Origin of the sequence: Pseudoalteromonas sp. SWYJ118 (assembly GCF_015864505.1) — a bacterium.
Lineage (GTDB): Bacteria > Pseudomonadota > Gammaproteobacteria > Enterobacterales > Alteromonadaceae > Pseudoalteromonas > Pseudoalteromonas arctica.
On sequence record NZ_JADYXC010000023.1, the window covers coordinates 1 to 57,671 of the forward strand.

The 57,671-nt window shown below is 39.0% G+C and carries 53 protein-coding genes, 1 other RNA gene, 1 pseudogene and 1 other annotated feature (1 of these 56 running past the window's edge); of the genes and pseudogenes, 27 read left to right on the forward strand and 28 right to left on the reverse strand.

The window, feature by feature from the left end:
- Positions 1–221: 221 nt before the first annotated feature.
- Both I6F48_RS17440 and I6F48_RS17445 read right to left on the reverse strand, forming a co-directional pair.
- Positions 222–1,490 carry an HlyC/CorC family transporter gene (locus tag I6F48_RS17440; RefSeq protein WP_024593584.1) on the reverse strand — a complete coding sequence of 423 codons (1,269 nt, stop codon included), beginning with the start codon at positions 1,488–1,490 and terminating at the stop codon, positions 222–224.
- Between the two features lie 61 nt (positions 1,491–1,551).
- Positions 1,552–2,358: a cytochrome C assembly family protein gene (locus tag I6F48_RS17445; protein WP_024593585.1), complete on the reverse strand. Its 807-nt coding sequence runs from the start codon at positions 2,356–2,358 to the stop codon at positions 1,552–1,554.
- Positions 2,359–2,611: 253 nt separating this feature from the next.
- On the opposite strand from I6F48_RS17445, the gene ffh reads away from it, so the two are divergent.
- From ffh to tyrA, 6 genes are all read left to right on the forward strand, one after another.
- A complete protein-coding gene (gene ffh / locus I6F48_RS17450) occupies positions 2,612–3,991 on the forward strand; it encodes a signal recognition particle protein (protein ID WP_007581399.1) in 1,380 nt (459 codons plus the stop codon).
- A 260-nt stretch (positions 3,992–4,251) separates the two neighbouring features.
- A complete protein-coding gene (gene rpsP / locus I6F48_RS17455) occupies positions 4,252–4,500 on the forward strand; it encodes a 30S ribosomal protein S16 (RefSeq protein ID WP_002962192.1) in 249 nt (82 codons plus the stop codon).
- Between the two features lie 17 nt (positions 4,501–4,517).
- Positions 4,518–5,054, forward strand: a complete 537-nt coding sequence (rimM, locus tag I6F48_RS17460; protein WP_010554631.1) for a ribosome maturation factor RimM — start codon at positions 4,518–4,520, stop codon at positions 5,052–5,054.
- Positions 5,054–5,821, forward strand: a complete 768-nt coding sequence (gene trmD, locus I6F48_RS17465; protein ID WP_007581405.1) for a tRNA (guanosine(37)-N1)-methyltransferase TrmD — start codon at positions 5,054–5,056, stop codon at positions 5,819–5,821. Before rimM ends, trmD begins: the two co-directional genes overlap by 1 nt.
- Positions 5,822–5,854: 33 nt before the next feature.
- Positions 5,855–6,214, forward strand: coding sequence for a 50S ribosomal protein L19 (rplS, locus tag I6F48_RS17470; RefSeq protein WP_007581406.1), 360 nt, complete (start codon positions 5,855–5,857; stop codon positions 6,212–6,214).
- Between the two features lie 235 nt (positions 6,215–6,449).
- Positions 6,450–7,583, forward strand: a complete 1,134-nt coding sequence (gene tyrA / locus I6F48_RS17475) for a bifunctional chorismate mutase/prephenate dehydrogenase (protein ID WP_010554632.1) — start codon at positions 6,450–6,452, stop codon at positions 7,581–7,583.
- A 128-nt stretch (positions 7,584–7,711) separates the two neighbouring features.
- Here tyrA and I6F48_RS17480 read toward each other — a convergent pair whose 3' ends face one another.
- Positions 7,712–8,869, reverse strand: a complete 1,158-nt coding sequence (locus I6F48_RS17480; RefSeq protein ID WP_007581410.1) for a chorismate mutase — start codon at positions 8,867–8,869, stop codon at positions 7,712–7,714.
- A 44-nt stretch (positions 8,870–8,913) separates the two neighbouring features.
- Positions 8,914–9,031, reverse strand: a sequence feature (Phe leader region).
- A 192-nt stretch (positions 9,032–9,223) separates the two neighbouring features.
- On the opposite strand from I6F48_RS17480, the gene I6F48_RS17485 reads away from it, so the two are divergent.
- On the forward strand, positions 9,224–12,238 hold the full coding sequence (locus I6F48_RS17485) for a bifunctional diguanylate cyclase/phosphodiesterase (protein WP_021032079.1): 3,015 nt from the start codon (positions 9,224–9,226) through the stop codon (positions 12,236–12,238).
- A 12-nt stretch (positions 12,239–12,250) separates the two neighbouring features.
- On the opposite strand, the gene I6F48_RS17490 is transcribed toward I6F48_RS17485, so the two are convergent.
- The gene (locus tag I6F48_RS17490; RefSeq protein ID WP_007581414.1) at positions 12,251–12,580 is read right to left on the reverse strand and encodes a translation initiation factor; all 330 of its coding nucleotides are present in this window, start codon (positions 12,578–12,580) and stop codon (positions 12,251–12,253) included.
- A gap of 135 nt (positions 12,581–12,715) precedes the next feature.
- On the opposite strand from I6F48_RS17490, the gene I6F48_RS17495 reads away from it, so the two are divergent.
- From I6F48_RS17495 to I6F48_RS17510, 4 genes are all read left to right on the forward strand, one after another.
- On the forward strand, positions 12,716–13,021 hold the full coding sequence (locus I6F48_RS17495) for an STAS domain-containing protein (protein ID WP_002962948.1): 306 nt from the start codon (positions 12,716–12,718) through the stop codon (positions 13,019–13,021).
- Entirely contained in the window at positions 13,021–14,670 is a 1,650-nt protein-coding gene (locus tag I6F48_RS17500; RefSeq protein ID WP_197119947.1) for a SpoIIE family protein phosphatase, read from the forward strand. The genes I6F48_RS17495 and I6F48_RS17500 overlap by 1 nt, the downstream gene beginning before the upstream one ends.
- Positions 14,671–14,726: 56 nt before the next feature.
- On the forward strand, positions 14,727–15,386 hold the full coding sequence (locus tag I6F48_RS17505; protein WP_197119948.1) for a GAF domain-containing protein: 660 nt from the start codon (positions 14,727–14,729) through the stop codon (positions 15,384–15,386).
- Between the two features lie 80 nt (positions 15,387–15,466).
- The gene (locus I6F48_RS17510; protein WP_197119949.1) at positions 15,467–16,657 is read left to right on the forward strand and encodes an amino acid aminotransferase; all 1,191 of its coding nucleotides are present in this window, start codon (positions 15,467–15,469) and stop codon (positions 16,655–16,657) included.
- An 83-nt stretch (positions 16,658–16,740) separates the two neighbouring features.
- Here I6F48_RS17510 and tyrP read toward each other — a convergent pair whose 3' ends face one another.
- Positions 16,741–17,943: a tyrosine transporter TyrP gene (tyrP, locus tag I6F48_RS17515; protein ID WP_166376787.1), complete on the reverse strand. Its 1,203-nt coding sequence runs from the start codon at positions 17,941–17,943 to the stop codon at positions 16,741–16,743.
- 216 nt (positions 17,944–18,159) lie between these two features.
- Here tyrP and I6F48_RS17520 point away from each other — a divergent pair, with 216 nt between their 5' ends.
- The gene (locus I6F48_RS17520; protein WP_197119950.1) at positions 18,160–19,053 is read left to right on the forward strand and encodes a DMT family transporter; all 894 of its coding nucleotides are present in this window, start codon (positions 18,160–18,162) and stop codon (positions 19,051–19,053) included.
- Positions 19,054–19,058: 5 nt separating this feature from the next.
- Here I6F48_RS17520 and I6F48_RS17525 read toward each other — a convergent pair whose 3' ends face one another.
- Positions 19,059–19,937 carry a flagellar protein MotY gene (locus I6F48_RS17525; protein WP_007581990.1) on the reverse strand — a complete coding sequence of 293 codons (879 nt, stop codon included), beginning with the start codon at positions 19,935–19,937 and terminating at the stop codon, positions 19,059–19,061.
- A 202-nt stretch (positions 19,938–20,139) separates the two neighbouring features.
- On the opposite strand from I6F48_RS17525, the gene rnt reads away from it, so the two are divergent.
- Positions 20,140–20,844: a ribonuclease T gene (gene rnt / locus I6F48_RS17530; RefSeq protein WP_165729160.1), complete on the forward strand. Its 705-nt coding sequence runs from the start codon at positions 20,140–20,142 to the stop codon at positions 20,842–20,844.
- Here the strand turns inward: rnt and I6F48_RS17535 are convergent.
- A complete protein-coding gene (locus I6F48_RS17535) occupies positions 20,828–22,453 on the reverse strand; it encodes a DUF342 domain-containing protein (protein ID WP_197119951.1) in 1,626 nt (541 codons plus the stop codon). The genes rnt and I6F48_RS17535 overlap by 17 nt on opposite strands.
- A 264-nt stretch (positions 22,454–22,717) precedes the next feature.
- Here I6F48_RS17535 and ssrA point away from each other — a divergent pair.
- Together ssrA and I6F48_RS17545 are read left to right on the forward strand one after the other, a co-directional pair.
- Positions 22,718–23,074: a transfer-messenger RNA gene (gene ssrA / locus I6F48_RS17540) on the forward strand.
- A 177-nt stretch (positions 23,075–23,251) separates the two neighbouring features.
- Positions 23,252–23,442, forward strand: a pseudogene (locus I6F48_RS17545) (tyrosine-type recombinase/integrase); the annotation flags it as partial.
- Here the strand turns inward: I6F48_RS17545 and I6F48_RS17550 are convergent.
- The 5 genes from I6F48_RS17550 to I6F48_RS17570 form a co-directional block, all read right to left on the reverse strand.
- Positions 23,435–23,869 carry a hypothetical protein gene (locus I6F48_RS17550; RefSeq protein WP_197119952.1) on the reverse strand — a complete coding sequence of 145 codons (435 nt, stop codon included), beginning with the start codon at positions 23,867–23,869 and terminating at the stop codon, positions 23,435–23,437. The pseudogene I6F48_RS17545 and the gene I6F48_RS17550 sit on opposite strands and share 8 nt — an antisense overlap.
- Before the next feature lie 83 nt (positions 23,870–23,952).
- The gene (locus tag I6F48_RS17555) at positions 23,953–24,252 is read right to left on the reverse strand and encodes a hypothetical protein (protein ID WP_197119953.1); all 300 of its coding nucleotides are present in this window, start codon (positions 24,250–24,252) and stop codon (positions 23,953–23,955) included.
- Between the two features lie 338 nt (positions 24,253–24,590).
- The gene (locus I6F48_RS17560) at positions 24,591–25,697 is read right to left on the reverse strand and encodes a hypothetical protein (RefSeq protein ID WP_331460704.1); all 1,107 of its coding nucleotides are present in this window, start codon (positions 25,695–25,697) and stop codon (positions 24,591–24,593) included.
- A 161-nt stretch (positions 25,698–25,858) separates the two neighbouring features.
- Entirely contained in the window at positions 25,859–26,167 is a 309-nt protein-coding gene (locus I6F48_RS17565) for a hypothetical protein (protein WP_197119955.1), read from the reverse strand.
- 34 nt (positions 26,168–26,201) lie between these two features.
- Entirely contained in the window at positions 26,202–27,206 is a 1,005-nt protein-coding gene (locus I6F48_RS17570) for a YHYH protein (RefSeq protein WP_197119956.1), read from the reverse strand.
- 185 nt (positions 27,207–27,391) lie between these two features.
- On the opposite strand from I6F48_RS17570, the gene I6F48_RS17575 reads away from it, so the two are divergent.
- A complete protein-coding gene (locus I6F48_RS17575) occupies positions 27,392–28,150 on the forward strand; it encodes a sulfite exporter TauE/SafE family protein (RefSeq protein ID WP_024591657.1) in 759 nt (252 codons plus the stop codon).
- A gap of 179 nt (positions 28,151–28,329) precedes the next feature.
- Here I6F48_RS17575 and I6F48_RS17580 read toward each other — a convergent pair whose 3' ends face one another.
- The 3 genes from I6F48_RS17580 to mnmC form a co-directional block, all read right to left on the reverse strand.
- Positions 28,330–28,965, reverse strand: coding sequence for an NAD(P)-binding oxidoreductase (locus I6F48_RS17580; protein WP_007581997.1), 636 nt, complete (start codon positions 28,963–28,965; stop codon positions 28,330–28,332).
- Positions 28,966–29,147: 182 nt separating this feature from the next.
- The gene (locus tag I6F48_RS17585) at positions 29,148–29,471 is read right to left on the reverse strand and encodes a hypothetical protein (protein WP_197119957.1); all 324 of its coding nucleotides are present in this window, start codon (positions 29,469–29,471) and stop codon (positions 29,148–29,150) included.
- A gap of 67 nt (positions 29,472–29,538) precedes the next feature.
- Positions 29,539–31,548, reverse strand: coding sequence for a bifunctional tRNA (5-methylaminomethyl-2-thiouridine)(34)-methyltransferase MnmD/FAD-dependent 5-carboxymethylaminomethyl-2-thiouridine(34) oxidoreductase MnmC (gene mnmC, locus I6F48_RS17590; protein ID WP_197119958.1), 2,010 nt, complete (start codon positions 31,546–31,548; stop codon positions 29,539–29,541).
- 178 nt (positions 31,549–31,726) lie between these two features.
- Here mnmC and fabB point away from each other — a divergent pair, with 178 nt between their 5' ends.
- Positions 31,727–32,938, forward strand: coding sequence for a beta-ketoacyl-ACP synthase I (gene fabB, locus I6F48_RS17595; RefSeq protein WP_166419201.1), 1,212 nt, complete (start codon positions 31,727–31,729; stop codon positions 32,936–32,938).
- A 103-nt stretch (positions 32,939–33,041) separates the two neighbouring features.
- Here fabB and I6F48_RS17600 read toward each other — a convergent pair whose 3' ends face one another.
- Positions 33,042–33,407: a hypothetical protein gene (locus tag I6F48_RS17600; RefSeq protein ID WP_008169794.1), complete on the reverse strand. Its 366-nt coding sequence runs from the start codon at positions 33,405–33,407 to the stop codon at positions 33,042–33,044.
- Positions 33,408–33,458: 51 nt separating this feature from the next.
- Between I6F48_RS17600 and I6F48_RS17605 the strand changes: the two genes are divergently transcribed.
- Positions 33,459–34,001, forward strand: a complete 543-nt coding sequence (locus tag I6F48_RS17605) for a GNAT family N-acetyltransferase (RefSeq protein ID WP_166419200.1) — start codon at positions 33,459–33,461, stop codon at positions 33,999–34,001.
- Positions 34,002–34,093: 92 nt separating this feature from the next.
- Positions 34,094–35,767 (forward strand): gamma-glutamyltransferase, encoded by a 1,674-nt coding sequence (gene ggt, locus I6F48_RS17610; protein ID WP_197119959.1) that lies wholly within the window; start codon positions 34,094–34,096, stop codon positions 35,765–35,767.
- A 47-nt stretch (positions 35,768–35,814) separates the two neighbouring features.
- On the opposite strand, the gene I6F48_RS17615 is transcribed toward ggt, so the two are convergent.
- From I6F48_RS17615 to I6F48_RS17655, 9 genes are all read right to left on the reverse strand, one after another.
- Complete coding sequence (locus I6F48_RS17615) at positions 35,815–36,672, reverse strand: Tim44 domain-containing protein (protein ID WP_197119960.1); 858 nt, start codon at positions 36,670–36,672, stop codon at positions 35,815–35,817.
- A 161-nt stretch (positions 36,673–36,833) separates the two neighbouring features.
- Positions 36,834–37,586, reverse strand: a complete 753-nt coding sequence (locus I6F48_RS17620; protein WP_197119961.1) for a DUF3379 family protein — start codon at positions 37,584–37,586, stop codon at positions 36,834–36,836.
- Complete coding sequence (locus I6F48_RS17625) at positions 37,586–38,143, reverse strand: sigma-70 family RNA polymerase sigma factor (protein ID WP_032827217.1); 558 nt, start codon at positions 38,141–38,143, stop codon at positions 37,586–37,588. Before I6F48_RS17625 ends, I6F48_RS17620 begins: the two co-directional genes overlap by 1 nt.
- A gap of 62 nt (positions 38,144–38,205) precedes the next feature.
- Positions 38,206–39,864 (reverse strand): BatD family protein, encoded by a 1,659-nt coding sequence (locus tag I6F48_RS17630; protein ID WP_197119962.1) that lies wholly within the window; start codon positions 39,862–39,864, stop codon positions 38,206–38,208.
- Positions 39,858–41,798, reverse strand: a complete 1,941-nt coding sequence (locus I6F48_RS17635; RefSeq protein WP_197119963.1) for a VWA domain-containing protein — start codon at positions 41,796–41,798, stop codon at positions 39,858–39,860. Before I6F48_RS17635 ends, I6F48_RS17630 begins: the two co-directional genes overlap by 7 nt.
- Complete coding sequence (locus I6F48_RS17640) at positions 41,798–42,784, reverse strand: vWA domain-containing protein (RefSeq protein ID WP_165729175.1); 987 nt, start codon at positions 42,782–42,784, stop codon at positions 41,798–41,800. Before I6F48_RS17640 ends, I6F48_RS17635 begins: the two co-directional genes overlap by 1 nt.
- Positions 42,777–43,211 (reverse strand): DUF4381 domain-containing protein, encoded by a 435-nt coding sequence (locus tag I6F48_RS17645; protein ID WP_165729176.1) that lies wholly within the window; start codon positions 43,209–43,211, stop codon positions 42,777–42,779. The genes I6F48_RS17640 and I6F48_RS17645 overlap by 8 nt, the downstream gene beginning before the upstream one ends.
- Before the next feature lie 2 nt (positions 43,212–43,213).
- On the reverse strand, positions 43,214–44,158 hold the full coding sequence (locus tag I6F48_RS17650; protein ID WP_010554656.1) for a DUF58 domain-containing protein: 945 nt from the start codon (positions 44,156–44,158) through the stop codon (positions 43,214–43,216).
- A gap of 3 nt (positions 44,159–44,161) precedes the next feature.
- Positions 44,162–45,118 carry an AAA family ATPase gene (locus tag I6F48_RS17655; RefSeq protein ID WP_004335627.1) on the reverse strand — a complete coding sequence of 319 codons (957 nt, stop codon included), beginning with the start codon at positions 45,116–45,118 and terminating at the stop codon, positions 44,162–44,164.
- Positions 45,119–45,424: 306 nt separating this feature from the next.
- Here I6F48_RS17655 and fadI point away from each other — a divergent pair, with 306 nt between their 5' ends.
- The 3 genes from fadI to I6F48_RS17670 all read left to right on the forward strand — a co-directional run bounded on the left by fadI (position 45,425) and on the right by I6F48_RS17670 (position 49,525).
- Entirely contained in the window at positions 45,425–46,735 is a 1,311-nt protein-coding gene (fadI, locus tag I6F48_RS17660) for an acetyl-CoA C-acyltransferase FadI (protein ID WP_004335629.1), read from the forward strand.
- Positions 46,735–48,942, forward strand: coding sequence for a fatty acid oxidation complex subunit alpha FadJ (fadJ, locus tag I6F48_RS17665; RefSeq protein ID WP_165729177.1), 2,208 nt, complete (start codon positions 46,735–46,737; stop codon positions 48,940–48,942). Before fadI ends, fadJ begins: the two co-directional genes overlap by 1 nt.
- Before the next feature lie 73 nt (positions 48,943–49,015).
- Positions 49,016–49,525 carry a GNAT family N-acetyltransferase gene (locus I6F48_RS17670; protein WP_007580595.1) on the forward strand — a complete coding sequence of 170 codons (510 nt, stop codon included), beginning with the start codon at positions 49,016–49,018 and terminating at the stop codon, positions 49,523–49,525.
- 36 nt (positions 49,526–49,561) lie between these two features.
- On the opposite strand, the gene I6F48_RS17675 is transcribed toward I6F48_RS17670, so the two are convergent.
- On the reverse strand, positions 49,562–49,948 hold the full coding sequence (locus I6F48_RS17675) for an MmcQ/YjbR family DNA-binding protein (RefSeq protein ID WP_007580596.1): 387 nt from the start codon (positions 49,946–49,948) through the stop codon (positions 49,562–49,564).
- A gap of 194 nt (positions 49,949–50,142) precedes the next feature.
- On the opposite strand from I6F48_RS17675, the gene efpL reads away from it, so the two are divergent.
- Both efpL and I6F48_RS17685 read left to right on the forward strand, forming a co-directional pair.
- Positions 50,143–50,715, forward strand: a complete 573-nt coding sequence (gene efpL, locus I6F48_RS17680) for an elongation factor P-like protein EfpL (protein ID WP_007580599.1) — start codon at positions 50,143–50,145, stop codon at positions 50,713–50,715.
- Between the two features lie 142 nt (positions 50,716–50,857).
- Positions 50,858–51,052, forward strand: a complete 195-nt coding sequence (locus I6F48_RS17685; protein WP_007580601.1) for a hypothetical protein — start codon at positions 50,858–50,860, stop codon at positions 51,050–51,052.
- On the opposite strand, the gene I6F48_RS17690 is transcribed toward I6F48_RS17685, so the two are convergent.
- Together I6F48_RS17690 and I6F48_RS17695 are read right to left on the reverse strand one after the other, a co-directional pair.
- Positions 51,049–53,301 (reverse strand): sensor domain-containing protein, encoded by a 2,253-nt coding sequence (locus I6F48_RS17690; RefSeq protein WP_197119964.1) that lies wholly within the window; start codon positions 53,299–53,301, stop codon positions 51,049–51,051. The genes I6F48_RS17685 and I6F48_RS17690 overlap by 4 nt on opposite strands.
- A gap of 54 nt (positions 53,302–53,355) precedes the next feature.
- Positions 53,356–56,079 (reverse strand): insulinase family protein, encoded by a 2,724-nt coding sequence (locus tag I6F48_RS17695; protein WP_165729178.1) that lies wholly within the window; start codon positions 56,077–56,079, stop codon positions 53,356–53,358.
- A gap of 192 nt (positions 56,080–56,271) precedes the next feature.
- Here I6F48_RS17695 and sixA point away from each other — a divergent pair, with 192 nt between their 5' ends.
- The 3 genes in view from sixA to I6F48_RS17710 are tightly spaced (at most 24 nt apart) and all read left to right on the forward strand, a layout consistent with a single transcriptional unit that may run on beyond the window.
- Positions 56,272–56,742 (forward strand): phosphohistidine phosphatase SixA, encoded by a 471-nt coding sequence (sixA, locus tag I6F48_RS17700; RefSeq protein ID WP_165729179.1) that lies wholly within the window; start codon positions 56,272–56,274, stop codon positions 56,740–56,742.
- Between the two features lie 24 nt (positions 56,743–56,766).
- Entirely contained in the window at positions 56,767–57,120 is a 354-nt protein-coding gene (locus I6F48_RS17705; RefSeq protein WP_165729180.1) for a RidA family protein, read from the forward strand.
- An 8-nt stretch (positions 57,121–57,128) separates the two neighbouring features.
- A protein-coding gene (locus I6F48_RS17710; protein ID WP_165729182.1) for an SDR family oxidoreductase crosses the window boundary here: on the forward strand, positions 57,129–57,671 show its 5' portion. Its footprint extends 195 nt past the window's final position; only the first 543 of its 738 coding nucleotides appear in the window; the start codon lies at positions 57,129–57,131; its stop codon lies off the right edge, out of view.

Genomic DNA, 57,671 nt, shown 5'->3' on the forward strand with positions numbered 1-57,671 from the left:
TCATTCAGTATTTCTCGTCAGTATCTATAATGAGTCCAGGGAACATTCCAATACACTGGCAGCACTTACTCAATACACTGGTCTTATTTAAGCTTCCAGCTAGACGAGAGGATAGAAGATACCCCCGATGGCTTAAGCCAAAACCATCTAAGTATCCCCATAAAAAGAAAAATGCCAGTCAGCTTAACTGACTGGCATTAGCCAATTGGCTCCTTTTTTATTTAGCGAGAACGCTTATTCGGCAGTATCTTCACTTGTTTTATCATATTTTCTTTTACTTCGAGTACTTCAATAGGATATCCCGCGATACGCAGACTAATATTTGCATCAGGAATATTCTCCAAGTATTCAACAATTAAACCACTCAAAGTTTTAGGTCCATCGAGCGGGAAATCCCAACCCATTTCTTTATTTAAATCGCGTACGTTAGCGCCGCCATCCACAATACATGAGCCATCAGTTTGTGTTTCTACTTCTTCGCTCGGCGTACGAGTTTGCGTAGTTGTAAAATCGCCAACAACTTCTTCTAAAATATCTTCTAGGGTCACTAGGCCTTGGATGTCGCCATACTCATCTACCACTAAGCCTATGCGTTCTTTAGATTGCTGAAACTTTAATAGCTGAGTATTTAGTGATGTTCCTTCAGGGATAAAGTAAATTTCACGTACAGCCCGTAGCAAAGATGGTTTATCAAATTGCTCTTTTGTAAGTAGACGAAGCGCATCACGTGAGTGAATAAAACCTACTGCATCATCTATATTATCGCGATACAACAACACACGAGTATGTTGCGCATGGGTAAGCTGGCGACTAATTAGTTTCCAATCGTCATTAATATCAATGGCCACAATTTCGTTTCGTGGGATCATAATATCTTCAACGGTTACTTGTTCTAAATCTAAAATTGAAGTCAGCATACTTTGATGACGAGCAGGAATAAGTGCGCCTGACTCATTGAGTACTGTTTTTAATTCTTCTTTACTCATGCTGTGTTCGTCGATTTGAGCAGCACTAATACCAAATAACCGCAGTATACCGTTTGTCATCCAGTTAATAACCACGACAAAAGGGAACAGAATTTTTAGTAATCCCTTAAGTATTATTGAACTTGGAAAAGCAACTTTTTCAGGGTAGAGGGCAGCAAGGGTTTTAGGTGTTACTTCGGCAAATATAAGCACAACTAGAGTTAACACGCCCGTTGCTATAGCAATACCTAGGTCACCGTAAAGGCGAATACCTATAATGGTTGCAACTTGGGCTGCTGCTATATTAACAAGATTATTACCGATTAAAATTAAACCGATGAGCCTATCTGGACGGCTAAGTAATTTACTGACTCGTTTAGCTGCACGATGATCCTCTTTAGCGAGGTGTCGCAGGCGTATACGATTGATTGACATAATTCCGGTTTCTGAACCAGAAAAATAAGCAGAAAAAAGCACCAAAAAACCTAAAATGATAAATAGGGTACTTGTCGATATGTCGTCCAACGATGGATCCTTTTCTTATAAATCAATGCGTATTAAGCTAGAGTGAGCAAGCAGAGTCAAGTTAAAACTTATTTAGTATCACTTCTTGTATGAAACGGCTGCCAAAATAAGCGAGTGTGAGGACAAATGCAGCGACCATGATTGTAATAACCACCGGTTTACCGCGCCAACCCTTTTTCATATGCCCGATAGCTACAACGGCAAAAATAGCCCACGCAACTAACGATAATATTGTTTTATGAATGAACTCTTTAGCGAACATTCCATCAAGAAATACAAACCCTGAAAGTAATGCAAATGTGAGTAATATAGTGCCTAAATTAAGAAGTTGGTAAAGCTGGCGCTCCACAACCATTAAAGGCGGAAGATGGCTATGTACAATTGCTAAATCTTTACGTTTTAAACGTTTATCAATAAAGTAAAACTGTACACCGTATAAAGTAGCGATAATTAAAATACAGTAGGCTAACAAAGATAAAGAGATGTGCGTTACTAAACCCACCTCAATATTGATACTTTGCAATAAAATATGATGAGGTATAAATAAACTGGCAATGGTTAGTAAGGCACCAAAACCATAAACAACGGGCAACAATAAAGTTGCAGGGAATTTTAGCGAGACAGCCGTCACCGAGACCACAATCACCCAGCACGTCAAAAGAGCGACGTTTACGATACTTAAATCTTGACCGTCGGCTCTAAAAACAGAGTTAACTAACAGCAGCATGTGCGCCACTATAGCAACCGTGCTTAAAATAACAGTTACTTTTTGGCTTGGGCCTTGTTGATGAAACAGGCGTGAAAGCACGTGAGACGTTGCTAACACATAAAATAAACTGGCAATAATAGTTAAACTAATAATCAGCATTGTGCTTGGGCCACTTAATTTGAGACAAAATAAACCTTGTTGTTATATAGCCATTGTATTTTATAGCAAAGCAAATGCATAGACCTTAAAAAAAGAAACTCATCAAGGTGCACTTGAACACTATATTGTAAGACGCCATATACGGTATACTACTTTTAATTGAAACTTAATAAGTCAATCTAGGTTAATTGAAAAATCAAATTAATCGTAAAATTTAAATGGATTGATATAAACGTCTTATCGGAACCGTTACATGTTTGAGAACCTCCAAGAACGATTAGGTAAAACCTTAAAAAATATCAGTGGCCGTGGCCGTCTGACGGAAGACAACATAAAAGACACACTTCGCGAAGTGCGTATGGCATTTTTAGAAGCCGATGTGGCATTGCCTGTTGTTCGCGACTTTGTAAAACAAGTTAAAGAACGCGCAGTTGGGGTTGAAGTTACAAAAAGCTTAAGCCCAGGCCAAGTATTTATAAAAATAGTGCGTGAAGAACTAGAAAAAGCAATGGGCGAGGCTAATGAAGAGCTAAGTCTAAATGCGCAACCGCCAGCCGTTGTAATGGTAGCGGGTCTACAAGGTGCGGGTAAAACCACCAGTGTAGCTAAGCTTGCTAAGTTTTTAAAAGAGCGAAAAAAGAAATCAGTACTTGTAGTAAGTGCCGATGTTTATCGTCCTGCGGCGATTAAACAGCTAGAAACGCTTGCAGCAGAAGTTGATGTTGATTTCTTCCCAAGTGATATTTCGCAAAAGCCAGTTGATATTGCAACCGCTGCAATTTCTCATGCTAAAAAGAAATTTATAGATGTAGTACTTGTTGATACTGCAGGTCGTCTACATGTTGATAGCAACATGATGGATGAAATTAAAGATCTTCATAAAGCAATCAATCCAATTGAAACCTTGTTCGTTGTTGATGCAATGACAGGTCAAGATGCGGCGAATACAGCTAAAGCATTCGACGAAGCATTACCACTTACCGGTGTTATATTAACAAAAACCGATGGTGATGCGCGTGGTGGTGCTGCTTTATCTATTCGTCACATCACTGGCAAGCCTATCAAGTTTATGGGTGTGGGTGAGCGCACTGACGCACTTGAACCTTTCCACCCAGACCGTATAGCGTCGCGTATTTTAGGCATGGGTGACGTACTTTCATTAATCGAAGAAGTCGAGATGAAAGTAGATAAAGAGCAAGCTGCTAGAGTTGCTGAAAAAGTATTTAAAGGCGCAGGTTTTACTCTTGATGATTTTGCTGACCAATTAAAGCAAATGAAAAGCATGGGTGGCATGATGTCAATGCTTGATAAGCTCCCTGGTATGTCTAACTTACCAGATGCTGTTAAAGGTCAAATGGGTGATAAAACATTTATCCAAATGGAAGCTATTATTAGCTCTATGACTAAAAAAGAGCGTGCACGTCCAGAAATCATTAAAGGTTCGCGTAAAAAACGCATAGCAGCTGGCTCTGGTACACAAGTACAAGAGATTAATAAGTTGCTTAAGCAGTTTACGCAAATGCAAAAAATGATGAAAAAAATGAAAGGTAAAGGCGGCATGACTAAAATGATGCGCGGTATGAAAGGCATGTTACCACCTGGAATGATGGGCGGCGGCGGTCCTAAATTTTAAAAAGTACCATTAAGTTACTTTTTAAAATAATAGCGAATCATATTTAAAGGAGCAAATAGCTCCTTTTTTGTTGAATAAATTATGCATGTAATACACCTTTAACTCTTATTTGTCGTTGAGATCACGGTTTAACCTACTAAACTGCCTTTTTGGTTCACTTCTTACTTGCGTTATTGCCAAAAACTCGTACAATTCCCCAGCTCCCCATTCTGGGGAGTAAATCTTATTAATGAAAACAGTCAATCTTTATAGAGGACGGTATGGTAACTATTCGTTTGCAACGTGGTGGCGCTAAAAAACGCCCTTTCTATCAAATTGTGGTTGCGGATAGCCGTTTCTCGCGTGACGGTCGCTTCATCGAGAAAGTAGGCTTTTTTAACCCAATTGCTTCAGGTCAAGAAGAAAAAATTCGTTTAGATTTACCACGTGTTGAACACTGGGTAGGTCAGGGCGCATCTCTTTCAGATCGCGTAGCTAAGTTAGTAAAAGACGCTCGTAAAGCGGCTTAATAGGCGTAAGTGTAACCATGAGTCAAGAGAACACCTCATCAATAATTGTCGTAGGAAAGCTCGGTGCCCCATATGGTATAAAGGGCTGGCTTAAGGTACATTCATTTACTGATGATCCCGTAGGGATCTTCGATTTCAGCCCGTGGTTGATAGGGCAGCAAGGTAAATGGCAGTCCTTAGAAGTGGTCGACTGGCGTCGCCACAACAAAGGCTTTATCGCTAAATTTGCGCAGGTAAACGACCGAGACGAAGCAATGGCTTATACCCATGCTGAAATCTCAATGGATGCAGCGCATTTACCAGAACTCCCGCAAGGTGAGTTCTATTGGCGAGATCTCATTGGCATGTCTGTTGTAACCGATAAAGGTTATAGCTTAGGCATTGTTGATGACCTGATGGAGACAGGGTCAAATGACGTACTGGTTGTTAAAGCAAACAGTAAAGACGCATTTGGTCAAGCTGAGCGTTTGATTCCTTTTTTAACTGATTCAGTTATTAAAGAAGTTAAATACGACGCAAGAGAAATTACCGTAGACTGGGATCCTGGTTTTTAATGACGCAAACTAGTTCATTATGGGTAGGGGTGATAAGCCTTTTTCCAGACATGTTTGACGCTATTACAGACCAAGGTGTTACCGGTCGCGCAGTAAAAAATGGCTTAATTGATTTTAACTGCTGGAATCCGCGAGACTACGCTTTAGATAAGCATAGAACCGTAGATGACCGTCCTTACGGGGGCGGACCTGGTATGTTAATGATGGTTGAGCCATTAAAAAAAGCGATTGCCGAAGCTAAAAAAGCAGCTGGTGATGGTGCTAAAGTAATTTATATGTCCCCGCAAGGGCGCAAACTTGATCAGCAAGGTGCTAGCGAACTCGCTAACTCTAAAAAACTGATTTTGATTGCCGGTCGCTATGAAGGTATAGATGAGAGAATAATAGAATCATATGTTGACGAAGAATGGTCAATTGGTGATTTTATTTTGAGTGGTGGTGAACTACCTGCCATGACATTAATTGACGCAGTAGCGCGATTAGTGCCAGGTGTGTTAGGTCATAACCAGTCAGCGGAACAAGATTCATTTTCGGATGGCTTGTTAGATTGTCCACACTATACACGACCAGAAACATTGGACGACAAACAGGTTCCTGCTGTATTACTCAGTGGTAACCACCAAGAGATAGCAAAATGGCGGCTTATGCAGTCATTAGGCAGAACTTGGTTACGACGTCCTGACTTGTTGCATAACCTAGCTCTGACTGAGGAGCAAGCGGTATTACTCGCGAAATTTCAGCAAGAGTACCAAAAAGCTTGTGGCTAGAAGACAGTTACACCTAGGAAAGTGAGAAACATAATGGCAAAAGTAAACCAAAATATTATTAAAGCGCTTGAAGATGAGCAGCTTAAAACAGACGTACCTGCATTTGGCCCTGGTGATACAGTGGTTGTACAGGTAAAAGTAAAAGAAGGTGCTAAAGAGCGTCTACAGGCCTTTGAAGGTGTTGTAATCGCTAAGCGTAATCGTGGTCTTCACTCAGCATTCACAGTTCGTAAAATCTCGAACGGTGAAGGCGTTGAGCGTGTATTCCAAACGCACAGCCCTCTTATTGATAGCGTAACAGTTAAGCGTCGCGGTGCAGTTCGCCGTGCTAAGCTTTACTATCTACGTGAGCGTTCTGGTAAATCTGCACGTATTAGAGAAAAACTTAACTAATACGCGCTGTTTATCAACGCAAAAAAACGGGTTGCATCCTTCGGGTTGCAACCCGTTTTGGTTTTAGAATATTATTTTCTCAATTCTCAATTCTCAATTCTCAATTCCTCATTAGTAAAATTTCCGCTTTAGCCTTTTCTCAGTTAGCTGATCCTGTTAGTATTTATCGTATTGATTAGTTTACTTTTATGTAAATTTATATTTACGTTATTTGGTTTTTTAAGGTGGGACGAACGTGGCTGACATAAGTGATTTAGCACAGCTAAGAGAAGGTATAGATGAATGCGATGCACAACTTGTTGCCTTACTTGCTAAACGTAATGGTATTACGCAAAAAATTGGTGAGATAAAACAACAAACAGGCGCACCTTTACATGCACCTGCCCGTGAAGCAGAGCTATTAGCGGCAAGACGACAAGAAGCAATAAATCAAAATGTAAGCCCAGATCTCGTTGAAGATATACTTAGACGTATGATGCGAGAAGCCTATCAAAACCAACAAGCAAAACTTGCATGCGCAGCGCCAGAGCTTTCGCCAATTGTAATTGTGGGTGGTCAAGGCGCCATGGGCCAGTTATTTGCACAGCAGTTTATTCGCTCAGGTTACGAAGTTAAAATTTTAGATAAAGATCAGCAAAACGATGCGAAAAGTATTTTAAAAGGTGCCAAGCTGGTAATGATTAGCGTACCTATTAATGCATTGGACGCTGTCGTTGCTAAGTTACCTAAACTAGATGAAGACTGTTTACTAGTTGATATTACATCGGTAAAGCAATCGCCTATTAAAGCACTAAAAGCTGCGCACAGTGGCCCTGTGGTTGGTTTGCATCCTATGTTTGGGCCTGATATATCACACTGGGTAAAACAAACAGTTGTTGTATGTGAAGGGCGAGAACACCAAGCGGCAAAAGGTTTGTTACAGCAGTTACAAGTATGGGGTTGTCAGCTTGTTGAGCTTGATGCTAAAAAGCATGATGAAGCAATGCAAATTATTCAGGTAATGCGCCATTTAACGACATTTGTGTACGGACAATTTTTAGCAAAACAAAGTCATACACTAGAAGAATTACGTAGCTGCTCGTCACCTATATATCAATTAGAACTGATGATGGTAGGGCGTTTATTTGCGCAGTCGCCTGAGCTTTACTCAGATATTATGCTAGCACAATTCGATGATGTAGAAACCTTACTTGCACAGTACCAAGATACCTTCGCAAGTACATTAGCAAAATTAAAAGCGGGAGATAAAGCAGCGCTTATTGATTCTTTTGCTGAGGCTAAAGTTTACTTTTCTGACTCGACAGAACACTTTTTAACGCAAAGTAGAAGCTTATTAAATAAAGCGAATGATTCAAAAGTTTTAGATTAATATTTGTTATACCGTTTGCTTAAGTATGGGGATTTAATTCGTTAAATTGCTAAAATATTTATGCAGACTGGTACTAGTTAACGAAAAAGGGCCGATATCGGCCCTTTTTTGATTTGTAAAATTGCTTATTAAGTATTAACGCTTACTGCCTGTAGTGACTCGCTTTGGTAGCATCCTAAAATACGTACATATTGGGTGTGCTCTTTAAGTTCTTCTAGCGCTTCTTTTACTTGGCTTTCAGCTAAGTTTGCTTCTAGGTCAACATAAAAAACTTCTTCCCACGGATTGCCCGGAGTAGGGCGAGATTCAAGTTTTACTAAATTAATCTTATGCTGCTTAAAAATCATTAACGCATCGGCTAGTGAGCCCGCTTGTTGTTTTGTCGACATGATCAAACTAGTTTTAGTTGGAATTTGGTTAGACACTTGTAGAGGCTTACGTGCAACAACAATAAAGCGGCTATGGTTTTCGCTTTGATTAGCTAGGTTTGATTTAATAACCTCAAGCCCGACGTTTTTCCCCGCTTGTGCAGAGCCAATTGCAGCACTGTATGGTGTGTTCAGAGCTGATTGTAGCGCGCTTGATGTTGAGTCACATGTTTCGTGTTGTAAATCACCTAAGCCCTGTAAAAAGCGGCTGCACTGCGCAAATGGTTGTGGGTGTGCAAATATTTTTGTTAGTTGACTAAGTTCAGTATCAGGGTTGGCGAGTAAGCAATGCTCTACACTGTGAGTTACTTCTCCAACAATAGACACTTGCGCGTGCTGTAATAAGTCAAACACCTCGTTAATACTGCCAGAGCTTGTGTTTTCAATGGGTAATAAACCAAAATCAGCTTGGCCGTTTTCTACTTTACCTGTTATTTCGTCAAACGATGTACAGCCAATTTCAACTAATTTACCCGGGCGGCGGCTAAAATATTTATGGCATGCTAGTTGGCTATAAGAACCCTGACCACCTAAGTAAGTTACACGGTGTGTTTCACTAAGGGCATCTGGATTCAGATTTTTTTGTAACATTGCTTGTTGGTGTAAAACAGAGTCTTCCAAAATAGTTTGAAAAACATTATTCACGTAGTAAGCATCTAAACCTAATGATTTACCATAACCAATCAGTTTCTCTAAAAGTGCGAGTTCACGTGCTTCATCGCGAATTGGTTTGTTGTTAGCAATTTTATACTCAACCACACCGTGGCTAATACGACGACGTTTAGCTAATAACACGAGTAAATCGGAGTCTATTTCATTTATATCGTGTCTTAGTGCATTTAATACATCATTTGTCATTTTGGTATCCTCATTCCAAAAGTAGGCTGTTATTACACAGCAAAAACAAAAAAGCCTCCCGGTTGGGAGGCTTTACTATTCGATTGATTTTATCTCACAAACAGGGAAGCCTCTTCTATATAAAGAAGCTAAAAAACGAAAAAAAAGTGCGAGAGATAAATATGTTCATGCAGTTAATGTATGGAGAGTTGCTACCAATGTCAATAAAGATCTAAATAAGCTTAGAGTACTATTTATTTCCCTATATTAGTTTTTATAGAAAGTTTACAAATAATTTATAAATATGAATGCGGATCTGGTATATTTCGTTAACTGGTTCAAATAATAACAATTATTAATAATTAAGGTTGACCCGTGGTTTACAGACGCCCTCCATCGCGTTTTGGATTGAATTCTTTAAGTGTAAAACTATCGCTACTCATATCCGCTATTTGCTTAATAGCTGGGGTATGTGCGGCTGCCTTAATGCTTAAATCTGAAGAGAAACAACTCGTTTTTGAAGAACACGAAGTTTTAAAAAGCTCGACAGATTTATTAGTGAAGCAATTTAATGAGCGCATTAAAACAAAAGTAAATATTGCTCAGCAAGCTAATAACGTAGTAACACAACAACTTTTTCAACCCAATTCACCAATTAATTTAAGCAATAAATCACAGTTACAATTTAATAGTGACGGTACGATTCGAAGTGCCTCTGCTGATGGTTTATCAGCAGCATTTTTACCACAGCAAAATTACTCTCCTTTTTATAAACGCCTATTTAATGATTCTGAGATGCTGTGGCGCATAATTTCTCCTACACTGGTACACGACTTTTTTAACTTTTATTTAATAACAGATGATGATTTTATTCGTGTTTCTCCCCCTAATTGGGCATTAAACGCACCTGCCGACTTTAGAGCAACGAATGGCTCAACTTATAAATCGATTAAAAGCACGCTTGAAACAGTAAGAGAGCCTGCATGGTCAAAAGTCTATTACGATACAGTATGGCGCAAATGGGTTATTAGCTTACTAGTGCCAGTTTATGTCGATAATGAGTTTTTAGGTGTGACAGGGAGCGATATTTCCCTCAACAAACTTATTTCATTTTTACCTGTTGGTGATAAAGAAAAACACCTACTTGTGTTTGATAGTAAAGGGCAATTGTTAGCACACCCAGATTTAAATCCGACCTTACTAGCCGACTATGGTAGTGATAATAAAGCACTCGCTACTAATGAATTTGTAAACCCAGCACTGCAGTCGATTATTGATGATGTAATTGCGGTGAAATTACCTGAATACGCAAATTCGTTTGAAAAAAATGACGAAGCTCATATTATCAATATTCGTAAGATTGATGACTTAGATTGGTACATAGGGGTATATAAAAAGCGTTCATCGACGTTATCTGCATTACAAGATTTAAAACTGAAGTTTTTTGGTCTCTTTATTTTATACGCAATATTAGTTGCCTTATTGCTGCATCAAGCGCTTTATCAACTAGTCCTTCGCCGTTTACATACTTTGGTTTATGCAGTTACAAGTTTTGGCAAAGGTCAATTAACTACAGAATTCCCACCAGAAAACAAAGATGAAATTGGCACGCTTAATGGCTCATTTAGAGACATGACGGTAGAAATTCGCAAACTTATCGATGGCTTAAACCAGAGAATTACAGAAAAAGAAATTGCTGAAAAAGCAGCTAACCGTTTATCTAAAGCGGTAGCATTCTCGGGCACTGGTGTTGTGATCACCGATGAGAATTTTGTAATTGAATACGTAAATCCAAAAATGCTCGAAATGACAGGCTACCCAGAAAGTCATTTTAATAGAGCACCATTACTTAATATTATTGCCTCAGAAATGTCTATTTTAGTTGAAGATATAGACATAGATTTACGCAGCCGTAATTACTGGCGCGGTGATACATTAATTCAAGGCTTGAATAAAGAGCCAATTTGGGTGTCTTTAAGTGTTTCGCCAATTCGTGAAGAGGGCGGTGAAATAACCAGCTATGTAGCATCTGCACAAGATATTTCGTTTGTAAAAGAAAGCCAGCGTAAAATGGAGCAGCTTGCTTACTTTGACACCCTTACGGGCCTTGCCAACAGAACGTTTTTTAGAATGCAATTGCGTAAATCAATGGCATTAGCAGAACGTGGGCACTATGCATTTGCATTGTTTTACTTTGATTTAGACGAATTTAAACGTATTAACGATACATTAGGTCACGATGCCGGCGATCAATTATTAATTGAAGTGGCAAACAGACTTAAAAAACGTTTACGAGCCGAGGACACCATAGCGCGCTTAGGTGGTGATGAATTTGCAGTATTACTCAGTGGTATAGAAAGCCAAGCTCACGCGACTGATGTTGCCAATACAATTCAAAAAACACTGAATGTGCCTATAAAACTAGGTAGTAATGAAGTTATTGTGAGCGCGAGTATTGGTATTACAATGGCTCCGTACGATAGCCTAGAAGAGGATCAGTTATTAAAACATGCTGACTTAGCAATGTATGAGGCAAAAGCAAAAGGGCGTAATACATTCCATTTTTATAGCCAAGAATTGAACGCAGCTGCTAATGAGCGTTTATTTATTGAAAATGAGCTACGTATAGGACTAAAAGAAAAACAGTTTGTAGTTTACTACCAACCTCAAGTTGATAGTCGTACTCATCAGGTCATTGGCTATGAAGCGTTATTAAGATGGTTCCACCCAACTGAAGGCGCAATCCCTCCAGATAAATTTATTCCTATTGCAGAAGCGACAGGCCTTATAGTTGAATTAGGCGAATGGGTGCTTCAAGAGTCTTGTGATTTTGCCGTAAGATTAACAAAGCAAGGCTTAGAAAATAATATATCGATAAACTTATCGGCTCGCCAGTTCAAAGACTCAAGCTTAGTCTCAACACTGAGTAAAATGATAATTAGGACGGGTGTTTCGGCTAAGCGCCTTCACTTAGAGCTGACTGAAAGTATGCTAATGGGAAATGTAGAAGCTGCAATTACACAACTCCACGAGCTTAAAGCCTTAGGTATATCTATTTCTATTGATGATTTTGGTACTGGCTATTCGTCACTCAGTTACTTAAAACGATTCCCGGTTGATATATTGAAAATTGACCGTTCATTTGTAAAAGATATCCCTGAGGATACAAATGATATGGAAATTACTGCCGCTATTATTGCCATGGCGCAAAAGTTAAAGCTAGACGTGGTCGCAGAAGGGGTTGAGACAATAGAGCAGATGCAGTTTTTACAAAATAATAATTGCTTCATTGTACAAGGCTATTATTTTAGTAAACCAATTGCTGAGCACGAACTACCAAAATTGTATGAAAGGTTAAATGAACTCTCAAATAGCGAAGTAAGTAGTTAATAAAATTGCGGGTTAACCACCCGCAATTTTAACTTTAAATTTTAACGCTTCTAAAATGGCTTTTAGTTTATCGCGGTCATCACCTTGCACTTCAATAATGCCTTCTTTTACTGCGCCGCCTTGGCCCATTTTGCTTTTTATAGTTTTAGCTAACTTTTTCAAATCATGATCTTTTGGATCAATGCCTACAACTAACATTACGCCTTTGCCTTTACGTCCTTTTGTTTGACGCTCAATGCGAATAAAACCATCTTTAAAAAGCTTAGCTTCTAACTCTTTTTCTGGTTTTGGCTGGTCAATGCGCCCCGTACTTGTTGAATATACTAAGTGACTATCACTCATACCTTACCTTTATGGATAAAAATTAATTAAATATTGGCGTAAATGATAGCAAATTTGAAGTTGTGTGTTTTTCTTTTTGCTAAATACTTTTAACAGGTTATATTTAGTTCAAAGGAAATATTATTGGAGTTTAATATGAGTTTAACTAAGAATGAATCAGTCGATGGCACTACATTAACAATACAAATCAAAGGTAAATTTGACTTTAATTTAGTGCAATCTTTTCGCCAAGCTTATGCCCAAATGAGCGAAAAAACAGTAAAGGTTATTATCGATTTAAGAGAGACTGACTACATGGATAGCTCAGCACTTGGCATGTTACTTAACATGAAAAAAACAATTGATAGCCAAGTGAAAACTATCGAAATAAGCAATTGCCAACCACAGCTTAGAAAAATTCTACAAATTTCACGTTTTGATAAAAAGTTTGATATTAGCTAATGATACATGTGTTAATTGTAGATGATCAGGCGCTCAATCGCATTTTACTAAGTAAAATGCTTGAGCAAGAGGGTTATAAAATATCAGTGGCTTATAACGGGCTAGATGCACTTAATGTACTTAAAAGAGAGCAAATAGACGTTGTTTTACTTGATGTTTTAATGCCTGTAATGGATGGTTTTGAAGCTGCTGAAAAAATAAAGCAGCAGTATAGTGAAGTTTACTTACCGATTATTTTTATAACCTCCTTAGAAGATCAAGCAAGTTTTGAGCGCTGCCTCGAAGTGGGTGGCGATGACTTTATTCATAAACCATTTGAAAAAGTTATTCTGCATGCAAAAATTAAAGCACATATTCGCACCAGAGAGCTGAGTAAAAAAGCAAACCAACAAAAGAAATTGCTTGAATATCATCATAATCAAATTGAACGTGAACACGAAATAATTGAGCATATTTTTAATAACTCATTAGAAAACCAAGGTAAGTTTAAAGAGTATTTAGATTTTAATTTATCACCGGCCTCTATGTTTAACGGCGATATGTTTTTAGTAGCGCAAAGCCCAATCGGTAATTTGTATTGCATGTTGGGAGATTTTACGGGCCATGGCCTTGCAGCAGCTATTGGTGCATTACCAACTTCTCGTGTTTTTTATACTATGGTACAAAAAGGCATGGCGGTTAACGATATTGCCTGTGAGCTAAATACACTACTGTACAACCTACTACCTGGGCATATGTTTTGTGCTGCAACCATTATAGAGCTTAGCGCATCAGGTAAAAGTGTTTCAGCATGGATGGGCGGCTTACCCGATGCCTACCTAATAGATAAAGACGGTAATGTAAAACAAACATTAGAATCACAGCATATGGCGCTGGGGATTTTAGATGAACAAGAATTTGAATATGAAGTTATTCATTTTGAAACAAATAGTAATACCCGCCTTGTATTAGCGACCGACGGAATTATAGAAACAGCAAACAAAGAAGATATATTTTTTGGGGAAGAGCGTTTTTTACAAACCTTAAAAAGTAAGTCGATGATTAGTAGTGAAGATATAGTTGCTAACGTTACTGAGTTTGCAGATGGTACTAAACAACAAGACGATTTAAGCATTGTTTTACTAAACTGCCTGCCTTTAGTTCCTGAGGAGCAAGAGCGAGAAGCATTTTCTACTTTAGCTTTTAATTTATCTTTGAGTTTAAACTCAGAACAAATAAAAAAAACAGACCCCGTTTACGACGTCGTTAATATTTTGAGCAGTGTTGAGGGATTAAATGCCCATCGTTCTAATATATTTTTACTGTTGTCTGAGGCTTATAATAACGCGCTTGATCATGGTGTATTAGGGCTTAACTCCGAAATTAAAAAACAAGAAGATGGTTTTTTTCGATATTACGAATTAAGAGAAGCAGCTCTGGCTAAACTTACCGATGCCATGATTATTATTGATATGCGCTATTGCCCCGACACACTCAGTTTATATTTTATTATTTGTGATTCAGGCCGAGGGTTTAGTAGTAAGCAAGATGAGTTGTCAAAGGTTAATAATGAATTTGGCAGAGGCGTGTCTTTATTAGAAGAAATAGCCGAAAAAGTTACTTATAACGCCAGTGGTAACCAAGTTGAAATGTGCTACAAGTTGAGCTAGCTCTGTAAAAATATCCATGCTATTATTCTCGAAACTTTAGATGTATGGATGGCCAAATGATTTCTTCTTACCTAAAACAAGCACAATTAAGTGCTAATCCTACTTTGATTGCAACAGAGCTTGAAAAGCTTGATCTGCATCTTACAAACTCAACTTTACCTGATGTGCGTTGGGAGTATCAAATACCTGAGCTTGGCGAGGGCGGAGCGTGTAGTTTATTTGGTTACTTACAAGATGAGCCATTCAAATTAACTGACTATCTTAAAGGTGATGAGCAAACACAACTTAAGTTAGCTAATTTACAAAGTATTGTAAGCTACATTGAGCAGCAAACGGGCGTTGATTGGTATGGTATTTATCAATCAACTAATACCCCTGAAGGTGATCAACTATTAAAATTGGCTTATCATGGTGCGCCTAGTCGTCCGTTGTTTCCTTTAACGCAAGCATTTGCAGCTGGCAGTAACAATGTACAGGTTGCGCTATCTCACAAGGGCCGCATTATTAATAACGTTGAGGCGTATTTATCACAAGGTGGTGAATACTACACATGCGATCCTAAAGTTAAATCAGAAACCTGCCTACCTTTATTTAATGCACAAAATGAATGCGTTGGTATTGTAGATGCAGAAGCCTTTAAAAATGATTTTTTTGATGAAAAGACGCTTGCCGTTTTAATTGCATGTTGTATTAAAATTCCTCACTTTCTAGTGTAAATAACGCTAGTCAATATGATGTGCTTTTATGTTAAGCTTAGCTTAACAGCTAACCCCTAAATAACGATAAGAGATAGCCAATGTTCTCAGTATTAAAACCATTACCAACAGATCCTATTCTTGGCCTTATGGCGGCCTATAAACAAGATACAAACCCTAATAAAATTGATTTAGGTGTAGGTGTCTACAAAGATGAGCAAGGCAATACACCGGTTCTTAAAGCGGTTAAAAAAGCTGAAGCGTTTCGTCTTGAAAACGAAATGAGCAAATCTTACATTGGTTTAGCGGGTAATTTAGATTACTGCCAAAAAATGGAGCAGTTATTACTAGGCGAACATCAAGCATTGCTAGCAAATCGCGTACGTACTGCGCAAGCTCCAGGTGGTACGGGTGCACTTCGTGTTGCAGCTGAATTTATTAAGCGTTGTAATACAGACGCGACTGTTTGGGTAACTAACCCAACATGGGCTAACCACATTAGCTTGTTTGAAGCTGCAGGCTTAACAGTAAAAGAATACCCATATTACGATTACGAAAATAAAGATTTACTGTTTGATGAAATGATCAACACACTTAAACAAGTGCCTAAAGGCGATGTGGTTTTACTACATGCATGTTGTCATAACCCAAGCGGTATGGATTTAAACGAAACACAGTGGAACACGGTTGCTGAACTTGCAAAAGAAGTGGGCTTTACACCACTTGTTGATATTGCGTACCAAGGTTTTGGTGCTTCGCTTGAAGAAGATGCACGCGGCTTACGTATTTTAGCCGATGCAGTAGAAGAGCTAATTATTTGTTCTTCATGTTCTAAAAACTTTGGCTTATACCGCGAGCGTATTGGTGCATGCTCACTAATTGCAAAAGACAGCGCAACAGCAGATATTTCAAACTCTGTAATGCTAAGCGTTGTGCGTAGTATTTATTCTATGCCGCCAGCGCATGGTGCCGATATTGTTAATACTATTTTAAGCAGTACTGAGCTTACACAATTATGGCACTCTGAGCTTGATGAAATGCGTAGCCGCATAAATGGCTTACGTAGCTTAATTAAAGAAAGCTTAGCAACGAAAGATATTGCACAAGACTTCTCATTTATTGAGCGCCAAAACGGTATGTTTTCTTTCTTAGGTATTAATAAAGAGCAAATTGCTCGCCTACAAAAAGAGTACGGCATTTACATTGTTGGCTCTAGCCGCGTAAATGTTGCAGGTGTTAGTCATTCAAATATTGAATACTTTTCAAATGCTGTAGCTGACGTTTGTAAATAAACGCAGTTAATAAAAAAACCGCACATCATTAGTAATGATGTGCGGTTTTTTATTATCTAAATTTAAACAATCAGCAGCAACCTTTAACCGATAGCAGGAATAAGCCCCGCCATTTGCATAAACTGCGCAGCAATAATAGTGATGCCACATATAGCTGCTATACCAAGCCCAACATTCCCACTTTTAACTTGGTAACCTGTTTTATTTGATGTTGTACGCTGTTTATAAACCATTGCTACAGGCAAAAATATTGCCAGTACAACAAGTGCTATTGCTGCGTAACCTAAGGCCATAATAAAGCCCTGAGGATAAAACAATGCAAAGCCAAGTGGCGGAATAAACGTAATTAAAGCCGTTTTAATTCGGTCTGTTTTATTGTCACCCTTTTTAAATGCATCAGCAAAAAAATCAAATAACCCTAAGCTCACCCCTAAAAATGATGTCGCAAGTGCTAAATCAGCAAATAACTTAACGGCCGTTGCCACACTTGGGTTATGCGCAATACTAGCCACGCTAGATACAAACCCATTAAGACCTTCGCTGTTGAGTAAATCAGTTTGACTCATAATACCTTGGCTAAGTAGTTGCCAAAAAATATAAATAACTAAAGGTAGGGCGGCTCCAGCAATCATTACTTTGCGCAGTACTTTTATTTCTACACCAACATATTTAACAATAGAAGGGATAGAGCCATGAAAACCAAACGAAGTAAATATAACCGGTATAGCCGAAAGGATTAATCCTTGCTCTACGGGCATCTCTAATAAGTGCTTACCTTGTACATAAGGGGTAAGCATGTAAAACAAACTAGCTAATACAATAATTTTTATTGTAAATAACACTCTATTTAGTTTATCTACCTTGCTAGTGCCTAGTGTTACCACACTTGCAATAATAACAGCGAGGATCACAGAGCCAAACTGTGGGGCTATATCTACATCAAAGCCTATATTTATACGCGCTTGAAGTTGTGCACCACCACCTGCAATATAAGCAGCGCATAAAGCATAAAATAAAAAAATCATCGAAAAATTCGCGATGTATTGTCCGCGCTTTCCAAGCCATAATTTAGCCAATGTATTTAATGTTGCATCGCGTGGTGCATATTGGTGTAGCTCTAACATGAGTAGTGCGGTGTAGGTCATTAGTAACCAGCTAGCAATTATTAATGCAAGTGCAGTACTAAACCCAAGCCCGGCAGATGCAATTGGCAATGCCAACATACCCGCACCAATAGTGGTGCCTGCAACAATTAACATGCTTCCAGTTGTTTTATTTTTAAGCACTTAATTACCTTAATTATTATTAATATTGATGCACCATATAACTAGTTACTCAAATCTCAAATAGTTTTGTAATAAAAGAGCATTATTAAAATGTAACTTACAATTTACAACTGTATTTATTAAGGACTTGTATGCATTTAAAAGTATTAAAATAGGGTGGTGAGGGTATAATTTTATGTACGTTGGATTGCGTTATAAAACGCTAAGGATTGGCATGTGCCGGTAAAAGCATCGTATTTTTTTATGGTTCTCATTTGGTCTACTACACCTCTAGGGATTGTGTGGAGCAGTGAAACAGTATCGCCAACGCTTGCTGTATTAATGCGTATGCTGGTGGGGTTGTTTTTAGGTGGTTTAATTGTTGCCATAACAAACATTAGAGTGCCTTGGAGTAAAAACGCATGCCTACTTTACTTTTATTCGAGTATAGGTATTTTTGGTGGCATGTTACTAAGCTATATGGCAGCTAAAACAGTCCCTTCGGGTATTATTTCGCTTATGTTTGGCCTTGCACCTATTTTGTCGGGATTGCTTGCTCAACAGCTATTAAATGAGCCTAAATTTAGCCCGATTAAATTAGTTGCGTTAGCGTGCGCCTTAATTGGCTTATATTTTGTTAGTTATAACCAAGTACAAAACTCGCAAACTCAAGGGCTTGGGTTACTTTATGTGTTTATGGCGGTCTGCTTTTTTAGTTTAAGTGGTGTGATGATCAAGCGCGTAAAAATTGCGATTCATCCAATGGCAACAACATTTGGTGCCTTAGTTTTTGTAACTCCACTCTTTTTTATTGCGTGGTGGTTATTAGACGGTGAATTGCATATACAAAACTGGAGTGCAAAATCATTGTGGGCTATTGGTTATCTAGGAATATTTGGATCTTTAGTAGGGGCTTTGGCGTATTTTCATGTACTGCAAAACCTAAATGCGAGTACGGTATCACTTACTACTCTTATAACTCCTAGCTTTGCGCTAGGTTTGGGAGCTTGGCTAAACAATGAGTCACTAAGCCAAGAGTTAATAATTGGTGCGGTTATTATTTTAATTAGTCTGGGCTTTTTTCAATTTGGTGATAAATTTTTAAAGCGAAAAAAAGTAAACACAAATTAGCTTTACTACATTTTTTCTATTTGAATAATCAAACGACGGTTTTTGTCTCGGCTTAAAATATTATCGTTATTATCAACAAAACGTTTTTCACCTAAACCGGTTGTTTGTACTTTGGCTTCATCAACACCCAAGCTCACCATGTAATCTTTTATAGTTTTGGCGCGCTTGCGCGATAAATCTAAGTTATTCCAGCGTCCGCCATAGCTATCAGTGTATGAGTCAATACTAATGGACTCTATGCTTGCATCATTTTTTAAATACTCAGCAATTTTATCAAGACGTTGTTGCGACGATTTAGTTAATTTACTGCTGTTTGATTGATAGTTCATTACAGTAAACGAAATATCTTCAAAGCTGTACGGGAGTAGCTCATCACGGCATTGTAAAAAAGCCCAGTAAGCTTGTTTAAAGTTTACGCTCGATATACCAACGGCAATTTTATCGGCACTGTTTTGCCAGTCTTGATAATAAAAAGTAGGGTAGTAGCCTTTTTCAAGCTCGGTAAGCATTTCCCATGCGGTTTTATTGCCTAGCTCGCCATCAAACTTTTTAAGTAATTTCATGTTTGCAATATCGCGAGCGGGCAATCCTGCACGCCATGTAGGTGGCACTGCTTTTAAACCTGCAATTGCGTAGTTATCTGGGCGTACAACCATATCTAAATTAAATGTTAAGTTTTTATTTTTACTTGCTGAAGCTTTAAAAATAGCTTCGCCGTAATAAGGAACTTCATGATTTAATTGGCATTGTAAGCGCGTTGTTTTAACGACTTCCCAGTTGGAGTTGTCTTGGGTTGCTGTGTATTGGCGCATAGCAGCTTGCGAGTGAGTACTGTAAAGCACCGCACTTATACTAAGGCTAATAAATAACAACTTATACTTCATGGTGCTCTCCAGCTATCCGGGAATGCCAATAATTTGGCAAATTAACGACTGCAATGATTAGTTTATTCTCTACGTAACTAACTTATAAGTTAAAGCAAGTTATGTGCCTACAATTTTAAAGCAATAAATACTTAAATCCCCTAGCCTAGGGGGCATCAATTTTGACATAATAGTCAGCTTACACGTATAAACAAAGAAGACTATGGCAAATACTGAGCAAACACCTTTCGCAAAACGCTTTCGTGGATTTTTTCCTGTTGTTATTGATGTTGAAACTGCAGGTTTTAACAAAGAAACAGACGCCTTACTAGAAATAGCAGCCTCTGTTTTAAAAATGGATGACGAAGGATTGCTCAGCATAGATCATACTGTTCATTTTCATGTTCAGCCATTCGAAGGCGCTAATATAGAACAAGCCGCCATCGACTTTAATGGTATAGACCCGTTTTCACCATTACGTGGCGCAGTACCTGAAGATGAAGTAATTAAAGAAATATGTAAAGTAGTACGCAAAGCGCAAAAGGCTGCTGGGTGCCAACGCTCAGTTATTGTGGCGCATAATGCCGCATTCGATCATGGCTTTTTAAATGCAGCAATAGAGCGTAATAACATTAAGCGTACGCCATTTCACCCGTTTGTAAGCTTCGATACAACGTCTTTAGCAGGTTTAGCGTTAGGGCAAACTGTATTAGCAAAAGCATGTAGAGCGGCTGGTATCGAGTTTGATAACAGCCAAGCGCATTCAGCGCTTTACGACACAGAACGTACAGCTGAGCTTTATTGTTTAATAGTAAACCGCTGGCAGCAATTAGGTGGTTGGCCATTAGCGCCGCTAGATGATTGCGACGCTGAAACTGAAACTGAAACTGAAACAAAAAATGACGAAGACGCTAAAACGTCTGAGTAATTTTACCCTCAGTTAGCTTAACTAGGTGGGGCGGGTAAATACGCGAAAATTGTTTAGAATCTTTCGCTATTTTAAGCTCCACACCAGGGTGCATTAATTCGTTTACTTTTAAACGGCTACTGGCAAGTAATTGCGTTATTTTTTGCTTAATAAGTAGTTTTTGACGATTAATATGGGCAGAGCGTATTTTTATATGTTGTTCATTTTCAGTTATCTTATTCATGAATTGCTGGCGCTGAGCTGCCCCCGCAATTTTACTCGCTTTTTCACGAGCTTGTTGTAAAGCCGCTACTTTGGTTGCAAGTACTTTTTCAAAATCGGTTATTTGTGTTTGCTTTTGGCGAAGCTCAAACCAGAGCTGTGCTAAAAATACGCGCGTTTTAGTACCGGCTGGCGCGCCTAGTTCACCTGTTTCAATGCGCATAGCATCTAAAATATTACCGCCAATAATTTTACCTCGCGGGTCATTTGCTTTGCCTACACGTATTAATCGCCTAGCACTCAAATCACAATGCAGAGTTTGGCGTTCAATAAATAAATCTTGTTCGGATTTAATGTTGCAGTACTGGGCATAACCAATCGAAATAGTTCGCTGAGCGGTTATACAGCACGTAAATGCTTCCTCGCCTTCACGTTTTCGGCCAATTGCGCCAAGCATAATGGTTACCGCACTTTTACTTTCAACAGTTCCTGATTCTACAAAACCAAGTACCGTAATATCACCATTGGCTTTTACACGCATGCCGTCTTTAATATCGCCAGTAATAATTACGCTACCATCAAAATCAACATGGCCTGTACTTACATCTACGTTATCAAAGCATAAAACGTCATCTACACGCATACCACGGGGTAGGGCAACGGGCACACCTTTGCAGTCGGCAATAAGCATATTAGGATTATTAGGATCTACTTTTGTACCTTCGAAAGGCTGGAGTTGGTGATCTTTACCTGGTTTTGCACTAATTGAATCGCCAAATACCGTATAGCCTTCTTCTCCAGGTGTAGCTGCAATACGCTGCATTAAGGGAGTGCCAGGTTTTACGGTGATAATAGCGCCAAGGTTTTTCATATCAACCTTACCGCCTTCTTTAGCTTGTGGGCTGAGTACTCGGTCTTGAGCTGTTGAGCATAAACGCACAAATTTAGCATCGCTGCCTTCTTTTGGATTGCGCCCATGTGCAATTATGGCACTGTAAGAGCTTCCTGCTGGTTGCTCAAACTGCTGGCCTAAAAAGGTATCAAGCGCACGAGGACTTATTCCTTTTTTAACACCTGCATCAGCAAGTGCTTTTTGCGCGCCTTCCATAGACAAAAGTGCGCCACCTTTAGCGGTAGTTAATGTTGCTTCTGCGACCATGTTTTTTTCATCAATATTAATGACAAGCGACGCATCTACAGCTCTAGCAACGACAAGCGATACTTCCTGATAATTTTTAGTTGGCGCAAAAAGCTTTCCAATATTGGCAATGACAGCTTCGTACTCACTAAACTCAGATTGCTCTAGCATTTGCGTTAACTGAGTACTTGTAACAGGAAAACCACTATCAATAGGGTGACTTTCTAAAGAGACAAACCCTGTACTTTGATCAAATGAAAAAACCGACATTTATAAATTCCTTACATTATGCCTGTTATTATTTTTATTTTTTTACAACTAAAGGTTTAGAAATGACAAAAACCTTAACTCCTCATTTGAACACAGGTTAAACATATTGTTAAGCAAATGTTTATAGAGCCTTGCATAAACTAAATTTTGCTTATTTAACGTCCGATTAGTGCGTGTAATTAAAATAAAGCGTTACTAGGCCTTGAGTATCAGTACTTTACTCAGTTATACTGCTTGCACGCTCTGAATTGAGTTACTAATTCAGGGGCTGATTAGGATTCGACGGAATTCAAGAAGCCCAAGGTGCATGTCGAGGTGCGGTTTGCCTCGTTAAACAGCCGCAACCTAAAGTAATCGCAAACGACGATAACTACTCTCTAGCAGCTTAGGCTGGCTAGCGCTCCTTCCATGTATTCTTGTGGACTGGATTTTGGAGTGTCACCCTAACACCTGATCGCGACGGAAACCCTGGCCGGGGTTGAAGCGCTAAAACTAAGCGGCCTCGCCTTTATTTACCGTGTTTGTCCGGGACTTAAAGGTTAATTAAATGACAATACTAAACATGTAGTACCGACGGTCGAGGCTTTTCGGACGGGGGTTCAAATCCCCCCAGCTCCACCAATAAAGGTTTTTGAACTCGTTATTCGAAAACCATAAGAAACCCGCAAATTTGTTAATCCAAATTTGCGGGTTTTTTTATGCTTATAATTTAATTATTAATGATCGTTTAACGTTTGTAGCAACTAAGCTTTAGCCGTTATTTCAGCGTTTTACGATGCAGTAAATAAAACAGATATTAACTTGCCAAAAGGGCAGTGTAGCCATGTTCTAAGGCATACTTTCGCAAGTCATTTTATGATGAACGGAGGTAATATTTTGGTATTACAGCAGATACTTGGTCATGCAAAGATTGGCAAACCATGGTTTACGCGCACTTTGCACCAAGCCATTTAGAAGATGCTATAAAGTTAGGTCCAAGAATTAGTTAAGCAAAACCCCAAGACCAAACATAAATACATGAGTCGCTAATAAAGTGCAGCCTATTTTCCATAAATAAACTACCGATGTATTCTCCCATAGCCAAGGTAGTGATATAGTCTCAGGCTTTGATAGTGGTACCAAATCTAAAGCACCATAGTTCACTTCCCTTCGGATACTCTTAATAACGATAAGCAATTTGTTTTTAGCCGCGTTAAAGTGATCTTTGTATGCATGATGACCTTTGTTATAGAAAACATCAGTTGGTTTAAATCTTACAATGTTTATTTGATCCAGATACTCGTCAAATTTAGATGTAACTTTAATTAATGCAAATAAATTAGCTCTTGTTTCTTCAGCGTTGTCTAAATCATCTAGCTCAAACGATAATAATGACGTTTCAATTATTGACAGATTATTTAAAAATGTAGATACCAAATTAACTCCCTATAATTTTAACAAATGGTAAAAATAATAATCGTTATCGAAAATCCGATGGGTAGTACATCAGGAAAAATGACTTATGTTTCTTCAATAATTGCCGGAGTGCCAATATAAGTAACGTATAAAAAAGTACCATTGCTGAATTGTTGTGATGATGTCGCAATTTGAACACCTAAAATAGCGTTAGCTTCAGCTGGTGCGCTATCAACGAAGGAATCTATAACCTCCTGATATTCGTTTTTATTACGTTGCAACATACCACGGATTATTCCTTTATTAGATACCTCAACAGTGCCAGTGACTTGAATCATCCCAAAAGTTTCTTTTACAATACAACCTTCAGGTAAATTTTCAGTAGTGAATAAAGTTATACTCATTTCAACTCCTTTGATATTTAGTTTATTGTCAAATAATAATTATGAGTTCAATATTTAATCGAATGTCAAACTTTAACTATGTCCACATAATGCCCAAATACAATAGATTAGACAAGACTGTATTAGGTACTATAAGTAATTAACATCTTGATTATCAAGTAAGTTGTTGTTTTTATTGGTTGCCTGTAATAATCGAGGCTTTTCGGGCTGGGGTTCAAATATCTAAGCCCACCAATAAAGGTTTTTGAACTCGTTATTCGAAAACCATAAGAAACCCGCAAATTTGTTAATCCAAATTTGCGGGTTTTTTTATGGAATTTATAAAGTAAAAATAAAGTTTAAGTATTTTTAATTGCGCGTAGCTTCATTTTTATTGCAATCACAAGCAGGCTAAATAATGACAGCATACTTATTAACAACGTTAGATTAAGTATAGGGTTACTCGGCTCGTAGGTCGTGACAGTAGAGTTGTTTGTAGTTTGCGAGTTTTGCTGTTGCCTAATATAGCTTTGGCTGATCCAATCTACCGCGTTTATCCACTGTACTTTGGCGGGGTCACTATTGTTGAGCATCCCTATTGCGTGCTTATCGTTATCTAAGCTTTTTGAAAGTTGTATCAGTTGCTGCCAAAATTCATTTTTAGGGCCTAGGTCGTCTATTTCTTGCAGGTGCTGTTGTAATTTATCACCACCCATCGTTTTTATATCAGCTTGTCCTGTACTTTGCGCGTAGCTATTTATTAGCGATGAAAAGCGACTAAAGTATTCATTACTTTTTCGCTGTGTAGGGTTAGCTGTTCGCTCGTTTGTTGCTTTTTGTACCGGTTGATTTAGGCTATTTTGATCAATCAAATATTGTTTATAGTTTTGGTAACTTAAGTTGTTTGTAGTTGTGTTATTTGTAGTTCCATTATTTAGAGTGCCAAAGTTGTTTTTAAGTGCATTAACACTGATCACTATGCCTACTAAGGTAATAATACAAAGTGCGCAATAGCAAAAGTACAATGCGCTTTTTAAAGTGTTACGCAGTAGTTTATATTTATTATAACTTTGCTTAATAGCTGCAGCTGTATTTGGGGCTTCGTCTGTATCTAGGCGTTCATTTTGTATTGAGATACTTTTGTCGTTAGTACTTTCACTAATGTGTTTATCTGTATTTTTACTGTGCTCAGTGAGTGCTATTTGATTATTTTGAGATTGAGAGATTACAGTAATGAGTTGAGGTTCTACTTTAGTAATCAAACCTAGCTTTTTAAGTGAGGATTCTGTTTTAACAGCATCAATACTCGATAAGTCTTTTTTTAAAGCGTAAGCTTTTCCATCAAATAACTGAATAACAATATTATGAGGAATATTAAGAAGTTGGCTGAGTTGTTCTTGGGCAGAGGTAAGGTCAGTATTTTGATATAACTGACCATTAAAAACAATTTTAAATGTAGCGCTCACGTTAGTACCTTGCTTGTGTAATTCCATTTTTGGAATTTTATTTTTATTATTTAATACACCAAGCTAACTTAACAGATAAAGGGTATGCTTTCTAATGATTTGCGATTAAAAAAGCCCTAACAAACAGCGTTAAGGCTTTGGCGTGTAGCTGTTATTTTACTTTATAGGTTAGCGAGTGATTTGACTGATTGCTTTTGCTTTTGCTTTTGCTCACTTACTGGTTGGGTTGCTTTGTTTATTAATGTTTCAAGTGGTTTATTTCGCACACACATAAGTACTTTGTTCATTGCTTGGCATGTTCCTGTCGCTTTTTTATCATGGCTTGTGTAGCTGCAATCTTCATTAATGGCTTTTTCTTCACATGCTTCCCAAGGCGCGCTTGAACCATGGCCCGCATGACTTAGCACTGAGTATGAGGTAGCAAGTAAAAAGCTAGCTATTAGAGCGTTTATTACGTTAGATATTTTCATTTTTTCCCACTTAATTATTTGTCCAGAATACGAGTTACCTGGCGGTAGCACCTTTAAAACAACCAATAAACATGTTTTCAGATACATCGGCTGCATGGTAGTGGAAACCGCGTATATCGTCGGTGTGGCCTCTGCACTCGTCTAAATCAGTGGGTTCTATCCCATCTTCGTTGAGCATGCCAAATATACCAAAGCCATCAAGTGCGTAACCCATCATGGCGGCGTGACCGTCTGATTGAATTTGTGTTTGGCTACAACCTGCTTCACCGTGGTAGTGATAACCTGCTACTAAGTTAATATGGCCAGCGCAATCATCAAAGGCTGCAATAGTGTATGCGCCTAAAATAGCCTCAACAGGCGCGGGTGCAGCAAGTACAACACCATTGAGAGCAACACCTACATTGGCGTTACCAATACTGCTATTTTGAGTGGTTGCAACAGGCGTTATTGGAATTAAAAATGATTCTGATATACCGCCATCAACATAATCAATAGAGCATTCTACGCAGTGGTTTTGGTATTGTTCTTCTACGTTTGGACGCGCAGCTCCATCACACGATTCTTGTGTGTCGGTTACATTTACAAGGCCTGTACCTTCGTCGTATAGCTGCCAATGACTATCGTTATATAATGTAGGTAGATTTAAAATAAAGTCTCCGGTTATATCGTAAACCTCACCGGTGCCATCAAACCAAATACCGGCTTCGTCTGCTGTTGAGGTGATATTTTGAGGGCAAAATACACCAATCTCGTAATTTGAAGGCGCACCTGCAATATCAATTTTGTAGCATGAGGCTTCATCACCATTACTTAGCGTACATGTTTGAGTGGTAATTGATGAAATGAGCGCATCGCTTTCAAAGTTAAAAGGGTCGACTTCTACAACAAAATCGGTTGAAGTATCTGTTGTAGTTCCCTCATCGGTGGTTGTTTCAGTTACAACTGTACTTTCAGCATCGCTACCGTTACAGGCAGCTAAACCCAGTGAAAGTATACACACTGCAAGCGGTGTCAAAATTGGTGTGTTAAATCTTCTCATCAAAAATATCCGGTAATGAAGTTGAATGTATAATATTTGTTAAATGTGCAAACAAAGTGCAAAAACAACGCAACATAGTACATAGCTCGAGATAGAAGCTGATAAAGTTGCTATAAATGCGTTTAGTACCTTTTATTGTTTAAAATACTGCGACTTAAAAGTACTTAAATAGGCAGTGGAGTTTTATGGACTTTTTATTTCCCGACAGCATGTCTTTATTTTTGTTTTTATTGTTAATGATCACCGCTGGCTTTACTTCTTTTATATCTGCTGCATTTGGTGCTGGTGGCGGATTAATGCTGCTTGTTGTTATGGCGTCATTTATGCCAATGGCAGTTGTTGTGCCTGTGCATGGTTTAGTACAGCTTGGCTCTAATGCAAATAGGTTTTTACTCAGTTTTAAGCATATTGATAAAAGCATGTTTGTATATTTTGCGTTAGGCGGCTTAGTAGGGGCGGGGTTATCAAGTTTTGTTATTGATGATATATCGCTTGATGCTATGAAGTTAGTGGTCGCTATTTTTGTTATTTATTTACTGTGGGGTAAAACGCCACCTATAAAATTAACCTCTAAGGTGTGGCGTATGGTCGCCGGTGGAATAACTACTTTTATTTCTATGTTTGTGGGGGCAAGCGGTCCACTTGTTGGTAGCTGTTTATATATAAATAATTACGAAAAGTTAAAATTTACGGCAACGTTTTCGAGCATTATGAGTGTGCAGCATTTATTAAAAGCGATAATTTATGGCGCTGTTGGCTTTAGTTTTTGGCAATGGATACCGCTTGTAATTGCCATGGTAATAAGTGGCGCTGTAGGAACTTGGTTCGGAATTAAATTACTTAAAAGGATGTCTGGGGATAAATTTAAGCATATTTTTAGGATAGTTTTAACGTTATTAACGCTACAACTTGGTTGGCAAGGTATAAAAATATTACTCCACTAATTTGCTTAGTGGAGTAAATTTAATTTTATTAAACATAAATTATTTAAGAGGATTAAATAATTCATTGCGCCAAAAAGTTACTGATATAGAGCGACTATACTGTAATTTTTTGCCTTATCGATGAATTACATATTCTTTGTAATAATTGTTCATACGTTTAATTAAATTGGTATTAAAGCTTATTTAACAGCGGCTTTAATTGGCTTGTCGCCATCAAACAACTTAAAAATGCGGTTACTAATAAATGAGTTGGTCGCAATATGTAATAATGCATTAGCTACGTTTTCGCGGCTAATTTTAGCTTCTGAACGATCACTTGGTTGCTGCGTCGTTACTTGCATTGAAGCACTATCGTCAGTCAATGTACCAGGGCGAACAATGGTATAATTTAAACCACTATTTATTAGGTGCTCGTCAGCCATGTGCTTAGCAACTAAGTAAGGTTTTAAATCACCTTGAATCGAATCTGGATCGTCAGCACCAATTGAACTGACCATAATAAAGTGATTAACGCCGTGCTCTTTAGCGAATGTAGCTGCTTTTGTTGCAGCCCATAAATCAATGAGTACAGTTTTATCATCGCCTGTACTTCCACCAGAACCAGCAGCAAAAATCACTTGGTCACAGCCTTTCATTGCATCACCAAAATCGCCTTCAAGATCTTGCTCAACAATAGTTAAAAAAGAGCTGTTTAAATCGCTTAACTTATTTTTGTCACGCACTAATGCCACAACATTTTGCTCATTTTCTAAAAGTAGCTCAGTTGTCATTTTACCTATTTGTCCGCTTGCGCCAATAATTAGGGTCTTACTCATAATTAACTCCTTCCAATAAATAGTAAAAGTAATGTGCTTACAAACAGACCTTGGGGTAGGGGATTATTTTTAAAGGGTAAAAAAGAGTTTAAATGAGCTAATTTCAAAAAATACTTTAATTAAAATTCAATACTTAACTGAGCATTAAAATTAGCTGCTTTTGGCGTGTTTTTTAGAACTTTTTATTCAACCATTATACTCATTTCGGTCACATAACTACGGCGGTATAGACTAATACGGACTTTATGTTCTTGGTAATTATAAAACAAAGTGCGATATGTACTATTGCCATTTGTTTTTGAAGGTTCACCTAATTTTTGCTGATAAAAGCGAGTGATATCAGAAATTGAATCGGTTAAATAACCAGTACGTACCATTGGGTATTCGCTTGCTACATCCATCGTTGTAACAAACTCTTCAGGAAGTGGGATTTCAGTGACGTTTTGGCTAAGTGCATTAAACGATAGAGTGCATAGCAACATTATTAAAAATGCTAAAGTTTTCATTAGAGTCCTTTGAGTAATAAATTCCTTTTATTGGTACTTATTTTACCTCAATAAGCACCAATGTCATTTAAATTTTATTACGAATTAAATCTCGTACTATAAACCGAGCAGGGTGAATAGCTTGGCTTACACGTTCGCTTAATGGGCGGGGTTCGTTATTTAAACAACTTACGAGGTGGTCTGCACTTAGCGGTGCGCTACACAATGCGCGTGCACCAAAACCGGTAAAAATATGCAGGCCTTGTTGTGGTTTATTAAGTTGCTCATATTGGTAGCGTTTACCTAAACGTAGATTAGCAAAGGCCATTATGTAATCACTTTGCTCGCACCATTGCCCTGCCATTGGTAGGTGATCTATAAATGTGCAGCGAACAGCCGCTTTTGCCGAGGTTATATTGCCAAGGGTAGAGGCAAATTCACTTTGTTGGTAAAAGCTAAGTAGTTGCTCTTGGTTTAATTGGTTGTCGAGCGCTGTAACTTGGCGGCTTTTAGTGTTTTTTTCAAATGTGGCACCCATGCAGTGATGATCTAAATAAGCCGGCGTAAAATACCCTTTATGGCATAGCACTGTTTTAAGTTTGCGTGATTGCTCACTTGCCTCAATATGTGAAACCTGACCGCGTACGCCCACTATAGGTAGCGCTTTTGTTTGCTTAAATGCATCACTGTGCTCACCTGCACAAATAATTACATCGCTAAACGGGCCTAGCTGCTCATCATTCGTTAATAAAAACCAACCGCTATCAGTTTTTTTAAGCTGCTTTATATTGCAGTTAAATAGGCTTTTAAATGGGCTTATGCTATTTGCAGCGCTTAGCATAGCGTTTACTAATTGTGGCGGGTTAATCCAGCCGCCTTGTTCAAAAAACACGCCTGAATAACCAGTCGTTACTCCGGCTATTTCGTCGCCTTGCTCTGCGGTTACGTTATGCATTAGCTGGGTTGGCCACAGTTGCTTTTGTGCTAAGTTTTCGTGCTTATCGGCGAGAGGTTTTTTTACTGCGTGTTGTAATACGCCGCACCAATCGTAATCAAAATTAAAACCGCTGCTAAGTAAATTGTTATATAGGCGTTTGGCGTATAAAAAACTATGTGCAAACAATTCGCTGTGCGGCGAGTTTTTAGCTTGTAGGTGAGGGTAAATAGCGCCTTGCACATTGTGCGATGCACCCATAGCTGGCTTTTCATCTTGGCAGAATAATTGGCTTGTTATGCGACGTTTTGCCAAGCTATATAAAATACAGCTACTGGCAATACCACCGCCAATGACCGCTACATTTTTTAAAGTACTGCTATCTTGATTAAAATAAGCGGGGGTTGATTGAGCGTTATTAACATGTTTAAGTTGGCCAGTAAGCATATCTTCTTTCTGATCAAAATCTTTGGCTTTTTTAGTACTAAAGCCAGCCTCTATTAATCCTCGTTGAACAAAGTCAGCGGCAGTAAAAGTCGATAAGGTTGCATTAGCTCTTGTTATATCAGCCATGGAGTTAAATAAACTTTGCTGCCACATATCAGGATTTTCACTTGGCTCAGGCCCATTTAAATACCAAGCATCAATAATTCCTGTTTGCGGGTAGCTCATTGCTTGTATTGATTCAAGCGCATCACCAAAGTATAAATCGAGAACAACACTGCCATTATTAAATTCGAGCCGGTGGCATCCTTCTAAATTAATTGGGTAGTTTACTGTTAATTGCTCACTAAAATAACTTAAGGTAGGCCAAGCGGTTAATGCTTGTTTTAAGTCTGTTAATGTTAAGGGATTCTTTTCAAACGAAATATAGTGTAGGCGTTTTACGCTTTTTTCACATTCATTTTGAACTTGCATCCGCTCAAGGTGGTCTTTAAAGCGTTGCCACGTATTTAAAAAGTTTAAACCGGTGCCAAAACCGGTTTCGGCAATAACAAAATGTGATTGGTCATGATTTTGTAATCGTACATCTATATTATTTTGCTCATAGTACACATAATGCGATTGAGCTAAGCCATCGTCATTAGAAAAATAAATATCACCGGAGTCATTAGTCAAAGGTGTACCTAAATTATTAATGTGACTATGTGCGTTCTTAATCATAATTTTTTAAATTTATAGATATATTTTTAATTATTTTACGGGTTTTCTTTGTAATAGTCTGGCGTTATTTATAAGCTAGCAGTTCAGAGTACAAGTGTACGCTAGAAAGCTGACCACTTAGGTGATTAAATTCGCGTAAAATAGAATGCAATTAAGTATTAAGCTAAGGGAATTACCCATGAGAAGAGCTGTAATTACAGGTATCGGTGTTGTATCAAGCATTGGTAACAACAAAGAAGAAGTATTAGAATCGTTAAAAACGGGCAAAAGCGGTATCGCTTTTAACCAAGAATTTGCCGATTATAAGTTACGTAGTAACGTATCGGGTAAAATTGATATTGACGTTAAAGCACATGTTGACCGCAAAGCAATGCGCTTTATGGGTGATGCTGCTGCTTACTCTTATATTTCTATGACTCAAGCAATTGAAGACTCAGGTTTGACTGACGACCAAGTATCAAATGAGCGCACGGGTATTATTGTTGGCTCTGGCGGTGGTTCGTCTAAATGGCAGGTAGAAGCTGCTGATATTTTACGTGAAAAAGGCGTAAAACGTGTAGGGCCTTATATGGTTCCACGTACTATGGCGAGCACTACATCTGCTTGTTTAGCAACACCCTTTAAAATTAAAGGTGTTAACTACTCAATTAGCTCTGCATGTGCAACATCTGCGCATTGTATTGGTAATGCAGTAGAACAAATTCAATTAGGTAAGCAAGATGTTGTTTTTGCTGGTGGCGGTGAAGAACTACACTGGACATTGGCAATGGAATTTGACGCTATGGGCGCACTTTCTACTAAGTACAACGAAACACCAGAAAAAGCGTCTCGTACATACGATGCAAACCGCGATGGTTTTGTTATATCTGGCGGCGGCGGTATTGTTGTAGTTGAAGAACTTGAACATGCACTTGCACGTGGCGCGCACATTTACGCTGAAATTGTTGGCTACGGTGCAACATCAGATGGCTACGACATGGTTGCTCCATCTGGCGAAGGTGCAGCACGTTGTATGCGCCAAGCTATGCAAGATGTAGACAGTATTGATTACTTAAACACGCATGGTACATCTACACCTGTAGGCGACGTTAAAGAGCTTGGTGCGATTCAAGAAGTGTTTGGTGGTAAGTCACCAATGATCAGCGCAACAAAAGCAATGACGGGTCATGCTCTCGGTGCTGCGGGTGTTCACGAAGCTATCTTTTCATTATTAATGCTAGAGCACAGCTTTGTAGCGCCTTCAATTAATATTGATGAGCTAGATGAGCAAGCGGCAGGTTTAGATATTATTACTGAACGTCGTGATGTTGAGTTAAATACTGTAATGTCTAATAGCTTTGGCTTTGGTGGCACAAACGCGACTTTAGTTATGAGTAAGTACAAAGGTTAATTTGAGCTTATAAGCCCTAAATATGTAAACACATGTCAGGGCTAAACTGCTTAAAACAAAAAAGGAAAGCCGAGGCTTTCCTTTTTTATTATCGAAAGTTAAATTAACCTTCGTTATGTTCTTTACGCGCTTGCTCAATTTCGTCAGCAATTTCTTGCGCTTTCTGCTTAGTTTTTTCAGTTAACTCGCCAGCAGCTTCTTTGCTTTTAATCCATGCATCAACCGCAATCTCTTTGCCGTCGTCGTACATGTCTAAGCCCATTGTTTTACTTTGCTCTAATAGCTCGTTTAAAGACTCATCATTTTTAAGATCGTTAGTTGTCTCTTTAACGTCGTTCCATGCATCACCAAGCTTTTCTTGCATTTGTGCGCTTTTATCTTTTGCATCTTCTTTTACTTCGTTGGCATCTTCACAACCAGTTAATGTAATTAAAGTGCCTAATAAAGCTAAACCTGCTAATTTATTCATGTGCTATCTCCTTTAGAGACTGATAATTAATTCGAGGCAGACTATACAACAATGAAAATGAACGCCCCCGTAACAAAACGATTAAATTTTAAATTAATGAATGAGCACGATTGGCCTCAATTATTTGAACTCGACCAAGACCCCGCCGTAATGCAGTATTTAACGCGAGGTGTACCTACCTCTTTAGAACAAATAAAAAATGAGGGAGTGCCTCGTATGCTCGCATATCGAAATGAGCTAAAAGGCTGGGGGCTGTGGAGTATCACTCTAAAGCAAACCAATACATTTATTGGCTGGGTATTAATAAGACCTATGAATTTCTTTAGTGATGCACCAAATTACAGCGATATTGAAATAGGTTGGCGCTTTAAACAAGCGAGTTGGGGGCATGGTTATGCAACCGAGGCGGCTATAGCATTATGTGATGAACTCATTAAGCAAGATGACGTTAAGGCGATAAGCGCAACTGCACTAAAAGATAATACGGCCTCTATAACAATAATGAAAAAGTTAGGCCTGCAATTTATAAAAAATTATATACATACAGATGAGCAAGGCGACTTACCCGCGGTACTTTATTCAAAAAACGTTTGAAGATGATTAAATATCAACAGCATAAAGATTGACCTGTCCTTAAGTGACGTGCATTAATATGGGCAACAAAAATAATAAATTAAGGATGTTGTATGGGATTGTTTTTTTCACCACGTAAATTAATCGTCAAAAGTGTACTGGTTTTACAGTTCACTACTTTTAGTGTTTTGGCGCAGCCTTTAGCGCAAAGCGCGGTCGCAATGCCAGACTCGTTCAGTGCCGATGCTGCTAAAAGTATATTAGAGCAAGGCGGTAATGCTGTTGATGCAGCTATTACGGCACAATTTGTACTTGCAGTGACGCTTCCTGAAGCCGGAAATATTGGCGGCGGGGGATTTATGCTTATTCAAAAAGATGGCAAAGGCGATTTTATAGATTATCGCGAAACAGCGCCAACAGCGGCTCATCGTGATATGTATTTAGATGAGCAAGGTAATGTTATTGCAAACAAATCAATATACGGCATTCACGCAAGCGGTGTACCTGGCAGTGTAGCGGGTATGTGGCTTGCACATCAAAAGCATGGCACTTTAAAGTGGGAAACACTCGTACAGCCTGCTGTAACGTTGGCTGAGCAAGGGTTTGTAGTTCCGCCTAAGTTAGCAAAAGGTGTTAGCCATTATATAGCCCATCTAAAAGAGCAAAAAATAAATGTAAACTTCGAAAAATATTTTGCTGATGTAAAAGCCAATAAAGTCTTTAAGCAACCCGAGCTAGCGGCAACGCTAAAGCGTATTCGTGATAACGGCCAAGATGGATTTTATAAAGGCGAGACTGCAAATATTATTGCTAAATTTATGCACCAGCATGGTGGTATTATTAATCAAGATGATTTAAAAAATTATACCGCTAAATCACGTACACCCATTAAAGCAAGTTGGAATGGTTATGAAGTACTTACTTCGCCACCGCCGAGTTCAGGTGGTATTGCTATTTTACAGTGGCTCAAAATGTATGAGTTACAAAAACCAAATGCAGGCTTAGCGCATAACTCGACTCAGTATGTGCACTTACTTTCTGAAATAGGTAAACGTGTATTTGCAGATAGAGCAGAGTATTTAGGCGATCCTGATTTTTTTGATGTACCAGTAAACGCGTTAACTAATATTAACTACCTCAAAGAGCGCAGTAATGGCATTTCGTTAACCGCTATCTCGACTACCGAAAATATTAAATCGGGCCTTAAAGAAAGTGAGCAAACTACGCACTTTTCAATCGTTGATAAAATGGGTAACGCTGTCGCAAATACCACCACAATAAACTTAGGGTTTGGTAGCGGTGTAGTTGTTGAAGGTGCGGGATTTATTTTAAATGATGAAATGGACGACTTTAGCGCCAAACCAGGCGTTATGAATGTGTTTGGTGCAATAGGTGGTAAAGCTAATGAAATACAGCCACACAAGCGTATGTTGAGTTCTATGACACCTACAATACTACTTAAAGACAACACTGTTAAAATGGTGACAGGCTCGCCTGGTGGCACAACTATTATTAGCTCTGTGTACGAATCTATTTTAAATGCGGTAGAGTTTGATATGAGTGCAGAGCAGGTTGTAAATAGCCCTCGTTTTCATCACCAACTATGGCCTAAAAATATAATTAGATCCCATAAAGGTTTAACTGATAGCGTAAAAGCAGAACTTATAAAAATGGGTTACACCATAGACGAGAGACACTTTGGCGACTTACACGTTATTATTAATAAAGAGGGTAAATTAGATGCTGCTTCTGAAGCATCAGGGCGCGGTAAATCAATTGTTTTTTAAATAAAAAAACACCGCGCTAAAAAGCGCGGTGTTTTAAACGTTAACGCTTATTGCGTATCAATTAAATCTTCAACACCCACTATTAGCCATGGAGCATCATCTGAAATTAGGCGTTCTAAGTGCCAAATTTCTAAAATAGGCTCTTCTTTTTTATCGCTTAAATCACGGTATTTACCTTTAAAGCGAACACTAACCTGCCACGATTGCGCATTTGTATCTGCACGCACAAGTTCGGCATCAATAAACATTACTTCAGTGTCTACGCTTTGTATTGCTTCACGCTCAGCTTTAAATTCGGCAACAAGTTCAGAGCTCAAGTATTCAGCCATTGTGGTGTAATCGGCATTATTCCATGCAGTTTGTAGCGTATGGTAATGACTACGGGCACCTTGCAAAAAGCCATTAACGTCAAAGTTAGGTGGTAAATTAAATGGCACACTTTCACCTTGCGGTGCATTGCTTGCAAAGCCTGTACTCATTGGCTGCTCAATCGGTGTTTGTTTAAAAGCATTTTGTTGAGTACTTGTACCTGCACTGGCATTTGCAAGTTGCGGTGCACGATTCGCACGTAAAAAACCGGTTACTAGCTTAAATAAAATAAATAGTCCGCCAGCTAATAAAATCATTTCTAATAGCTGAAAACCTTCAAAATCGTCGCCTAACATTGCTGCAATTAAGCCACCAGCTAAAAGACCACCCAAAACGCCTGCCATAATGCCTTTTTTATTTGATGTGGCTTTAGGTGCTGTTGATGCAGGTACATCTGATTGTTTATTTTGTGTGGTTTGTTGTGTTGTAGGCGTTTTTCCGCGTTTGCTGCTACCAAACTTTTTACGTGCGTGTGCATCAAAACTGGCAGTACATAATAATGCCAATAATGAAAAAATAACGATGATGTTCTTCATGAAAACCCTTAATTTTAATCGAGCCGCGATTATAATTTACTTTAAGGGGAGATATAAATAATTACTTTTAAAATCAGATGGTTTGAGTGTAATTTAATCTATTTAATAGACACAAAAAAACCGCTTAATAAATATTAAGCGGTTTTTTAATTACGTAAAAATTATAACCAACGAATAGCGCCTGTAACGCGTTCGTTATAAGTATTTAGAGGTGCGCCAACACTTGCCACTAAAATAGTATCTGCTTGTGGACCACGATTAATATGACCTTCAAAGCGGTCATCGCGGAAGTTATCATCACCAAAACCAAATGATTTATTTTCAGATGGCACTATAAATACAGTCATTGGGCCAAAGTCGGACTCAAATATTAAGTGCAGACCTTTTTCGCCTTCAAAATCACAAAACATAGCGTACGTTACGGCACCAGGAAGCTCATCAAGATGACCGCCTAATACTGCAAGCTTGTCGTTAACGCTTTGTAGGCTAATAGGCTCTTTTTTATCAAGCGCATTAATTTCGTAGTACACATGGGCTAGTGCATGTTCACCTGCTTCGTGTGCAATATTTTGCTCTGTACTAAAAAAGAAGGCACTAATAGCAACTACAAAAGACGCTGCTAATGCAAGATGCACCCGGTCAAACTTAAAACGCGATCGGGCATCAACCACGTTTTTTCCCGTTGCTTGCTCTTCTTGTAGTGCTTTTTCTTTTAATGATGTGTTTAAAAGAATACGGTCTGCAAGATTTTCTGGCACAGGTATGTCTAAAGCATCTTGAATATACTTATCAAAATCTTTCATATCGTTAATAAAACTTTGTCGCTCAGGGTTATTGTTAGCAAACTCCATGAGCTCCTTGTCAATGTCGTTTGGCTGCGCAATAGTGCGGCGACGAAACTCAAGTTCATCCATTATTTTGATGCCCCTTTAAGTTGTTCATCATCACGGCTTAAAGCCTCTTTAAGTTGATTTCGGGCACGGTATAAACGAGTCATTACCGTGTTTTTATTTAAATTAAGTATGCCTGCGATCTCTTCGCCAGAGCAGCCCATTACAACTTGTAGTAATAATGGCTCTCGGTATTCATCAGATAGCAGGGCAATCTGGCGTTGGATAACCGTTTGCTCCATTTCATCATCTAATGAGTGGCTGGTTTCATCAACAAGCGTATCGTTTTCTACGTCGCTGTAATCAAACTGTTTACGCTCAAATCTGCGTGCGTTTTCTCTTCGTAATATAGTAAGCAGCCAGGGTTTAGCTGCCTTTTGATCAAGTAAAGAGTCGAGAGAACGCCACGCGCGTAAAAACGTTTCTTGTACTAAATCATCTGCTATGTGCGGATCACGGCATAACCAATAAGCAAAGCGATAAAGCTCTTTATTGTAAACGTGGACCAAGGCTTCATAACGCTTTTGTTTCTCTGCCATATCGATTAAGACCTGATTGTTTGATTTTTTCTTTCCAAGCATAAGCACTTTTTTTAATTAAAAATTATTATTTATTGCAAAAAAAGACCTGAGTATCGTAGTTATTAATCATAAAGGTCTTTTAATACAGCTTGTTGCGACTTTGATGCTTGAGTTTGATAGTTCTCAATAATTTTAATAATAGCATTAAGATCCGTGTTTGCGTCTTTATTGCTATAAAGTTGCGCCTGTAATTGGTTAATAAAACCATTTAGCTCACTACTATTTATGCGGCTACAAAGCTCATCAATAGCGCCCACATTTTTGTGGGTAACTTTTATAGCAAAGCTATTTAGTGCATTGTAAAAAGCTTTCACATCGTGTGTTTTAGCTAAAGCTTTAAGCTCATTTAAGTTTGGCTGAACAATACGCCCACTATTAATCTGTACTTTTTCAGTCGTATTTTTAGAAGAACGGGTAACTAGATAAAAAATTACAGTACCAATCCATAAAATATATCCTAAAACGGCAACTACAATTAACCAAAGAGGAGTATCTTTTTTAATTTCAATGTTTTGTGTGCCTAGATCTTCATTCGATATATTTTCAATAACAGATGAATTATTTATATTTGGCTGCGGATTTGCCACAGCGGTATTAGGTGCGGTACTACTTGGCGTTACCGTTATAGTGCGCTTTGGTAATGTAGCTACGCTAATACGGTTCATTTTAGTATTAAACCAAGGCAGCTGTATTTCAGGTAAAGTGTAAGTACCTGGTTTTTGCGGCAGTAATGCATACGATGCCGTTTGCTGCGATACAACGCGTCCGCCACGTACTGCATTGTTATTTTCTTTTTTATCAGGGTAGCTGCGTATGCCATCAATAGTAGGCATTGTAATTTCAGGCAGTTGCTCTTTTGTAACTCCAAGCGCGGTAAGTGTAATAGTACGTGTTATAGGTGTACCTACTTCTACGGTGTTGTCGTTAGGTTGCCATTCTTCATCAAGACTAACTAGCTCGCTTGGTAACCATGCGCCCTTGTAGTCACTCGGAATTGGTTTAATTTCTACTTGCTGATCGTCCCCAAGGGCCGATACTTCTAACTGACGATAATTTTGTTGTACTCGTCCTTGAAAAGCAGGGCCTGCAATAGTGTACGCACCACTTTTTTGTGGCTGAATCAAATACTCGCGAGTAATAACAAGGTAGCGTTTACCATCAACAAGCTCATAGCTTTCAGTTTGCTTACCCAATTGGGTTAGCTGAGCATCTTCCATACTTGGTGTGCTTAAGCTGCCATCAAGCAGCTCTTTCGCAAGGTAAAGCTTAATAGTGTAAACACCGGCTTCTTGGACAAACAATGAATTACTCGAGAGCGACGTTTTTAAAAATATTTCGTTATTTTTATCTGCATCAACTGAGCGTTTTGCCACTTTTAATTTAATAGGCTGTGAGGTTAACCCTGCAACGCTAAATGCAGGAATAGTGTAATCACCCTCTGCACGGGTCATTAATTTAACTGACCACGTGGTTTGTTTATTAATGCTGCCATTAATAATGTTGGTACGAGAACTTAAGCTTGTTGGGCCTACCACAAAGTCTTTTAACAGCGATGAGGTGTCTGGTTGCTCGCCTTTAACTGTATCGTCTACGGATATATTAAGCATAAAAAATTCACCCGCTAAAACAGGGTTTTTATCTACGCTGGCTTCTAATTTGGTGGCAGCCCACGAAGGCATCGCACTTAATAGCAATAAACAGCAAAATAATCGCATTACCATGATTTTTCGACTCCTGTAGGGCGACGTTTATATTGTCTTTTTTGGGCTTCTAATTGCATTTTATTCCGTAATAAAATAGCCGGATCGTCCGGGACTTTTCTAAGTAGTTGATTAAGCTGTTGTGCTTTTTCTTTTTCTTCATTAGTGAGCTCACTTGCTTGGGCTTGCATAGCTTGTTGCTGAGCATTTTGTTTTTGCTCATCAGTAGCAGGTTGCTCATTCATTGCTTGTGGCTTACTTTGTTGCTGCTCGTCTTTAGGTTGGTCAGCGTCTTTATTTTGCCCTTGCTCACTTTGTGGCTGGGCTTGCATATCAGGTTCATTTTGCTTGTCTGATTGCTCGCCAGGCTCACCTTGTTGATCTTTTGATTGTTCAGACTCTTTATCTGATTCTTTATCAGATTTTTCATCGCTTGAGCTTTGACTTTCGTTTTCGCCTTTTTCAGAATCGCTTTTATCACCATTTTGTTGCTTATCCTGTTTTGACTCATCAGAATTTTGCCCTTGGTTTTGCTCATCTTTTTTCTGGCTATCATCTTGGTCTTGAGAGTCGTCGCCGTCGCTTTGCTGATCTTGCTGGTTTTGTTGCTCTTGTTGATTGAGTAATTGTTCAACTAAAGCTTGGTTGTCAGTTGCTTGTGTAAAGTCGTCTTGTAAGGTTTGGGCTTGTTTGTAGGCTTCAATGGCGTCCTCAAGCTTGCCAGCTTTGGCAAGGGCATTACCGTAGTTGTATAAACCGGTAGCCGACTTATCATTACTAAACTCATTAAGTGCACCATCAAAATTACCTTGCTGATAAAGCGCAGCGCCTTTTAACTCACTCGATTGAGCCTGTGTTGCTTCATCGTACTTTTTATTATTGTAAGCCTCTAATGCGCGTTGATCTGCATTTTGCAAAAGAGTAGGGAGCTCTACCGCATACGCATTTTGCTGTGGTAAAAAGCTAAATACTAAAAAAGCACCTAATAATGCAGCTCGCCTAAATAAATACAAGCCAAATGGCAATAACAGTAACAGTCCGTATATACCGGCATCTATTCGCCAAAGTGCATGGCTTTGTTTTTCGTCTTTTAACAATTCGCTTTGCGCGCTTGGAGCAAACGTATTTATGTCGTTATTACTAGGCTGGTAGCTCGCAAATTTACCGCCACTGCTTGATGCTAAATTTTTAAGCTGAGCTGCATTAAGTGTAGGGACTACAATTTGGCCGTATCTGTCTTTCAAAAAACCACCTTCAGGTAATTTTATCGGTGCGCCTTGAGCGGTACCTACACCATATATATTTAATCTATATTGGGTGTTATTGGTAAAGCTACTCACGTCGCTTTGTTCTTGTTGGTCAATACCGTCGGTCACTAAAATAATGTCGCCATCAATATAACCCGCTTGCGTTAATAGCTCTTTGGCCATATCAAGACCGGCTAAAACGTTTGAGCCTTTGTCTGGCATTATTTCAGGGCTTAAGCTTGGAATTAAATTACTGAGTGTTGTGGCGTCGTTTGTTAGTGGCGATATTATATAGGCCGTGCCTGCGTAAGCTACAAGCGCGGTATCACCTTCTTTAAATAGCTCAATCATATCAAGCGCTTTAAAGCGTGATTGCATTAAACGATTTGGTAAAATATCGGTGCTGTACATTGAGTACGACATATCCATAACAATTACACGGGCACTTTTACTTTGAAATACAGGAACTTGTTTTTTCTCAAAGCTAGGCCCAGCACTAAATAAAATGCCAAGGCTGCAAAACAAAGCAACTAACCAAAGTGGTTGGCTGGCTTTAGTGTTTGCTTCGCTCATTATAAATTGTGCTAAATGCGGTGCAATTAGCTGCTCACTAGTCGTTTTTTTATCCTTAATTAAGGCGACAAAAAATAATGCCACAGCAGGTATGAGTAACCATAAAAGAGCGGGGCGAATAAATTCAAAATCCATTAGTTTGGCTCCTTTAATGCACGCAGTGTACTAAGCATTACTTTTAAGCTAATAAGTAAAATAGCGATAAGTAACGGGTAGTAAAATAATGAGCTTTGTGGGCGAAATGTTTGCTCGTCAGCGCTAATAGGTTCAAGTTTATCAAGCTCTGCGTAAATTTGTTGAAGGCCTGCTACATCTTTGGCTCTAAAGTATAATCCGCCAGTTTGCTCGGCAATCTTTTTAAGTAAGCTTTCATCTAAATTACTGCCACTAGAGCCACCCATATTAAAGAGGCTAAAACCGCGCGGATTATCTGAGCCAACGCCAATGGTGTACACTTTAATACCTTCTTCGCGGGCTAGCAGTAAGGCATCTTCTGGGTTTAGGTTACCAGCGGTGTTTTGTCCGTCGGTTAATAGCACCACAATACGATTACTTTCATCTTTATTGGCAAAGCGCTTTACCGAAAGACCCAATGCATCACCAATGGCTGTTGCGCGTCCCACTAAACCAATTTGCGCTTCACTGAGCATTTTACTTACTGTTTTAACGTCGCGCGTGAGGGGGGTTTGTAAAAATGCGGTGTCGCCAAATAATATCAGCCCAAGCCTGTCGCCTTGGCGCTGCTCTATAAAATCACTGAGTACGGCTTTTACCATGGTAAGGCGGTCAACATATTGGCCATTGTAAGCCATGTCTTGCTCGGTCATAGAGCCTGATAAGTCAACAGCTAGCATTATATCGCGGCCTTCGTTTGGCAATGAGATTGGCTCATCTAACCATGTTGGATTGGCAGCGGCAGTCACAAGTAATAACCAAATTACCCACTCAAAAGGATTTAAACGTCGTGCGAGTGGCTCAATACTTTGGCTGGTTAAATTGTGCTTTGCAAAACTGGGTATACGTAAACGCGTACTGGCATTACTTGCTGCGGGTTTTAATAGTAAAAGTAATAAAGGTAAGGGTATTAATAAAAATAACCATGGCCAGCTAAATTCAAACATGTACTGACTCCTTTATTTTAAATTGCTTAATACCTTGGCGAAATTTTTCGCACAGTGTTGTATCTTTTTGGCTGGGATTATATAGGCTTAGTATTTCTTGTTCTGTAAAGTTCAAACCGGTGAGTGTATTAAGTGTTGTGCACCATTTAGAGGTAGATTGCGCAGCAAGGCGCTTGTCGTAATATTCAATCACTAAACGTTTTAAAATAATATGCAGTTGCTGAGGATTTTGCTCACTTTGGCTTAATTGTATTGCGTAGCGTTTAGGCTTTTTAAATTTATGTTTTTTGTAAAATATATAAATAGCCGCGCACAGTGCTAAAAACAGCAGTGCAATAATAACCCACCAAGCAGGGGCGAGTGGCCACCAATTAACTTGGTTTGGCGCTATTATATCGTGCAGGCCATCGAGTGGATTGGTTTGCATGGTTATTTTCTCACTAATTGCAGCTCAAGCGGTGTTGCTGCATTGAATGATATTAAATTAAGACCCGATTTAGTTAAGCGATTAAAGCGCGTACTAAATGCTTGCTCAGCATTTTTAGCAAAGCGTTCTCTAAAGCTGTTATCCATTAATGGTAGGGCAAAGTCTTGACCATTTGCATTAACGGTGACTGCTTGCTTAAACGCAGGTAACTGATGCTCAAATGGATCGCTTATGTGGCAACCAATCAGCTCGCAGTGGCGGCTTAATATTTCGAGTTGCTTAAAGCTGGCATCATCCAGAGCATTAAAATCAGACACTAAATACACTAAGCTGCCTGGTTTTGCTAAATGGTTAAGGCGCTTTAGGTTATCGCTAAAGTTGTTAGGGGCTGTTTTATCAATGTTGTTGAGTGCTTGCTGGTGGTTGTCGCATAAATTATGACAAAGCTTAAGCACGGCTTTTTCACGGGCGCTGGGCTTTAACTCCAAATGCGAGTGCTGATTAAACACAATACCGCCAATTCTATCGCCGCGCTGACATGCCGACCATGCAACAAGAGCGCTTATATGCGCAGCTTGCACCGACTTTAACAGTAACTTTGAGCCAAACAGCATTGAGTTTGAAAAATCAGTGAACACAAACACAGGGCGTTCTTTTTCTTCTTGAAAGAGCTTTGTGTGAGTTTCGCCGGTACGCGCAGTAACTCGCCAATCAATAGAGCGAATATCGTCACCTTGCTGATAATGTCGGACTTCGGCAAATTCCATTCCCCGGCCTTTGTGCGGTGCAAGGTATTGCCCTGTTAAGGTATTTTTTATTTTTACCTTAGGGGCAAGTTCAAGCAATTGCGCTTTGGCTTTGTAATACATCAGCTCTTTGAGTGCTAAATTAACACCGTGGCTATGGCTCTGTTTGAGCCATGCTTGGGATTCTAATTGTTTTTGCATAACTTATGGTACGGCTACAAGTTCAACTATACGGCTTATTACTTGATCTTTAGTAATGCCATCGGCTTGGGCTTCGTAACTTAAAATAATGCGGTGACGCAGTACGTTATGCACAACAGCTTGAATGTCATCAGGTGCTACAAAGTCACGGCCTTGAAGCCATGCATGAGCACGAGCACATTTATCAAGTGCTATTGTTGCACGCGGACTTGCACCAAACTCAATCCAGCTACCTAGTTGCGCATCTAATTTAGCGCCTTCACGGGTGGCAATAATAAGTTGTACTAAATATTGCTCAAGTGGCTCTGCTAGATAAAGGCCTAATATTTCTTTACGAGCTGCAAATAAATCGCTTTGACTAATTTTTTGCATTACTGGTTGTTGCTCGTTAAGCGCTTCGCCACGTGTTAAACGTAGTATATCAAGCTCATGCTCTGCGCCAGGGTAGCCAATACTTAGGTGCAGTAAAAAGCGATCCAGCTGGGCTTCTGGTAACGGGTAAGTCCCTTCTTGCTCTAGCGGGTTTTGTGTTGCCATAACTAAAAATAGTTCGCTAAGCGGATAGGTGTTTTTACCCACGGTCACTTGGCGCTCTGCCATGGCTTCTAATAGTGCTGATTGTACTTTGGCTGGTGCACGGTTAATTTCGTCAGCTAAAATTAGGTTGTGAAAAAGAGGACCTTTTTCAAATACAAACTCGCTAGTTTGTTGGCGGTAAATATCGGTGCCTGTTACATCAGCCGGTAATAAGTCTGGCGTAAACTGTACGCGCTGAAACGATCCTTCAATACCTTTAGCAAGTGCATTAACTGCACGTGTTTTTGCAAGCCCAGGAGGGCCTTCTACTAATAAGTGACCATCAGCTAAAATAGCAATAAGTAGCGCTTGTGTAAGCTCTGGCTGGCCAATGATTTGTGTATCTAAGTACGTTTTTAATTGTGAAAATGCGTTAGCTGCCATAATAAGTGGACTGTCCTCGTCAGCTGGGTTTGTACCTAATAGTGTTAGGTGATAAATACTGACCTATTTATAAGGTTTATAATTGGGTAACTCAAGAGTTAGACTGTATTTTTTAAAATAGTTCGTTATTTTTTAACGATTTTTAGCGTACCACAAAACTTTGTAAATGCGTCTAAAAAAGCCTATTGTGATAGTCGTAATTAAACACTGTTTATATAAATTTGTGTTTTTCTATTGGCTTTAGCACACGGGTTGTTTAGAATCGAGGAAAACAAACAGGTCAGACCTGTCAGCGGGAGAGCATAAATGTCTGAGCAAAACATACTAAAAACACCAAAGGGCGACCGTATTGCCATAGTTAGCGGCTTACGTACACCTTTTGCAAAGCAAGCAACAGCGTTTCACCATGTACCAGCACTTGATATGGGTAAGTTGGTGGTTAACGAAATGCTTGAACGATTAAATTTCAATAAGTCAGAAATTGATCAACTTGTATTTGGTCAAGTAGTACAAATGCCAGAAGCGCCAAATATTGCACGTGAAATTGTATTGGGCACAGGTATGCCAGTATCGGTTGATGCATATTCTGTATCGCGCGCATGTGCTACCAGCTTTCAGGCTATTGCTAATGTAGCTGAGTCTATTATGGCGGGATCTGTAAGTGTAGGTATTGCAGGCGGCGCAGATTCGTCATCAGTATTGCCAATCGGTGTAAGTAAAAAGCTAGCAGGCAGCTTAGTTGATTTAAATAAAGCGCGTACGCTTGGTCAGCGCTTAAAAATATTTTCAAAACTGCGTTTAAAAGATTTATTACCAGTTCCACCTGCGGTTGCAGAGTACTCAACAGGCCTTTCAATGGGACAAACTGCTGAGCAAATGGCTAAAACACATAATATTAGCCGTGAAGATCAAGATGCATTAGCACATCGTTCTCACTCACTTGCAACGCAAGCATGGGCTGATGGAAAGTTAAAAGATGAAGTAATGACGGCGCATTTACCGCCATATAAAAGCTTCATTTCAGAAGACAATAATATTCGTAAAAACTCAACGGTTGAAGGCTACGCTAAGCTTAAACCGGTGTTTGACCGCCAGCACGGTACAGTTACCGCAGCAAATGCAACACCATTAACAGATGGTGCAGCGGCAGTGCTTATGATGAGCGAAAGCAAAGCAAAAGCATTGGGTTACGAAATACTAGGTTATGTACGCAGCTTTGCATTTTCAGCAATTGGTGTAGAAAAAGACATGCTAATGGGCCCAGCTCATTCAACACCTATTGCACTAGATAGAGCGGGTATTACCCTTGCTGATTTAGATTTAATTGAAATGCACGAAGCGTTTGCATCGCAAACACTTGCCAATATGAAAATGTTTGCTTCAGACAAATTTGCACAAGAGCATTTAGGTCGCAGCAAAGCAATTGGCGAAATTAACATGGATAAGTTTAACGTTAACGGCGGCTCTTTAGCATATGGTCACCCATTTGCAGCAACAGGTGCACGCTTAATTACGCAAAGCTTACACGAGCTTAAACGTCGTGGTGGCGGTTTAGCATTAACAACAGCGTGTGCTGCTGGCGGTTTAGGTGCAGCCTTTGTATTGGAGAGCGCGTAATGACAGATTCAGTATTTAATTTAGCGGTAGATGAAAATAAAATCGCCGTGGTAACGATTGATGTGCCGGGTGAGAAAATGAATACCCTGCGCAGCAGTTTTGCCGATGATTTAAAAGCATTACTAGAAGACGCTAAGTCGCAAAATGTAAAAGGCATGGTATTTATAAGCGGAAAAAGCGATAACTTTATTGCTGGCGCCGATGTGAAAATGCTCGATAGCGTTCAAAAGCGTGAAGATGCTTTAGCTATTAGCGAGCTATGTCATCAAGCGTTTTTTGATATGACAAAACTGCCATACACAACAGTAAGTGCGATTCATGGCGCTGCATTAGGTGGTGGTTTAGAGTTTGCTTTAGCATGTGATTACCGTGTTGGTACCGACAGTGATTTAACAAAAATTGGCTTACCAGAAGTACAACTTGGTTTACTTCCAGGTGGCGGCGGCACCCAGCGCTTAACCAAAATTGTTGGTATTCAAAAAGCACTTGAGTGGATGCTAACAGGTAAACAAATTCGCCCTACGCAAGCTAAAAAAGCAGGCGTGCTTGATGATTGTGTACCGCACAGTGTGCTGCTAAAAGTTGCAAAAGAATTTGCCGCGAAGAAAAAGCCACAAGCAAAAGAGCCAAAGCTCGACAATATTAGTAAATTACTAGAGTCAAACCCGTTTGGTCGTAACTTTATCTTTAAAAAAGCAAAAGAAAACGTACTTAAAAAAACGGGCGGGCACTACCCAGCACCACTAGCTATTATTAAAGCAGTGCGAGCTAGTGTAGAGCTTGATGAGCTAAAAGCGTATAAAACAGAAGCTGAAAGCTTTGCAACACTTGTAATGAGTGACGAATCGAAAGCGCTTCGCGGTATTTTCTTTGCAACGACTGAAATGAAAAAAGAGTGGCGCAATGATGACGCACCCGCAATAAGCAAAACTGCTGTTTTAGGTGGTGGACTAATGGGCGCAGGCATTGCGCACGTAAGTGCTGTTAAAGCTAAAGTACCGGTACGTATTAAAGATGTAGCAGAGCAGGGCATTAGTAATGCAATGAGCTACACCTATAAAATTTTAGATAAGCGTCTTAAGCGTCGTATTATGTCTAAAGCTGATGTGCAGTTAACGATGAACCGTATTACAGGTACAACTGACTACAGTGGCTTTAAACACATTGATTTAGTAATAGAAGCGGTGTTTGAAGACCTTGCACTTAAGCAAGGTATGGTTGCAGACGTAGAGCAGCAATGCCAAGCAAATACAATTTTTGCAAGTAACACGTCATCATTACCAATATCGCAAATTGCAGCGCAGGCAGCACGTCCTGAAAATGTAATTGGCTTGCATTACTTTTCACCAGTGGAAAAAATGCCATTAGTGGAAATTATTCCACACGAAGGTACGTCTCAAGAGACCATTGCCCGCGTTGTTAACTTTGCACGTAAGCAAGGTAAAACGCCAATTGTTGTAAAAGACATGGCCGGTTTTTACGTCAACCGTATTTTAGCGCCTTACTTAAACGAAGCTGCTAACTTAATGTTAGCAGGCGAGCCAATTGAAAAGATTGATGCAGCGCTTGTTGAGTTCGGTTTTCCGGTAGGCCCGCTGGCTCTACTTGATGAAGTAGGTATTGATATTGGCTCTAAAATTGCCCCAATTCTTGAAAAAGAATTAGGCGAGCGTTTTAAAGGCCCTGATGCATTTATGCGTATGATTGATTCAAAACGCCTTGGCCGTAAGTCTGGTCGTGGTTTTTATGAATACGATAAAAAAGGCAAAAAGGTTGATGAGTCAGTTTACGAACTATTGGGTGTTACCCCGGCTCCACGTTTAAACAAGAGCGAAATTGCTAAGCGTTGTGTATCGCAAATGCTTAACGAAGCAGTACGCTGTTTAGATGATGGCATTATTGCCAGCCCACGTGATGGCGATATCGGTGCAATATTTGGTATTGGTTTTCCACCATTTTTAGGTGGCCCGTTTAGCTATATGGATAAATTAGGCGCAAGTAAAATAAGCTCTGATATGTCTACATTAGCTAACAGCGATGCTAACTTTGCACCATGTGAATCACTGGTAACAATGGCAAGCTCTGGTGCTACTTTTTATAACGCAACACATGTTGAGGTTGTAGCTCCTGAAGTACAAAGCACTGAGTCACAAGAGCAAAGTGTAACTGAGCCTGAAGTTACCAAAGAGATTGAAACGAAAGAATAAAGTTTCTGCTATCTAAAAAAACCGCATTTAAATGCGGTTTTTTTATAGTTTTTATAAATAAATGAGGAGCTTAATGACATTATTTACACAAAGATTGAGCATATACCAAATGGAAGAATCTGATTGGCCTCTTTTTCTTGCGCTTCATCGCGATCCTCAAGTCCTCAAGTATTGTTTTGATATGCCAATGGAGTCACTGGTAAGAAACCGCTTTGAGATACGCTTGCCTAAGTGGAATGCTAAATCACGTCATCCCCTGTGTTTACTCATTATTAATAATCAAACAAAACAACCTGTGGGTGTTACAGGTTTTGCCTATGACGGAGAAACCGCAGAGCTTGGTTATTTATTATTGCCAGAGTATTTTAATAAAGGCTACGCGACAGAATCCCTAAGAGCTGTGATTGACTGGGCTTGGAAAGAATGTGGTATTAGGCAGTTTAAAGCAGTCGTAACGCGTGGCAATATTGGTTCTGAAAAGGTGCTTGGTAAGTGCGGTTTAACCCATACCGATACACTTTTTAAAGTGCATACAATAGGCGAAAAGTTATATGACGATTTAATTTATACGCTTAAGGTGTAGGGTTTTAATGGGCTAGTAGCCTAGCCCAAAAAGTGTTTACAAGTGAAGTGAAATAGCTTTTCGGTCTTTTTCTGGCATGTTTTCTACGACTAAATTAAATGAGTTATCAATCATTCTCTCAATTTCACCTTGTGGAATTGTGCCGTCTAAAATTACTGTGTTCCATAAGCGTTTATTCATATGGTAACCAGGGATCACTGCCGGGAAAATATCACGCAATGATATTGCTTCATCAGGATCGCACTTTAAGTTAAGCCACCAAATAACCTCACCATCATCATTAGTTTGACCGTCATTGCCAATAGCAAGAGTCGCAAACATTTTATGATTCACTTTATATACATCAACCTCTTGCGCAAATGGTTTTGTAACCTGAACAAGTGGTTTTTTAACTAAATACTCATGTACTTTTTTCTGGTCCATGATCCATTCCTTGAAGTCATACTCGGTAAAGCTACCATAGCAGTTTTTTTCACATTTGATTATATGTATTTTAGTATAAATTAAAATTTTACAAGCTAATACAACATGTAGCGTAAAACCAACGTAATTTTAGTTGAACAAAATCCAGTTCGTGGTATGTTTCTGGCAATCAAAAAAATAATAGGAATTCACACATGCCAAAGGCGAGTGATGTTAAAAAAGGTACTGCTATTGACTTCAATGGCCGCGTTTTAGTTGTAAAAGATATTGTGCGCTCTGTGCCGCAAGGTCGTGCTGGTGGTAGTTTATACCGTATGCGTTTATACGATGTGGTAACCGGTGGTAAAGTTGACGAAACATTCAAAGACAGTGACATGCTAACGCTGGCTGATTTAACACGCCGTGAAGTAATGCTATCGTACATTGATGGTGACGAGTATGTGTTCATGGATAATGAAGATTACACGCCTTATAACTTAAGCAAAGATGCTATTAGCGAAGAAATTTTATTTGTTAATGAAGAAACACAAGGCGTACACGTAATTGTTATTGATGGCGCGCCAGTAGGGCTTGATTTACCGTCAAGTGTTGAACTTGTTGTTGAAGAAACAGACCCATCTATCAAAGGTGCATCTGCGAGTGCTCGTTCAAAACCTGCACGTATGTCTACTGGCTTAAATATTTCTGTGCCAGAGCATATTTCAACAGGTGACCGTATCCGTATTAATACTGTTGAACACAAATTTATGGGTCGTGCTGAAAAGTAACGCGTAAATTATAATTTTAAAAGCCGAATCTGTGTTTAACAGCTTCGGCTTTTTTGTGCGCGCGGGGGATTTGTTGCTTTAAATTTAATCACGTTAGCGTTAGAATAAGTGCCGTATTTTTGAGCAACTTTAAAGGGTAATTTTGTTTATAGTTTTACTAAGCAGTGCATTTATAGCTTTAATGTATTTAGAAGCCATTAAAAAAGGTATGCCAATTAAGCGATGGCTTATTTTAGGCGGTTTACTTGGGCCTGTGGCCTGGTGCTTATTTAATCTACATTATCGCCGTGCTTTAGTAAGAAATGTAGGTATAAATGCGTGTATATGGCGCCCTTAATTTATCGACGCCACTTTTTTATTTGCTCTAATTAAGCTTGGGGCTGCTTTAGTTTGTTGCTGCTTTAAAAATTCAGTAAATTCACTTTTTGATAGTGGCTTAGAATAGTAATAACCTTGTACTGTTTCGCAATTAAGCTTTTTAAGTATATCAATTTGATGAGCTTGTTCTACACCTTCAGCAACTACATGCAAATCAAGGTTATGCGCAATAGTGACTATTGAGTCGACCATATTACGCCCACGTTCGTTGGTCATGTCATCTATAAATGCTTTATCTACTTTAAGTGTATTAAGCGGAAATTGCTTTAAATACGCTAATGATGAATAACCAGTACCAAAATCATCCATTGCTAAATGAATACCTCGGGCACTTAACGAACGCATAATTGCAATGGCTTCTTTAGGGTCGTCCATTACAGTACCTTCTGTTATTTCAAGCTCTAAAAAGTAAGAAGGTAATTCGTTTTTTTGCAAAATAACGTCAATACGAGAAGTTAAATCGGGGAGGCTAAATTGCTTTGCTGATAAGTTGACAGCTACTCGGCCGCTAAATAAACCGCTATCTAGCCATTCTTTTACGTCTCTGCAGGCTTTGTTTAATACCACTTCACCAATTTCAATTATTTGGCCAGTTTCCTCGGCTATAGGTATAAAAACTCCCGGACTAATAATGCCTTTTTTGGGTGTAATAAAGCGCACTAATGCTTCCATTCCGGTTAGCTTGCCTGTGCGAATATTCATTTTTGGTTGGTAGTACACTTCAAAATGGTCTTCTTTTAAACCAAAGCGCATGAGGTTTTCAATTTGCAGTCGTTTAACGGCTTGACGGTTCATCGTGTCGTTAAAAAATAAGTAGCTGTTACCTTTCTTTTTAGCATGATACATCGCGGTATCTGCATTTTTTAAAAGCAGTTCAGGCGTATTACCGTCTTCTGGAAATAATACAATGCCTACACTTGAGGTGATTGCCAGTTCGTGGCCAGCCATTTTAAATGGTGTAGCAATGGCTGCTAAAAACTGTTTTGCCATACGTGTAATTACATGTATGTCGTTAGTGTCAGACATTACAAGAGCAAACTCATCGCCGCCTAAACGATAAAATACATCATTTTCGCGGGTTAGTTTATTTAAGCGCATTGCTAGTTTAGCTAATAAGCTGTCACCTAGTTGATGCCCTAACGAGTCATTTATTTTTTTAAAGTTATCTAAATCGAATACAAGCAAGGCGTGATGCGAGTTGAGCTTTACTAGCTTTTGCAAATCAGTAAAAAATAAATTTCGGTTAGGCAGACTAGTTGTGCGATCTCGATTCGATAAGTTATGTAACTGCGATTCGGCTTTTTTACGCTCTGTTAAATCTGAATAAACAACGACATAATTAGTTATTTGATTTTGATCGTTTTTAATTTCATCTATCGATATTTCTATAGGCAATAAAACACGCTCACTATTACGAAGCTTCACTTCTTGTTGGATATGTTCGCGCTCTTTTACTATTTCAATAATTCTGTTTGTGTAGCTTGGCTCATACCCAGATAGGTTGAAATCTTTTCCTAAGTATTGCTCGCGTACGCCACCAAACAAGGTTAAAAAACTCGGGTTTATATCAACCAGTTTAAAGTTTTTATCGTAAATTGCTAAGGCGTCAGTGAGTGATTCAACACATTTAGCAAAAAGGTTTAAGCGCTCTTCCGTTGATTTTAACTGTGATATATCGCGAACGGTACCTGTCATTCTAAGGGGTGATAAGTTGGCGTCTTTTTCAATTATTTTTCCGCGATCGAGTACCCAATGCCAACGACCAAATGTATCTTTGATTCGGTAGGTGGCTTCAAAAAAAGCAGACTGCTCTGCAAAGTGTACTTTTAACAAGTGCTCAACGTTATTAATATCGTGAGGGTGAATAAGGCCTTTGTTTGGCGGAAACCCCATTAAGGTAGTCGAATCCATTAAGTACTTATCGTTAATACGAATAACTTCGCCTGTTTTTATGTTCCAGTCCCAAAGTGTATCGCCGCTACCTTCTACAGTACTTTTAAGGCGTTTTTCCGAAAGACGGAGTTGACGGCGTGAGCGTCTAAGTTTGTGGATTACAAATAACAGGTAGGGCAAAGCAAGCGCTATAATGGCGCTTGCTAGAATGAGTATATTGTCGGAGTTGTAATTAAATGAAGACTCAAAGGCAAATAGCTCAAATGAGTAAGCAAGTACTACAAGCATGCTTAGTTTTATTATTATTTTTATCATTTTTTTATTACTTCTAATTTACAAATGATAATTTAAAACAAGCTAAACCTAGTGTCAAAGAGATTGAGAGTAAACGGGCATATTTTGAGATTTATTGACTTTTGCCGAGCTTAAAAGCTCATATCTTGGTCTATTATCATCAAATAGGCTTAGTGCATAAACTTTTAGTTCTTTTAGGGTTAGCGCATTTAAGGCATCTAAAAGTCGTTGTTGCATATAAAATTCATGATCTCTGTTACCAATAGCAAGCCATAACCGTTGTGAGCGCAGGCGCAGGTTTTTATCTTTTTCTGCAATATGAGTACTAAGGCCGTGTTTTTGCTGTTGCCAATCGTTTTCATCAAGTGCATCAATATTATCAAGGTAGTTTTTAATAAAACGGTTATGTCGATGCAATAATGTTTTTGCATCAAACTTAGGTGACTGCACATAAAATGCTATACCAGCACGCGTGTTAAATGGTGCATAACCAGCGCCTACTAAATAACCAAGTTGCTGTGTAGTTCGTAATTCATTAAAGTAATCTTGATTAATTAAATGATTTAACGCCATCATTTTTACTTTTTCGGCCACGCAATCCGTTTGCGCTTGATAGTAAATAACCATTGCATGGTCGTTACAAGGAAGCTCTAACTCGTAGCGAGTTACTTTTTTAATTTCAAAAAGAGGGCGTCTTAAATCTTCAATTATGGTTGCGTTTTTTAAGTGATTTGCGACCTTTTTTTGAAAGGCTATTGCATCACTTTGCTGCCAGTTACCATGTAAAAATGATTCAACATGTAGTGCTTTAAAAAAGTCTGTTCTGAACTCATTAAATTGCTGAAAACAGGTGTTTTTTAATGCCGATGCAAGCTCCCCAGGTTGTGGGTTCCAAGGCATTATTTTTGCGCCTAAAATGCTAAATAACTCACTGACTGGTTTGTTTTGGTTGCTATTGCGCCAATGCCTTACAAGCTGTTTTTTATATTCAGCAAAGCGTTTTGCACAGATCTCTACATTAAATAAAGCATCTATTAATTGATCAACAAGCTCTAACTGGCTAGATGAAAGCCCCGCGGTATGTAGAGTTAATCCACCTTGATGCGAGGTTAAGTGGTAGCTAAGTCCCGCAAGTTCTGCTGGATAAAATTGCTCGCCCACACTATCCATAAATAAATCTGTAAATAAGCGGGTGAGTGCCATATGTTTTACATCTTTTACGGCAAAATCAGAATCCATGGCCAAATAAAAATGGCCTTTAGCAACACGAAATGTGTTGTCTTGTTTAAACCAAAAGTCAAAACCGGGTTCTTTTACTAATAACTCGGGTTTTGTTTGTGGTTTTACGACATCAAATAACACCACTTCTTTTGTTAAATAAGGATTAGCTGTAGGTAGCAGCATTTCGCTCAACGGCTTATTTATCTCGCTAAGGGCATCAAGCCAACTAGGTGAAATATGTTCTACTTTATATGGTGTGTTGTACCATGCCGTTTTATGTTCAGGCTCTACATCTGGATGTATAAGTACGATGCGCATATTATGTGGCGTTAACCACTGCATGGCCATTTCGTGGGTCGCTTTTTTAAAGCCTTCCATTAAATAGTCGCCTTGCACGTAATTTGCTTCATCGTAATGCTGCATATTAATGCTTAAATTACTGACCCAATCAATTAAGCGTGATTTTTCTTGGTTATCGAATGCTATTTGTAATAGATTTTTTTTATCTTGATATAAGCGCGGCAATTTTTCGGTGTTATCGTTAATTAAACAAATGTATTCAAACACCATTTCAATAATATCTTCAAAGTATTCAATACCCTCATCGGTAAGCGCTAAGCTAATATTAAAATCTTTAAAGTTGCTGCCATTAATACCACCGCCAGCAGAAAGTGCATTGATCCAGCCTTGTTCTTTTAAAATAGAATAAAGAGAACCAGCGCCTTCATAGCCAAGTAAGTGGGCAATAAAACTTACTGTTTTATGGCGATAAAAGTCGTCAATATTAGGCATAGCAAAACTTATAATAAGTTTTTGCATATGCTTATGTGGCTCAATATGGAGTATTTTTCCTATGTCTTGTTTACGATAAAGTGGCTCACTGATCTCTGGCTTTTTAAGGTTTTTGTTGCCGTTAATTGCGCCAAAGTAAGTTTGAGTCCAGCTTTGTAGTGTGTCTAGTGTTTCGTTTGCGCAAATAACTAAAGTCATCCACTGAGCTTGGTACTGGCTATTAAAAAAGTCACGAAGCTCATCACTAATACAGCGCTCTCTGTCAGCTAAGGTTTGTAGGTTTCCTACAGAAAATTTAGCAAATGGATGAGCTGGATTTACCGTTTCTTTGTGGGCTTGATAAATACGGCGACCGTCGTCTTTTATTTTTAGTTTAAACTCGGCTTCAATTGCGTTACGTTCTTTTTCTGTTTCGGCTGAATTTAAAAGAGGCGCAATAAAAAAGCGGCTAAATTGGGTAAGTGCTTGTTCAAATTCTTGATTGTTAATATCAAAAAAGTAACAGGTATGCTCAGTGCCGGTCCACGCATTGGTGTTGCCGCCAGCTTGCGAAACAAAATTATTAAAACTACCTGAATCTGGATACTGGTCAGTGCCTAAAAAAAGCATGTGCTCTAAAAAGTGTGCTAGGCCTTGCCTATCAAGAGGGTCGTCAAAATGTCCGGCGTTAACTGCCATTGATGCTGCCGCTTTTGTAGAATCTTTATCTTGCACTAATAGTACTTTTAGACCATTGTCCAGTGTAAAGGCGCGGTATGCTCTGTTATCATTGCGGCTGATATTCAAATGATGCTCCTGAAACTAAACGTTTACTTGTTAACAACAGATGATGGCTTCAGGAAAGCGAAGTACAGCTTAAAGATTTACCTGAATCTCATGAAAGAACTATTTTAGAAATAAATAGATTTATATTGTTAATATAGCTGACAAACGGGCAAACTGGCTACTGTTTTATATTCTTTAATCGGTTGATTTTTTATGAAAACAATCCTAATAATGCGCCACGGCGAAGCAACACCCATGCAGGCTGATGATGCAGGTAGAAATTTAACCCAAGCAGGGCATGATGAAGCTGAAAAAATGGGCCTTTGGCTCAGTAAAGCACATTACCCTGATGCACTGTTAGTTAGTCCTTACATTCGAGCACAGCAAACAGCTGCAGGTGTGGCTAAAAATAACGTATTTAAATTTAGCGAAACCACGTCTGATATAATTCCCGAAGGCAAACCTCAAATTGCTGCTGACTACATCGAAACACTTATTGCTACTCACACCCAATGCAATACATGGCTTATAGTGGCACACATGCCTATTGTAAGTTACTTAGTGGACCAATTAAGCCCTGGCAATATGCCCATTTTTAATACGGGGGCTGTTGCTGTTATTAGTTACGATGAGCAAACCCAGCGTAGTAGTTATTTAAGTATAAATGCCCCAGAAAACGTTTAAATATAAATAATTGAGTAAAGTAAAATGACAATAGAACGTTTACAAACAGGTGCGCGCATGAGCCGCATTGTAAAACATAACGGCACTGTGTATTTATGTGGGCAGGTATGCGCCGACGCGCAAAAAGATATCAAAGAACAAACTCAAACTATGCTTGATAAAGTAGAGGCATTGCTTGATGAAGCGGGAAGTTCAAAAGAACATATGCTTAGCGCGACTATTTATGTAAAGAGCATGGAATACTTTGCTGATATGAATGCAGTATGGGATGCATGGGTACCCGAGGGTTGTGCACCAGCACGTGCCTGTGTGGAAGCTAAAATGGCACGTGATGCACTGCTTGTTGAAATTTCAGTAGTCGCAGCTTTAAAAGAATAATAGCTTTAATGACTCGCTCCCCCGTTGTACTTATCACAGGCTCTAGTCGAGGTATTGGCGCAGCTACTGCACTATATTTTGCAAAGCATGGTTATGATGTTTGCATTAATTATAAAGCTGATTTAGCTAGTGCGAAGCTAGTAGCCGATCAAGTCAGAAGCTCTGGCGTTAGGGCTCAAGTTATAAAAGCAGATGTGTCGAAAGAGGCAGATGTTTTGGCGTTATTTGACTTTATTGATAAAGAGTTAGGTCAACTTGATGTACTAATAAATAACGCCGGTATTTTAAAACCACAAATGCCTTTGTTAGAAATGAGTGCTGAGCGCATAAACGAAGTTTTGACTACAAATATTACCAGTGCTTTTTTATGTAGTCGTGAGGCAATAAAGCGAATGGGAAATGGCGGTAGTATTGTTAATGTTTCATCGGGGGCCGCTAAAACGGGCTCTCCTAATGAGTACATTGATTATGCAGCATCTAAAGGTGCAATGGACACATTTACTATTGGCTTGGCAAAAGAGGTGGCAAGTAAAGGTATTCGTGTTAACTCT

What these genes read in the sequence shown, in the direction of transcription:
- I6F48_RS17445 (WP_024593585.1), bottom strand. Translation starts at nt 2,358, where the DNA reads ATGCTGATTATTAGTTTAACTATTATTGCCAGTTTATTTTATGTGTTA.
- ffh (WP_007581399.1), top strand. Translation starts at nt 2,612, where the DNA reads ATGTTTGAGAACCTCCAAGAACGATTAGGTAAAACCTTAAAAAATATC.
- rpsP (WP_002962192.1), top strand. Translation starts at nt 4,252, where the DNA reads ATGGTAACTATTCGTTTGCAACGTGGTGGCGCTAAAAAACGCCCTTTC.
- rimM (WP_010554631.1), top strand. Translation starts at nt 4,518, where the DNA reads ATGAGTCAAGAGAACACCTCATCAATAATTGTCGTAGGAAAGCTCGGT.
- trmD (WP_007581405.1), top strand. Translation starts at nt 5,054, where the DNA reads ATGACGCAAACTAGTTCATTATGGGTAGGGGTGATAAGCCTTTTTCCA.
- rplS (WP_007581406.1), top strand. Translation starts at nt 5,855, where the DNA reads ATGGCAAAAGTAAACCAAAATATTATTAAAGCGCTTGAAGATGAGCAG.
- I6F48_RS17480 (WP_007581410.1), bottom strand. Translation starts at nt 8,869, where the DNA reads ATGACAAATGATGTATTAAATGCACTAAGACACGATATAAATGAAATA.
- I6F48_RS17490 (WP_007581414.1), bottom strand. Translation starts at nt 12,580, where the DNA reads ATGAGTGATAGTCACTTAGTATATTCAACAAGTACGGGGCGCATTGAC.
- I6F48_RS17495 (WP_002962948.1), top strand. Translation starts at nt 12,716, where the DNA reads ATGAGTTTAACTAAGAATGAATCAGTCGATGGCACTACATTAACAATA.
- I6F48_RS17500 (WP_197119947.1), top strand. Translation starts at nt 13,021, where the DNA reads ATGATACATGTGTTAATTGTAGATGATCAGGCGCTCAATCGCATTTTA.
- I6F48_RS17505 (WP_197119948.1), top strand. Translation starts at nt 14,727, where the DNA reads ATGATTTCTTCTTACCTAAAACAAGCACAATTAAGTGCTAATCCTACT.
- I6F48_RS17510 (WP_197119949.1), top strand. Translation starts at nt 15,467, where the DNA reads ATGTTCTCAGTATTAAAACCATTACCAACAGATCCTATTCTTGGCCTT.
- I6F48_RS17525 (WP_007581990.1), bottom strand. Translation starts at nt 19,937, where the DNA reads ATGAAGTATAAGTTGTTATTTATTAGCCTTAGTATAAGTGCGGTGCTT.
- rnt (WP_165729160.1), top strand. Translation starts at nt 20,140, where the DNA reads ATGGCAAATACTGAGCAAACACCTTTCGCAAAACGCTTTCGTGGATTT.
- I6F48_RS17535 (WP_197119951.1), bottom strand. Translation starts at nt 22,453, where the DNA reads ATGTCGGTTTTTTCATTTGATCAAAGTACAGGGTTTGTCTCTTTAGAA.
- I6F48_RS17555 (WP_197119953.1), bottom strand. Translation starts at nt 24,252, where the DNA reads ATGAGTATAACTTTATTCACTACTGAAAATTTACCTGAAGGTTGTATT.
- I6F48_RS17565 (WP_197119955.1), bottom strand. Translation starts at nt 26,167, where the DNA reads ATGAAAATATCTAACGTAATAAACGCTCTAATAGCTAGCTTTTTACTT.
- I6F48_RS17570 (WP_197119956.1), bottom strand. Translation starts at nt 27,206, where the DNA reads ATGAGAAGATTTAACACACCAATTTTGACACCGCTTGCAGTGTGTATA.
- I6F48_RS17575 (WP_024591657.1), top strand. Translation starts at nt 27,392, where the DNA reads ATGGACTTTTTATTTCCCGACAGCATGTCTTTATTTTTGTTTTTATTG.
- I6F48_RS17580 (WP_007581997.1), bottom strand. Translation starts at nt 28,965, where the DNA reads ATGAGTAAGACCCTAATTATTGGCGCAAGCGGACAAATAGGTAAAATG.
- I6F48_RS17585 (WP_197119957.1), bottom strand. Translation starts at nt 29,471, where the DNA reads ATGAAAACTTTAGCATTTTTAATAATGTTGCTATGCACTCTATCGTTT.
- mnmC (WP_197119958.1), bottom strand. Translation starts at nt 31,548, where the DNA reads ATGATTAAGAACGCACATAGTCACATTAATAATTTAGGTACACCTTTG.
- fabB (WP_166419201.1), top strand. Translation starts at nt 31,727, where the DNA reads ATGAGAAGAGCTGTAATTACAGGTATCGGTGTTGTATCAAGCATTGGT.
- I6F48_RS17600 (WP_008169794.1), bottom strand. Translation starts at nt 33,407, where the DNA reads ATGAATAAATTAGCAGGTTTAGCTTTATTAGGCACTTTAATTACATTA.
- I6F48_RS17605 (WP_166419200.1), top strand. Translation starts at nt 33,459, where the DNA reads ATGAAAATGAACGCCCCCGTAACAAAACGATTAAATTTTAAATTAATG.
- ggt (WP_197119959.1), top strand. Translation starts at nt 34,094, where the DNA reads ATGGGATTGTTTTTTTCACCACGTAAATTAATCGTCAAAAGTGTACTG.
- I6F48_RS17615 (WP_197119960.1), bottom strand. Translation starts at nt 36,672, where the DNA reads ATGAAGAACATCATCGTTATTTTTTCATTATTGGCATTATTATGTACT.
- I6F48_RS17620 (WP_197119961.1), bottom strand. Translation starts at nt 37,586, where the DNA reads ATGGATGAACTTGAGTTTCGTCGCCGCACTATTGCGCAGCCAAACGAC.
- I6F48_RS17625 (WP_032827217.1), bottom strand. Translation starts at nt 38,143, where the DNA reads ATGCTTGGAAAGAAAAAATCAAACAATCAGGTCTTAATCGATATGGCA.
- I6F48_RS17630 (WP_197119962.1), bottom strand. Translation starts at nt 39,864, where the DNA reads ATGGTAATGCGATTATTTTGCTGTTTATTGCTATTAAGTGCGATGCCT.
- I6F48_RS17635 (WP_197119963.1), bottom strand. Translation starts at nt 41,798, where the DNA reads ATGGATTTTGAATTTATTCGCCCCGCTCTTTTATGGTTACTCATACCT.
- I6F48_RS17640 (WP_165729175.1), bottom strand. Translation starts at nt 42,784, where the DNA reads ATGTTTGAATTTAGCTGGCCATGGTTATTTTTATTAATACCCTTACCT.
- I6F48_RS17645 (WP_165729176.1), bottom strand. Translation starts at nt 43,211, where the DNA reads ATGCAAACCAATCCACTCGATGGCCTGCACGATATAATAGCGCCAAAC.
- I6F48_RS17650 (WP_010554656.1), bottom strand. Translation starts at nt 44,158, where the DNA reads ATGCAAAAACAATTAGAATCCCAAGCATGGCTCAAACAGAGCCATAGC.
- I6F48_RS17655 (WP_004335627.1), bottom strand. Translation starts at nt 45,118, where the DNA reads ATGGCAGCTAACGCATTTTCACAATTAAAAACGTACTTAGATACACAA.
- fadI (WP_004335629.1), top strand. Translation starts at nt 45,425, where the DNA reads ATGTCTGAGCAAAACATACTAAAAACACCAAAGGGCGACCGTATTGCC.
- fadJ (WP_165729177.1), top strand. Translation starts at nt 46,735, where the DNA reads ATGACAGATTCAGTATTTAATTTAGCGGTAGATGAAAATAAAATCGCC.
- I6F48_RS17670 (WP_007580595.1), top strand. Translation starts at nt 49,016, where the DNA reads ATGACATTATTTACACAAAGATTGAGCATATACCAAATGGAAGAATCT.
- I6F48_RS17675 (WP_007580596.1), bottom strand. Translation starts at nt 49,948, where the DNA reads ATGGACCAGAAAAAAGTACATGAGTATTTAGTTAAAAAACCACTTGTT.
- efpL (WP_007580599.1), top strand. Translation starts at nt 50,143, where the DNA reads ATGCCAAAGGCGAGTGATGTTAAAAAAGGTACTGCTATTGACTTCAAT.
- I6F48_RS17690 (WP_197119964.1), bottom strand. Translation starts at nt 53,301, where the DNA reads ATGATAAAAATAATAATAAAACTAAGCATGCTTGTAGTACTTGCTTAC.
- sixA (WP_165729179.1), top strand. Translation starts at nt 56,272, where the DNA reads ATGAAAACAATCCTAATAATGCGCCACGGCGAAGCAACACCCATGCAG.
- I6F48_RS17705 (WP_165729180.1), top strand. Translation starts at nt 56,767, where the DNA reads ATGACAATAGAACGTTTACAAACAGGTGCGCGCATGAGCCGCATTGTA.